The sequence below is a fragment of the Leptospira fainei serovar Hurstbridge str. BUT 6 genome, from assembly GCF_000306235.2.
Classification (GTDB): Bacteria; Spirochaetota; Leptospiria; order Leptospirales; family Leptospiraceae; genus Leptospira_B; species Leptospira_B fainei.
In genome coordinates, this window is sequence record NZ_AKWZ02000011.1 from 226,652 (window position 1) to 284,322 (window position 57,671).

Consider the following 57,671-nt stretch of genomic DNA (forward strand, 5'->3'; position numbering starts at 1 on the left):
GCACGGGAGTCGTTTCCCTCGTCAGAGGACTCGTGTCTTTGATTGCAGTTCTATTCGTTTATTTTTATGCAAAATACCAAGGTTTTAATCAGGAAGAAAGTAGAACGTTGGGATTCATCTGCATCATATCCGGAAACGTATTTTTAATTCTCACAAATCTCTCCTGGACGGAGCCTTTCTACCGGAGAGTAAAATCAATTTCACCCATTTTCTATATCTTACTATTGTTCGTCCTAATTTTCATGGTCTCCACGATAAAAGTCGAGTTCCTAACGAGGCTATTCGGATTCGCTCAAGTGAAATCTCAAGATGCGATATTGGTTACGATCATAGGCATTTTGAGCGTCCTATGGTGGGAAATCCTAAAGAGCAGAACCGCCGCTCTAAAAATTGCAAAATCGAATACCGTATTTTCGAGAAATGCGTCCTAACAAACAACACGCCGAACCTTCCATATCTGATCGGCATATTTCTGAACCGTATTATCGGAAGAAAATCTTATACTCTTACAAGTATTTATAATAGACTTCCTCGTCCAGTTTCCCGTATCCTTAAAATCCCGCGAAATTAAATCCTGCTGTTCCAAATAGGAATGTAAATCCGCAAGAATAAAATATCGATCTCCTTCATCCGTAATCGAAGAAACCAAATCCTCGAATAAGTCCGCCGGATTCCCCGCTAAGAAGTCGTCCCGAAGGGAATCTACCAACTCGCGAACCAGAGCGTCTTGTTCGTATAATAGAACAGAAGAATAACCTTCCGCTTTCATCTTCGCCAATTCCGAAACGGTCTTTCCGAATATGTAAAAATTTTCAGCTTTAACATCTTCTAATATTTCAATATTCGCCCCGTCTAAAGTGCCGATCGTAATCGCTCCACTTAATGCGAATTTCATGTTTCCGGTTCCAGACGCCTCCGTTCCGGCTGTGGAAATTTGTTCGGAAACGTCGCACGCGGGAAAAATTCGATCCGCTAAGCTTACCCGATAATCCGGTAAAAAAACCACTTTCAACTTGTCTCGTACTTTCGGATCTCCGTTTACTACCGTCGCGACGGAATGGATTAATTTTATGATTTTCTTTGCTCTATAATAACCCGGAGCCGCTTTCCCGGAAAAAATAATCGTCCTGGGAGTATAATCCAAGTTAGGGTCGTCTATAATTCGTCTATAATCTCTTATAATTCGTAAGACATTCAATAGCTGTCTCTTATATTCGTGAATCCTCTTAACCTGAGCATCGAAAATGGAATCCGGATCGACTTTCTGATCGCAAGAGCGGGATATAATCGAGGCGAGCTGGATCTTGTTCGATCTTCTACAGAGCCTCCATTTCTCCCGAAAGCCGGCATCCGAAATGAAAGGTTCCAATTTATGTAATGCATTTAAGTTCGCCTGCCATTCCTTTCCGATCGAATCACTGATCAATTTTGTTAGGCCCGGATTCGATACGAGAAGCCATCGACGATAAGTGATTCCATTCGTCACATTTCGGAATTTACCGGGATATATACGGTCAAAATCGGGGAACAATTTCTCTTTTATAATCGAAGTATGCAAATCTGATACTCCGTTAACGGACGTCGATCCGATGATCGCAAGATGGGACATGCGAACACTTTTAGGGATAGTCTCGCTAACCAGCGAAAGATTCGCGATAGTATCCTGCTTTTCTCCTCTTTTCTTCAGATGTTCTATAAAATAGTAATTTATCGAATAGATGATCTCGAGATGTCTAGGCAATAACCACCCCAATAAATCCACGTTCCACGTTTCCAAAGCCTCAGGCATAACCGTATGATTCGTATAACCGAAACATTCTTTCGTAATCGCCCAAGCTTTTTCCCATTGGAGTCCATGTTTGTCCGTTAAAAGCCTCATAAGCTCCGGGACTCCCAAGGAAGGATGAGTGTCGTTCATCTGAAAGAAGGTCCGCTCCGGCAAATGTTCCCAAACAGGATCGCCATCCTCCTCCTCTATAAACGTGTGTAATGCGTCCTGAATAGTCGCACTGGTAAGTAAATATTCCTGCTTCAGTCTAAGTTCTTTTCCTTGAATGATATTATCGTTCGGATATAGAATCTTAGAAATGTTCTCTCCCTTTTCCTTATCCTCGACCGCTTTGAGATAATCTCCATGGTTAAAATAGTCTAAATTGAACTCGGCGCTCGATTTAGACTTCCATAACCTAAGATTTGCGACGGACTTAGTATTATAACCGGGCACCAATATATCGTAAGCCTGCGCGATAATCGTTTCTCCGGGAATCCAAAGAGATTCCGTCTTGCCATCGGGAAGATTTTTCTTAACGACGGAGCCGTAAAAGTGTACCGGGTAAGATAAATCGAAACGGGAAATTTCCCAGGGATTTTCCTGACTTAACCAATTGTCCGGAGCCTCTATTTGATACCCGTCTTCTATCTTTTGGTGAAATATGCCGTACTCGTATCGAATTCCGTTTCCTTGGCAAGGAATATTAAGCGTAGCCATACTTTCTAAGAAACAGGCCGCTAAACGACCTAGTCCGCCGTTTCCTAACGCCGCATCATGCTCCTCTCTCGCTATCTTTTCCAAATTGTACCCGAAATCCCGTAAAACCTTCTCAGTTAGATCCCTCAAACCCAAATTGACAAGATTACTCTCAAGAAGGGTTCCGATAAGGAATTCCATAGATATATAATATACCCTTTTACCTCTGACACTTCGAACGGAATCCTGAAATTCATTCCACCGACTGATCAGGATATCGCGTATACTCAGAGCCACTGCCTGGTATAAATCCTGATTCCTGATAGTCCGTTTGTATTTACCCAAATCATATTCGAGCCTTCGAGCAATGGATCTCCTTAATAATTTCTCGTTTACTTTCGAATTGGATTCGAATAATTTCCAAAGTTTACTATGACGACCGCGCATATGATCAGCTCTATACCTTATCGAAGAATTCTCAGTTTAAAATCCTGTAGCACGTTCATATAAGATTCGAACGCCTCATTTGGTGTAAAAAACGGTGCGAATGCTTTCTGCCCGAATTGCTCGCGATCAAAAAATCGATTACCCATAGAATAAAAATTATCGGACGTTTGTAGCCTTCCGAATAAATCCAAGCATTCCTCCGTACCTTTCCGGTAGACATCCTTTTCCAATGCATAAAGAGTTTCTAGAGCTTCCTGCTGCATTGAATTTCCGATCCATTCAGACACATACTCGTCTTCCGCCAAAACCAGATCTCCCATATCGATCGTGTCTCGAGAATCATAGAGATTAATGACCTCGGAAGGCGTCGAAAATCGGAAACCGGATCGATTAAATACCTGGTAAAAGAGTTCATCCGGAATGATTTCCAAAAATTCGAATATCCCGTCATCAATCCATCTATGATCCCCGAAATTCTCGAAGTCCATGAATAGATTAACGATTTCTCCTTTATCCGAAAGTGATCGAATCCAACTTAAAAATTCATCCGGCTGCGAAAGCAAATATCTAGACTCTTTATCGGAAAATCGAAACGCGATATCCTCGCTCAATTGGAAATTTTTCGTCAGAATTTTCATGGTCGGAATATGCTTAGCGGAATATACGAAATTCGGACTTCTGCCATAGAGTAATTTATCCGCACCCTCCGTTAATATCCCCTTATAACCGACTTTATTAACAAGACTGGAGATGCGATTAGAATAGATCAGCTCGGTATTCCTGAATATTCTCGGGGAAACGCCGAATTCAATGCGCATCAGTTTATCGTGTTCTTCGATTTGCCGATAAAATTCCCGCTCGGAATAGAGGGAAGCAAGGGAATGATAGTATGTCTCCGATAGAAGTTCCACTCCTCCTAAAGATACCAGTTTCTTGATCTTATCCAAGACTTCCGGGTACCATTCTTTCAACTGTTCCATAACGGTTCCCGTTATGGAAAAACTCACCTTAAATTTATTCCCATACTTATTACGAAGTCGTAATAACTTATCGATTGTAGGAATATAACACCTATCTCCGACCTTGCGAATGATCTCCCGGTTTTTAACGTCGTCAAAATAACCGACACCCGATCCGATATCGCTTGAAAGATATTTTTTTAAGCGATATGGCTGGTGAACTTCAAAGTAAAAACATATCGAAGTCATAGCATTATTTGCGATTTATTACCTTCGCATAAACTTCTTCGATTCGTTTCCCCGTCTTGGACCAGGAATTATTAGTCGCTTCTTCAAGACCTCCGTCACGAAGAGTAGCATGCAGATTGCGATCGGATAAAACGCTCACGATTTTACTCGCCATATCTTCCACGTCCCAAAAATCCACCTTAATGCAATTGTTTACAACCTCCCCGACTCCGGATTGCTTCGATAATATGACAGGAACTCCTCCGCTCATTGCTTCTAGCGTGGAAAGGCCGAAAGGCTCCGATACCGAAGGCATGATATACAAATCAGCCATGGAATATAATTGCCGGGTTTCTTCCTTGGATAGAAAGCCAGTGTAATGAAAGTATTTTCCGATTCCCAAATCGGCGGCCATTTCAATCATTCTCGCATACATATCTCCGGTTCCTGCCATAACGAACCGAACATTATCGGCAACCTCTAGGACTCTTTTCGCCGCCCTGACGAAATAATCCGGACCTTTTTGAAATGTTATTCTTCCTAGGAAGAGAACCAATCGCTCCTGATTTTCAGTCGATTTATTTTTCCGAAGCAGGTTTCTATCCAATTCAAATTCGACCCCGTTATGAATAGGATAAATCTTATATTCCGGCACGGAATATCTTTCCATTAAAATTCTTTTAGTATAATTGCTAACCGTAATGATAGCGGCGGCCTCCTTAAAGGCAGCCCGTTCCAAATCGTATACTTGCTGATTTACTCGTTCCCCGCTTCTATCGAATTCAGTCGCATGAACGTGACAGATTAACGGTTTGCCGGTGGACCTTGCCGTCTCAACTCCCGCAGGAAAGGTCATCCAATCGTGACAATGGATTATTTCGAAATCCAATTTGCGGGCCAAAATGGAATTAAATCTAGCATACAATTGAATATCGTTTATGATGTTGTTCGTATAACCGGATTGAATTTTCACAGACTCGTCGTTTGAAGAATGCCGAATCGTTTCCGAAAGGGTAGCCACCTTTTCCATCGTAAAAGGTTCGGTTTCACGTAGGCTAATCTCTCGAGAAGATTCATATGGATGAAATGCTTGAAGACTTAAGCTTTTATAAATTGATTCTTTCTGCAATTGAAAAAGAATTTTTCTTTCCTCTTCCTCGAAATCGACGACACTTCCTTCTACGTCGAACATTTTAATATTCTGTAATTTTGGTTCCTCACCGGAAAGATGAGGCAGAACAAAGTAAATCTCGTTGCCTGAATCCGAAAGAGCTTTGGCAATGTTATAGCATGCCGTTCCTAATCCTCCGGTAATCTTGGGGGGATATTCCCAGCCGATCATTAAGACTTTGAACATATAAATTCCATTCGAAAATGCTCCTCTAAAAAATCAAAGATGCAATTAATAATGCTTTCGATCGCTTATTCCGTTAGTTGATAATTATCAAAGGGCGTTAATGACATTATCGAAGTGAGATATTTATAACGATATTGACTTTTAAACTTTAACGGAGTGATGATGAGTAGTGAGCCCAAATGTTTTCCCCGGAAAGCCGGAACCGTTAGGAGCAACCTTTGTGGACGGAGGCATCAACTTCTCCGTCTATTCTGAATTTTGCGATTCCGTTGATTTATGTTTATTCGATTCCATAGATTCGCAAAAAGAATCACAAAGGATAAGAATGCCTTCGAAAACCGGACCGATTTGGCATTGTTTTCTACAGGGAATTAAACCGGGACAACTGTACGGTTATCGAGTGCACGGACCCTATTCGCCTGAAAAAGGACATAGGTTCAATGAAAATAAGGTCCTATCGGATCCTTATGCAAAATGGATCGCCCGACTGCCCACCTGGCATTCCTCCCTATTCTCATATTCTAGAACGGATTTACAGTTCAGGGAGATTCCCCCAGAGGAACTCCTGAGAATGGACACGCGAGATAACGCTCCCTTTGCGGCGCTCTCGGAGGTGATTCATTCCGACTTTGATTGGGAACAGGATGTACGCCCGAATATCCCATGGAAAAATACAATTATTTACGAGGCACACATCAAAGGAATGACGGCTTTACATCCGGATATTTCTCCGAAGTTAAGAGGAACATATGCAGGCTTCTACTCTGAACCGATCATAAGACATCTAAAGAAATTAGGAATCACTACCGTCGAATTACTGCCGATACACCAATGCTTCGATTCATTAAGACTTTATAATAATCACCTTACCGATTATTGGGGCTACAATAGCCTGACCTACTTCTCCCCGGACAGAAGGTTCTCCCGTTCCACTTCGGGTATCGAATGCATAAACGAATTCAAGAATATGATTAAACAACTACATAAATCCGGAATCGAAGTAATACTAGATTCAGTCTACAATCATACTTGCGAAAATTCCCATTTCGGACCGAGTCTTTCGTTCAGAGGAATCGATAATTTCTCCTATTATAAGTTAGATAAATTGGATTTAACGAAGTATGATGACAGCACGGGGACAGGAAATAGGCTCAATGTAGAGAACCCGTACGTAGCCAAAATGATCCTAGACAGTATGAAATTTTGGGTAACCGAAATGCACATCGACGGATTCAGGTTTGATCTAGCTCGGTCCTTAGTAAGAAACGAAAAAGTTCCTAACAACATCGAGAACCCATTTCTTACGGCGATCAATTCCGATCCGGTATTTTCCGGAGTCAAGCTCATCGCAGAACCTTGGGATTTAGGTAAGGACGGCTACCAGATCGGAAGCTTTCCGAAACCTTGGAGCGAATGGAACGCACAGTTTAGGGATTGCAGTCGGAAGTTTTGGAGAGGAGACCGCGGAATCTTAGGCGAATTCGCGACTAGAATCGCCGGGTCCAGCGATTTATTCCGAAAAGAAGGAAGAAGTCCGTATTCAAGCATCAACTACGTGGCATGCCATGACGGCTTCACGCTGGAAGACCTGGTCTCGTATGAAAAAAAACACAATGCGGAAAACCTAGAGCAGAATAAGGACGGGTGGGATTATAGCTATAGTTCCAATTTTGGAGTGGAAGGTCCGACGACATCCGGCGAAATTCTTTCAAGAAGAGATAGACGAAAACGAAATCTTTTAACGACCCTCTTTATTTCCCAGGGTGTTCCGATGATTGGCGCCGGAGACGAATTGGGCAAAACCCAAAAAGGAAATAACAACTCATATTGCCAAGACAACGAAACGAATTATATAAATTGGGATCTAGATGCGAGATATAAAATTCTTCTTGAATATGCAATTAATTTAATTCGCTTCAGAAAGGAACACTCCTCTCTAAGGAGAGACCAATTCTTCGAAGGAAAATTACGACCGGATCATTTTTCAAGGGATATTCTTTGGATCTCAGAAACAGGTGAAGAGTTGGTAAAATCGCAATGGGAATCCGAAGCGAGAAAGAGTTTCGGATTCCTATTACCCCCTCCATCCGACAATAACGAATCGTTAAACGATGATATTTCGAATCGAAATTCTTCGCTTCTTTTTCTGTTAAACGCTTCGGAGGAACCGATCGATTTTCTATTAACGAATTACTTAGGAGACGGAATTTGGATACGAGCATTCGACACATGGGAGGCTGAATTCGATCGGGAAACGTTTTCGCTTAACGTTGGACAAAAATATAGGTTGAGGGAAGAAAGCATGGTCGGATTTCATTTTACAACGGCTCAGGCGAGTCCGATTATGAAAGACAAAGGCCTTTCGTATGAATGAAACAGCGGTTTACGAAGCTTTCGGAATCCTTCCCGAATATACCGATTTAACCGGTCAAGCCCATCGCTTAGAAACGAACACTTTCTTAGGAATCCTCGTCGCATTAGGTTATGATCCGAAAGAAGTTTCCGATCCCGAATCTATTTTAAGGAAAAAATCGACGAATAAATCCTCAAGGATTCTTGAACCGGTCTATTTTATTCCCGTAGATTCCCAGCCTGGACTAATTAGGATTCGTTTAACCAAGGATCAAAGCATTGAAACCCTTAGCTTCCGAATTATTCTTGAGGAAGGACCGACTTTCAACGTTCGAGTGAAAGATATATCAACGGAAGAGAGCAACGACGACGATCTTCGTCTCATAACGATTTCGTTATTAGAACCTCTTCCTCCCGGGTATCATACGCTACGATTGGAAAACTTACCTGAGTCTTATGCGCCGGCGGGCGTTTTAGAATCGATTCTTATCGTTTACCCCGAAACTTGCTACGACTGGTCGGATGACTGGAAACGCAAAGGGATTTCTCTTCAATTATATTCGGTTCGATCTCCTTGGAACGACGGCATCGGAGATTTTAAAGACCTTTTGGAAATAGGATTAGATTGCTCTCGGAATGGATTTTCCATCCTCGGAGTAAATCCTCTACATGCGCTATTTCCTCTGGAGCCGGATCGAAGAAGCCCTTATTCCCCTTCGAATCGTTTGTTTAAAAATCCTTTATATATTCACTTGCCTTGGGTTTTCCAAGATTTTGGATACCGCGAACTCGAATCGGAATATCTGATCGAGAGAAACAATCCGAAGTTTCTCGAGTTGATTTCGGATGAGCATATAGATTATGCGAAAGTCTCCGAATTTAAGATGAGATTCTTGAGAGCGATTTTTCAGCGGTTTATGGAATCGTTGCCGGCGCAGAATCCGGAAGTTTTTTCCCTATTTCAAGAATTTACCGAAGCCGGTGGAACTTCACTTTTCAGACATTGCCTTTTTGACGCGAGTCGAATCATTATTGAAACCTTGGAAACTTCACCTTCAAAGCAAAGACTAACGCACGTAGGCCTGCTCGAAACGGAGATCGAGGAAAAGTCGAAAAACCTGACGTATGAAGTTAGGTTTTACCAATTCATTCAATGGATCGCTGAAAAACAATTCTGCCGGGTGGTCGATTCTCTCCATAGCATTCAAGTATCCGTTTACACGGACCTAGCTGTCGGCCCTGATCCGGGGGGATCGGAAGTTCAGATCGCCGGACGAATTTTTTCTTCGGGTGCGGCAATCGGTTCCCCACCGGACGAGTTTTCACCAAACGGTCAAAACTGGGGAATTCTACCTTTAATTCCCGACCGCTTACGGGAAGATCATTACGAACATTTCATAGAGTTATTGAGGACGAACATGCCCAAAGATGGAATCCTGAGAATCGATCATGCTGTGGGATTATTTCGCTTATTTTGGATTCCTTACTCCGGAGCGGCAGGAGGGTACGTAGCCTATCCATGGGAGGACCTGCTCAAAATTCTTGCACTGGAAAGTCAAAGAAACAGATGCGCGATCGTTGCAGAGGATCTAGGTCTAGTGCCCGTTGAAGTCAAAAAGATACTTTCGGAATTCGGAATTTACCTAACTAAGGTTTTGTATTTCGAAAAGCATGACAGCCATGAATATAGCTCTCCAACCCATTATCAATTACGAACGGTAGCCTCCTTAAATACTCACGACCTGCCCACTTTAAAAGGTTACTGGAATTCGGAAGACATAAAAGAACGTTTTAGAATAGGCATGCTAAGCTGGGCTGAATACGAAACTTTGCTTGCCGAACGGGAATCGGATAAACAGATGATGGTCGCGTTGATACGGAAGGAAGGAATTTTATCTACGCATAACGGAAACGGAATGCACGGTAGCGAAATTGCAGACGCCTTACTTAAGCTTCTAACTTCTGCAAATTCAAAAATCCGAATGTTTGCAATGCACGATATTTTAGGGGAATACAAGCAGACAAATCTTCCAGGGACTACGAACGAATATCCGAACTGGAAACTTCGGTATTCTTTATTCTGGAAAGATCATCCGTTCTTTAGGAAAGATCCCAAATCATAAAATCTTCAAGTTCATGGAATTCCCGCTAACAAAAGATCCAAAACCTGTTTTAAAAGAAGTTCCCTATCGGAATCCAAATGATCGAGAACCATTTTAGGATGGTGAAAACTGATCATTCCATGAAACAACAGACTCGCGAGTAGTTTCGGATCTTTTTTAGAGAATTCCCCGGATCGAATCCCCGATTCCAATATGGAGGAAAGTTGGCTCATCGTCGTCTCCAGATGCCGAACCACGAAGGGACGTCGTAATTCTGCCGAAGAATTGAAAGCCCGATACAATTCCGGATCCATGGAAACTTTTTCTCTCTTTAAACGATGCAGAGTTAAGAACCAAGCATGAAGTCTGGATTTGGAGCTTCCTTTTTTTGAGACGATTTTTGCCAACTCATCATCGATCCGATTCAACCAACGTTCGGATACCGCATCGATAAGCGCGGCCTTATCAGGAAACAAACGATAGAGAATCGGATGACTTACTCCGATTTCCTTGGCAATATCCACAAGATGGGTCTTGTCGAACCCAAACTTGCGGATCATTTTTTCGGCCGAATCCAATGCGACTCGTTTTAATTCTTCAGGGGAAAGGCCGGTTCTTGGCATATTTTATTTGGCGACCATCTCCATTTGCGGAGCAGGATAGCGATCTCCTACGATAGCCCCTTCCGAAAAAGTACGATCCAATTTCTCAAGCTCTTCCGAAGTCAGGATGATATCAAGTGCTTTTAAATTTTCCGATAAGCGAGATCGCTTACTCGTCCCTATTAATGGTATGATATCCTCTCCGCGGGAAAGAACCCAGGCGATTGCGATCTGAGACGGGGTAGATCCTTTTGCCGAGGCTATGGATTGCAGCGTTGCAACCTTTTCCAGATTCTTAGAAAGGTTTTCCCCCTGAAACCGAGGTAGATGAGCTCTATAATCCGTCTTAATCTCACCGGTGATACTGCCGGTCAGCAACCCTCTTCCGACGATTCCGTAAGGAACCAAGCTAATCCCTAGTTCTCGAATCGTAGGCAGAATTTTGGACTCGATCAATCGGGTCGCGAGCGAATATTCGATTTGCAATGCACTTACAGGATGAACGTTATTGGCCCGACGAATCTGCTCCGAATTAGTTTCGGAAAGCCCTAGATATCGAACTTTCCCTTCCTTAATCAAATCGGCAACCGCGCCTACCGTTTCTTCGATCGGAACCGACGGATCGATTCGAGCGGGCTGATACAAATCGATAATATCTACTCCGAGTCTCTGAAGAGAGTACGCCGCAAATGCTTTTACCGAATTAGGTCTCGCATCAAACCCTAAAAAAGCGCCGGAAGGAGAACGCTGAGCGCCGAACTTTACGCTTAAGAAGGCTTGGTCTCGGCGATCTTGAATCGCTTTTCCCACCAAAGATTCGTTATGCCCCATTCCGTAGAAGTCTCCGGTATCCAAATAATTGATCCCGGCATCCAACGCGGCATGAATCGTATAGATGCTTTCTTGGTCGTCTCGAGTTTGTTTAGAAACGTAAAAATCCGACATCCCCATGCAACCGAGGCCGACCGAAGAAACTTCGGGGCCGTTTTTTCCTAATTTCTTTAACTTCATATCAATCTCCAAAAGTTACAAGTTCTATAATTATTAACATGTAACTTTTAAATGTCAAGCTAAGGAAAGAAAATTTTAAATAAGAAGGGATCCCAATATATGCCGAAATGCCATACACCGATTCTTGCGCGGAGAAGACGCTCCTGCGGAATCAAAGTAGCAACGGTGATCGGAGAAATGAGAAGGTTAACGAAATTTATGCAGTTCCCGGACGGATCATTCGTATCGTGAAATACGAGGTTGTTCGGAAGAATTAGCGGGTGGATTAGTGAATTTTGAAGATAGAAATAGAGATAAAGATGCGGGCTCTCCGTGGAAGGTTCCTGCGAACGAAACCTTCCACCGAAGATATAAAGGCATTCCTGCCGATATTTTTTACTTCTTCCCGCCGATAAGATTCAAAGCGCTTCCCGCCTTAAACCATTCGATTTGCTGTTCGTTATACGTATGGTTTGCCTTGATCTCCTCTTTACTTCCATCCGAATGGTGTAAGACTAGAGTCAGAGGAGTTCCTTCCTTAAACGAGGTTAAACCGAGGATATCGATCGTATCGTCTTCCTTGATCTTATCGTAATCGGCCTTGTCCGCAAAAGTAAGCGCGAGCATTCCTTGTTTTTTTAAGTTGGTTTCGTGAATCCTTGCAAAAGACTTCACTAAGACCGCACGCACTCCGAGGTGTCGAGGTTCCATAGCCGCGTGTTCTCGAGAGGAACCTTCCCCGTAGTTTTCATCACCCACTACGATTGATCCGATTCCTTTCGCCTTATACTGACGTTGAACTTTCGGGACCTCGTCGTAAGAGCCGTCCAACTCATTTTTAACTGAGTTTATTTTATCGTTAAACGAATTCGTCGCACCGATCAGGAGGTTATTGGAAATGTTATCGAGATGCCCGCGAAACTTCAACCAAGGTCCGGCCATCGAAATATGATCCGTAGTACATTTACCTTTGGCTTTAATCAAAAGACGTAATCCTTTCAGGTCCGTTCCTTCCCATTTCGAGAACGGAGCCAATAGTTGAAGCCGATTGGATTTCGGATCCACTACGACTTGAATTTTAGAACCGTCCGCTGCAGGAGCCTGAAATCCGGCATCCTTCACATCGAACCCGCGTTTCGGTAATTCGTCTCCGTTCGGCGGATCTAATTTTACTTTCTCGCCCTTATCATTGACAAGAGTATCTTTATTCGGATCGAACGTTAAATCTCCGGCAATCGCAAGAGCGGTTACTAATTCCGGAGATCCGACGAATGCAAATGTATTCGGATTCCCATCGTTTCGGGATTGAAAATTTCTGTTAAACGAGTGAACGATCGTATTCTTCTCTTTCTTTTCCGAGCCTACGCGAGCCCACATTCCGATGCAAGGTCCGCAAGCATTCGCAAATACTTTTGCTCCGATCTTTTCAAAAGTCTTAATGAACCCGTCGCGCTCGATAGTAAACCGAACAAGTTCCGATCCGGGAGTTATCGTAAATTCCGATTTTGGAGTCAGGAATTTTTCCGAGGCTTGGTGTGCCAGAGAAGCGGCACGGGAAATATCCTCATAAGAAGAATTCGTGCAAGATCCGATAAGACCTACTTCAACTTTCGTCGGCCAACCGTTCTTTTTCGCGGCATCTTTCATCTGAGAAATTGGAGTCGCCAAATCAGGAGTAAACGGTCCGTTTAGATGAGGCTCGAGTTTGTTTAGATCGATTTCGATCACTTGATCGAAAAATTTATCCGGATTCGCATAGACTTCGGGATCCGCATTCAAATGTTCCTTAATTCCGTTCGCGAGATCCGCCACCGCCGCGCGTCCCGTAGACCTTAGGTATCTCTCCATCGATTCGTCGTATCCGAAGGTGGATGTAGTCGCACCGATCTCCGCGCCCATATTGCAAATAGTTCCCTTTCCGGTACAGGATAATGCCGCAGCTCCCTCGCCGAAATATTCGACGATAGCGCCTGTTCCTCCCTTAACGGTGAGAATTCCCGCGACTTTTAATATGATATCTTTCGGGGAGGTCCAACCGTTAAGTTTTCCGGTGAGTTTCACTCCGATTAATTTGGGCCATTTCAATTCCCAAGCGAGACCCGCCATTACGTCGCACGCGTCCGCTCCACCGACTCCTATCGCGATCATTCCCAGCCCGCCCGCATTCACGGTATGAGAATCGGTACCGATCATCATTCCACCCGGGAAAGCGTAATTTTCTAAAACGACTTGGTGAATGATCCCTGCGCCGGGTTTCCAAAAACCGATTCCGTATTTGTTGGAAACCGAGGAGAGAAAATCATAAACTTCCTTGTTTTCGGTCGATGCTTTACTAAGATCTGCGACCGATCCTACCTGCGCGGTAATCAAATGGTCGCAATGAACGGTAGACGGAACCGCCACCTTATCTCTGCCGGCGGACATAAATTGTAGCAACGCCATCTGGGCCGTTGCGTCCTGCATCGCCACTCTATCAGGAGCGAAATCAACGTAAGACTTTCCTTTCTCGAAAGCGTGTTTCGGCTCTCCGTCCCATAGGTGGGAGTACAGAATTTTTTCAGTTAAGGTAAGAGGTTTCCCAACCACTTCCCTAGCCTTTTTTACCAGGGTCCCGATCTTCTCGTACCGAGCGCGGATCATATCTATATCAAATGCCATGTGTCATCTCCGGGATGGTTTCATCGTCTCCCGGGCATAGGGTACTTGTATAGGATTTTTCAGACAGGACGGGATTTTTGGAACCGACGGACGGCGGCCACCGAACAGAAGACGCATGCCTACGACTTCCGGGGAAAGGGAAATAATACTAGAAGTTAAACTTCTCTTATACAGTGATTCGTCTATTCAACGATCCGAATTTCTACCCGGCGATTTTTTTCCCTACCGACTTCCGAAGAATTTTCAGCGATGGGTTCCGTAGCCCCTTTCGCCTGGATTAAAATACGCTCGCTAGGGATACCGTTTCCGACTAAGTAGTCACGAACCATTTCCGCGCGAAGTTTGGAAACTTTTAGATTCGCCTCTTCCTTTCCTTCGTTCGAAGTGTGCCCGGTCAGAGACGCCTTCAATTCGGGTTTTCTTTTCAAGAGTTTGGAAAGATGATCCAGCGTTTTGCGCGAAGAAGATAAAACGGAGATGCTATTCTTATCGAAATGAATGGCGCCCGATTCGATTTGCTTTGCAAGCTCCGCGTTCGCACCTTCCAGTTTGGCCGACTTTGCTTTGGAACCGGAAAATAAACTGAATACGCCTTTCTCAGCTTCGTCCGGAGTCGAATCCTTTTTCGATTCTCGTTTTTCTAAAATCTTTTCTTCCTTCTTTTTCTCCGAGGAATGCTTGGAAGCGGATGATTTGGATCCTTCTTTCGAGGAACCGAACGTATAATATATCCCGATGCCGATTCCACTTAAAATTAATACGGAAAGAAGTAGAATCGGAATGCCGCTTCTTGTGCGCGGCTTGCCAGCCGAAGGTGTGGGAATATAATTCGTATAACCTAAGTAAGAGTCGTCGTCATCCGACGGAGCGGACGGGATATTCGAGGTATCTTCCTCGGCTACATATGCCTCTTCCGGTTCCGCAGATTTGGTCTTAGCCGATTTTTCGGCGGCCCATTTTCTAATCTCGGATCGAAACCATTCGTCCGCCTTATCCGTAAATTTATAATTCTCGCGGATGTGCTCTATGGTTTTCTTTTCTATATCGGTGTACGTGTTATTGTCTTTCACGGCATTCAAAAGCTTTTTCGCGTCGTTTACGGAAATCCGACCGTCACGCTTACCGGAAACGGAAGCATCCGCAATTTCGATCAAACCGCGATCGTATTTTTTCCCGTTGATGGTGACGTAATAATTCTGTTTTTTTGCCATGTTTCCGTCCGTCCCTTCAGGTTCCCGATCGACTCAGGTGGAAAGAGATTCTTTCGCCTTGTCTCGTATACGGAAAATCAACTCTCGCGTAGTAGGGTACTACGTGAGAGATTCCGTGCAACCAAAGTTTTACGGTTCTACTTTGAATATCGAACCTTAGTAAGGCGAATCTTGAACCAATTTACTCCGGAAGTCGGGAATCTTTCTAGTCTAGGCGGGCCCAATACGGACTAATTTGAGCCAGGGAATTCGCGCCGAGAAATACGGAGAGCAATCGATCCAATCCGATCGCGTTCCCGGAACAAGTAGGGAGACCTCTTTCGAGCGAAAGAAGGAATTCCCCGTCGATCGGAAAGACTTCCTTACCTAATTTCTTTCGTAGCTCCTGCTCCTTAAGAAAGCGGAGACGCTGTTCGACAGGATCGGATAACTCGTAAAAGGCGTTTCCGAGTTCGATATTTCCGTAGTACGTTTCAAAACGCTTGGCGACCCCGTTTTCTATCCGGGCCAATGCGGCCATTTCCGGTGGGTAATCGTACAAAAATTGAAACTCGGGTAAAAGCCTCGGCTCAACGAAATTCAAAAAAACTAGATAAAAACAATCCTCATATTCCAATTCCTGCATTGAGAGATTCGTCAAAGACGCCTGCTTTAATTTCTTTTCTAGAGACTCACGATCCCAATCACAGCCCGCGTATCGAAGTAATAAATCCCGAACGCGATTTCTAGGAATCTTCGAAACCGGAGTGGACTTCCCGATTCGATTCCCTAAGGCCCGAATCAAACGTTCGGTCGTATCCATTAGATCGTTCAAATCGGCGGCGGCTTGATAGAATTCGAGCATAAGAAATTCAGCAGTATGAAGAGGGCTTCCTTTTTCCCCCGAGCGAAACGTATGTGCTATTTCATAGACCCGGTCCAAACCTAAAGATAGGGCTTGTTTTAAGGAATATTCCGGCGAAGTAACTAAGTACCCGATTTCATTTCCCGAAGGGGAACGGACTTCGAAGGGATCTAAGTGCGGTTCCATCCCGGGAATCTTTTTTAAGGCGGGTGTATCTATTTCTAAAAATCCTTCCGAATGGAAAAAGTCCCGGGTGGATCGTAGAAATCTTGCCCGCGCCGTTATAATTTCTTTGGAAGTGAGGTTCATCCGTTGTACCGCCTAATATCCGACTTGCAATATCCAACACGGAGATCCTACCTTGTTTCGAGGAACTCCTTCTCTTGGAACAGATTCGCAGATACACTTATTTCGAAATCCGAAAAAAAACCAAGATAGTCGAAATAGAACCTTTAACCGGTCAAATCGAAGGCGACTCTTTCAAAGAATTACAATCCGCGCTGGCGATGGCGTTTTACGAATCGAGCCGGCACGTTAAATTGGAATTAGGAAACGTGCAATTCCTATCGATCACGGTCTTAGAAAAGCTGATCAAATTCGCTCTAGATTTACGGGAGAAAAATCGGGTTCTCATTTTTTCTCATCCCGCTATATCGGTTAGAAGATACTTGGAAAGATTTCGTTTAACGGATGTGATTCTTATCCTCTAATCGACGTTTCTTCTCCGGCAGTTTCCAAGCTTGGAAACTGATTTTAAGTCCTAGATTTCCCAATAATAAAAGCAATTTAGGACTTAATGAAGCTTCCTCTAAACTACCGTCGTTATACTCGACCGAACAATATAACGTCACCGGATGTTTTTCACAAACGTTTTGAAATTCCTTACGGTGAGGAGCAATGCGCTCGATAAGCTCCCAAACATGATCCTCTAAAGGAAGATTCGCGTCTTTCTTGGAATGGATTTGCCATAATGGAGAACTCACCGGTTCACCTGAGATGCCGGTTGCCGTTCCGGGGACAGGCAGATCGGGTCGAATTCCGGTCTCGCGAGTTATTCCATGTACATCCAAGCCTGGTTCAGATATGGCAATCAACGCCCATGAGCGAGGGATCGTTAGAGGAGATTTCATTTAGAAATTAATACCTGCCTTTATTTTGCGATTCTAAGGAGAATTACGAAAAAAAATGACACACCCTAATCCTAAAATCGCTTGAATTTGGATCTTTAAACATCGTTTTTTTTTGAAATAAGCGCATTTTTACCCGATTTTCCCAAGTCTTAATTTTTTCTTTGAAGCATTTTTCATGGGAATAATATGTTGTATTCAGGTTATTTTTTCCATCAAATTCATCTGAGGCATTTATGAAGAACATTTTGGTCATCGAAGACGATCCGGATATCGGAAACCTCATACGAAAGTCTTTAGATTCGGCCCATTATAAAACCACCATTCAAACATCCGGTGAAGAAGGGTTGAAATATTATAAAGCAAATCATCCGGATCTTCTAATTTTAGACCTCTCTCTTCCCGATATCGACGGCATGGATGTATGCCGCACTGTAAGAAGAACCGACGAAAATACTCCTATCTTTATCGTAACTGCCCGTAACGAAGAAATCGATCGCATAATGGGATTGGAACTTGGAGCGGACGATTACATTACGAAGCCGTTCTCCGTTAGAGAACTTAAAACCAGGGTGGATGTATTTTTTCGCCGTTGGGACAAAAAAGCAGGCATTAAACCGAATATCGGAAGCGGCGGTGAAATTATCCGCGGCAGCTTGAAAATCGATCCGGTCCGCCGTCGAGTTACGCTCAAAGACCAAGTCATCAATATTTCCCGAAAGGAATTCGATATCCTCCAACTAATGGCGACTTCCCCTGGAAAAGTATTCTCCCGAGAAATGATCCTGGAAGCGGTATGGGGAATGGAATGGGACGGATTCGAAAGAATGATCGACTCTCATATTAAACGAATCCGATCGAAACTCGAAAAGAATTCCGCCCAACCGGAATGGATCGAAACAATTTGGGGAATCGGGTATAGATTTTCCGATAACTACGACAATATCGTAATTCCAGATTAAGCGAATTTTATTCTAATAAACTCCTATCAATAAAAGGCCCTTTTTAGGGCCTTTCTTTTATTCTCAGAACTACGAGACACGCCAAGCAATCAGGGTCGGCCGTAGTTTCTTTCCGCGGCCCAAAATTGCCCCGCTCGATAGTATATTAAATACTTATAATTTACTTCGATTCGTTCGAAGGGCAAACTTTCGAAACTTCATGGCAAACGTCATTCGGTATTTGCCGAAATGAGTCAGATTCAACTTGAAAGAATAGGCCGATTACGGGTTCCTATTATTGTCGAAGATTTCAATCGTACGAATCTCTACGAGATGAGATCGTTATTAGTTTAGAGGGAAAACGAAGTATCATGAAAAATATCAGAATCGAAGAAAAAGGACCCTTAGCGTGGATATGGCTGGAACGATCACCTTCCAATGAAATGACGGAGGAGCTCATGGACGAGTTGATCGAAGCGCATCAAATTCTGGGCGCAAAAAAAAGCGTTCGTGCAGTTTTAATCGGTTCTCAAAATGAAAAATTTTTCTCGAACGGTTTAGATCCTCGTTATATGTTGGAACGCTCTCCGGAAGATAGAGTCAAAGTATTCGCAAAATTATTCGATATGATGCGAGTTATATATACGTTCCCTAAGCCGCAAGTAACCGTTATTAACGGACACGCAATGGCGGGAGGCGCAGTGCTCGGAATCCTAACCGACTTTCGGTTTATGGGAAACGGAAAGTCCAGATACTGCTTCTCGGAAGTATTGGTCGGTTTGACAATACCACCTACTCTATTAAATATCATCGAATCGGTGGTCGGCAAAGCTAGATTGCGGGACGTCGCGATGTTGGGGAAAGCCTATAAACCGGAAGAGGCTAAAGCGATCGGACTGGTCGACCTCATTTTTCCCGCCGAAGAATTGAATAAAAAATCGGAGGACTATATGTTAGATATCTTGGATCTTCCTCAGGCAAGTCTCGAATCCTTGAAACGAGGCATTAGAAAAGACCTAATTCAGGAGTTCAACGCTCCGACGGACCTATTGATCCAAGAGTTCAAGCCGTTCGTTTCCGGAAATTTCGACGAAGGATTAAAGGCAGTATTGGAAAGAAGAAAGCCGAAGTTCAGCCAAGAGGTTGTGAGTATCTCGAAGTAAATTTAGGAATGCTACTTAAGAAATGTCCCGTTTGTAAGCTTTCTCTGAAAACAAGGCCAACTCTAGGTCCAAATTCGAAAGCCCGTTAAGAGAATGAGTAAAAACTTCCAGACCGACATTTCCGTAGGTGACTCTAAGATCAGGGTGATGATCCAATCTTTCCGCTTCTCGGGCTACTTCGTTTACGAAACGAATCCCTTCCGAGTAGGTGGAAAACGTAAAATTCTTACGGATTCTATACACTCCGTTAATAGGAAGAACTTCCCAGGAATCGGGAAGATTCTTCCGAATCTCTTCGGGATCCATTTTGCGCGTGGAACTCATACCGACGTTTTATGAATGGAGACGGAAAAAGCTACAGAACTTTCTTTAAGGCCTGTTTGATTTTTTCGGCGTCGTCGATCGCTCCGTTCGAGAGAGATCCGGCTCTTGCCATTAAATTTACGGCCCCATCCATCCTAGCTTTTAGCTCTTCGATTTTGTGAAGCTGATCGTTGAGAAATGCCAATTTCGATTCTATCTCCATTTCCTTTCTCTCCAAAAGAAGTTTGTAATTTTCCAACTCTTGGATTTTTTTGCGCGTCTTCTTGGCTTCCGTATCGACGTCTTTGCGGTAATATTTCTCCAGCTCCTTCTCCGCCTGAGCATGACGGTCGGCTTCGGCTTTAAATTCCCGCTTTAGATGCTTGAGCGCCTGTCGATAGGCTCTATTATAAATTCTTTGGCGTTGTTTACGACGAATTTTGACGATTTTTGAAACGAGATTCATAGCGTTTCCCCTACTGAAAAATCTTAAGGTTAAATCGGGTTTCGCTTTAGAAGAACTACTCTCGCGAGCAGAGTCCCTGATTGACCACTCTGACAATTATACGAGAATTTTCGACCGAATTCCTCCCGAATTAAAAGCCATAAAAATGATTTTATCGATGCTTTTGACATTTTTGGAAAGTTCTTGAAATAGGAATAGAGTCCTCTAATAAGAGACCCTGGAGGACCGCTTTTATGTCCAATGCCGAAAGCCTCAACGAGGAGTTGGAATCCCTCAAAGAAAAGGCAAAAAAAATCACTGGTAAAGCTAGAGAGGAATACTTGGAACACGTATCAGATTTAAAGGAACGCCTAAAGCAAGTTACGGGCGAAACAAGCGAGAGAGCAAAGCAGATCATCGATCAAACTGGCGTATATATCAAAGAAAATCCCCAAAAAGCGACACTGATCGGACTCGGGGTGGGCGTCGGACTAGGCCTGATCATCGGTCTTTTAATTCGTAGGAAATAAAGGAAACTTCTTTGGCGCGTAAAAAGGAGAACTCTCGGGCAAAAACCCCAGAATCCGAAACACCGAATGGCGATGGTTTTTTTAACGGCTTCGAATTAAAGGGCCATCTCCTTTCTTTGGTCGATTCTTTCCTCGAATACATCGAAACTCTCCTACTGTATCTTCGAAAATCAGCGGAAGAAAAAGTTAAACGAGGAGTCCAAGCCTATGTATTCCTTAGAATCGGATTTTATTTTTTAGGATTAGCATCTCTTCTTTTTATAGGCGCCTTCTTCCTTTTTTTATTAAAGACCTTCGGGGGCGACCCGATTCCGGCCGCACTCGGTACGGGTGGGCTTTGCTTATTTTTCTCCTTATTTTCCCTGGCCCTCGTCGCGTCTAAATTGAAAGGCTAAACGAAGTATGTCGCCGAAGAAGAGTAAGCAGGAAAATGTCTCCGGATTAGGCCTAAATCCGTTCTTAGGCTCCGACGATTTTTTAGAAAAAGATCCGAAAACTATGAGCTCCGCAGAATTAAAACTCTATCTTCATATTAAAAAGTTGAAAGTAAGGTTGGAATTCGAAAGGTTTCAATCCTCGGTAAATTATACCGGAATGTTATTCGAAGCCCTAGACCGCCTAGGAATACGCGAAAGCCTTTTAGTTTGGGTGGAGAAACAAGCGTTCGGCGGAGAAGCCACCGAACAAAAAACTAATTCCGATTAGGATCGTTTTATTTTACTTCCCGCACCTGAATGGTTTCAACGCGATCCACTCCTGCAATGATATCGGAAAGAATCACGACTTGATCTCCGTCCTTAATTCGTCCGCTCGCTTTAAGAGTTTCGATCGCTAATTTAATCGTCTTCTCCGGATCGCTCGAAAAATCGATTCTATACGGAATGACCCCTCTCGTCAGCCAAAGCTTCCGCCGAACTGTAGTCATGTTCGTAAATGCGTAAATCAGCGGTTGCCTAGGATGGAACGAAGCCACATTCAACGCCGTAGTTCCTCGACGAGTAATCACGATAATTGCAGGACTCTTAATGGAATCGGAGAGCATCGCAGCCGATTTAGCCATCTCTTCTTTTTTATTGGAAGGCACTCGGTCGCTTACATATCCCACCCCGGGAGTTTTTTCCACTCGCTCGGCGATCTTATGAAGCATCTCCACACAGCGAACCGGGAATTTTCCCGCCGCCGTCTCGCCCGAAAGCATGATTGCATCCGATTCCTCATAAACCGCGTTAGCCACGTCCGTAACTTCCGCCCTTGTGGGAGAAGGGTTATTGATCATCGATTCGAGCAGGTGAGTCGCAACGATGACTCTCTTTCCGCGAACGGCACATTCTCGAATGATCGCTCTTTGAATGATGGGAAGCTCTTCGATGGGAAGCTCGACACCTAAATCGCCGCGAGCAACCATAACGCCGTCGGAAGCTTCGACGATCTCAACCATATTCCGAACCGCTTCCTGGTCTTCGATCTTTGCGATAATCGCAGAGTGACCGTTGTTCTCCTCGATGATCTTGCGCAACTGCAGGATGTCATCCTTGGACCGAACGAAAGAGAGAGCGATAAAATCCACGTCCTCTTCCAGACCGAAAAGGATATCCTTATGGTCCTTCTGGGTAATAGAGGGTAAATTGACTCGAATTCCAGGAAGATTGATGTGCTTTCTGGAGCCTAACTTTCCGCCGTCGACAACCTTACATTTCAACGCGGTTTCTTGAATCTCTTCCACTACCAAATTGATCAAACCGTTATCTACGGTAACTCGATCGCCGACTTTAAGGTCGTTCACGATATCTCGATAATTTACGAAAACGGATTGTTCTTCCGATTCGACGCCCGGAATAATATGGAAGGTAAAGGATTCGCCGACTTTGAGATCCAAATGATCCACTTGAAGATCCCCGGTGCGAATTTCAGGCCCCTGGGTGTCCAATAGGATTGCGATCGGATGCTTTAGCATGTCCTTGTTTAAGGATTTAATAATTTTAATAATCGATCTATGGAATTCGTGATTCCCGTGCGACATGTTAAGGCGGGCAACATTCATCCCCGCTTCGGCCAGCGCTAGAATCATTTTTTTATCCGCTGTCGCGGGTCCGATCGTGCAAATAATTTTTGTTTTTCTAAAGTTAACGAGTTCGTTTTTCATAGGAATAAGAGAAATCCGGAATCTCTGTCCGAGCCGTAAAAAGTCGGCATCGTTCGGATCGAGTTAAATTTTCGCAAGCGTCCTATTCAGGAAGTCTTCGAACGAGATATAGAAATCGAACTTTTCTTGCTCCGGCATTCCGGCGACTTTCTGTTCGTCCACGATCTTCTTAGCTTTATCCAAAAGCGACCGTCCGTTCCTCTTCAAAAATCTACGCGTAATCAGAATCGGAAACGTATATTTTTCTTCCTGATTTCTTACCATAAAGGAATGGATTTCCTTTTTTGCATTCTTTTTCAGAAAATTGAGGAGCGTATTTTCATCCGCATCCGCGCCAAGCGTCTCCAAAAGGTAATTTCGATCGGGATATTCTCCTCTGCTCCAGGCGGCATCCAAAATATCCAAGACCGAAGAAAGCATTTTCTTTGCCTGAGGATCCACTTCTTGCTCGCCTGAGCGAGCCATTACGGCTTCTTCGCCCACGGCCAAAGCGGCTGCGGCTCTCGTCTTCGATCCGAATTCCGCTGCATCCTTCTCTTTTACGCGCTTTTCCGCAATTCTCAGTTTTTCTTCCTGAGCGGCTCTAGTCTTGGCTTCGAGAACTCTCTTATTCTGTTCAGCAGCGAGCCTAGCCCGAATTTCTTCGGCCTCGAAGCGATGAACCATGTTATTACCGAATAAAGAACGCCAGAATTTGGTAAAGAAAGGAAGATACTTAAATAAAGACGAATATTCTAATTTCTCGAATTGGCCCGCGGCTTCCTTAGATTCCAGAAAGTCCTTGATATTCATTTTTCCAAGCACGCGGATTTCGCTATCGTTCCCTGTCGCGGAAAGAACCCGTTTCGCGTTATCGATAGCGCCTTGAATACAATCCTTATGTAACACAAAATTGTACATGTTCTTTTTGTCGGCGAATTCGGCGTGCAGAATCATTTCATGATTTACGATAAGATTGCTAATTTCATCTTCTATAGGTTCTCCGCGGAATCTAAGATAATTCAAGTCGACAAGTCGATTTGCGGATCGCACATAATCCAGAAGTTCAGAAAGTTTGGCTCGTTTTTCTTCTTTTTCTTTCTTTTCCTTTTCCTCCTCTTCGAAATGTATAAGAGTCAAAAGTTCTTCCATCGCGGTTTTCTGATCTCCGTACGCCGGACTTAAAAACGGCAGCACTTGCGCCGCTAAAGCCCTGGTATTATTCAGTTCTTCCTGACTAAAGTTTCCTAAAACGCCGATTCTCTGAAGTTCGGGAATAATTTTATCCTTTAGATATTTCTTATATACATCCAGGCGGGCGATAATTTCATCCTGAATATTATAATAAAAAACGGATCGATTCCCGGGACTTAATGCGTGCTCGTTCCGGAAGAAATACAAATTCTTAGAATCTACTAGCCGCTTTAAAACCGGCTTTAAATGGATGTTGATCGTCGTTTGCTTAAGCGCCGGAGTGGTATCGTATTGATCCTGGAAAAGACTGCCGATTTCGGACGACGCGTATGTTTCGCTCAATCGATTAGCGTCGATGCATTCCCAAATCCATTTTTGAAAGTTTTCCGTGCCGGGGAATTTTCGCCTTTCCTTAATCCATCGTTGAATGGAACTAAAGGAAGTCTGATTGACCCCTTCCACGTAACGATGACTAGACCCGGCATCCGCCTGAGACGGTCTGGCAAACACCGTCATTAATCGAAGTGAAGAAGCGATCAATTTGCCGTCCGACAAATCGCCAGTCGGGTCATAATCCACCATTGAGATCTTTTTGATCAAAGGCGGATTATGACGGGAAGTAACTTCCTTTAGATAAGCGAAGACTCTTTCCTTGTCCAGAGTCAGTTCGCGTGCTAATTGTTCCGTAGTAGGTAGAATCTTATTTGCGACGAACTTTTCAGTCCAGTCCGCGACTATGAGAACTAGCTTATATATGCCTTTATATTGGAAGTCGCCTCGAGCTTCTAGAGCCTGGGCCAACTGTAACGTAGAGTTGTAATCCGCAACCTTCAGTTCCGGTGATTGGGGATCCAGCACGTTTGTTTCCTCTCTTACAGTAGGTTTTTCCTGTACATAAGTTCAGCGTTCAAAAGAGCAGCGCCGGCCGCACCTCTGATCGTATTATGACTCAACACCACATACTTCCAATCTAAGAGAGGATCCGGACGCAAACGACCGATGACGGTCGACATACTCTTCCCGGTATCCAAATCCAATCTTGGCTGCGGCCTATCTTCTTCTTCTCTATAAACGATGGGAGAAGACGGTGCTAACGGTAGTCCGAGTTCCTGAGGTTCTCCTTTAAAAGAAGACCAGGCATCGAGTATCTGTTGCTCCGTTACTTTTTTTTTCAATTTCACGGACACGCAAACGGTATGTCCGTCAAACACCGGCACGCGATTGCAATGCGCGGAAATAGGAAAATCAGCGTTTATAATCTTGCCGTTTTCGACTTTCCCGAGACACTTCAATGGTTCAATCTCGGCCTTTTCCTCTTCTCCACCGATAAATGGGACGACATTTCCTAATATATCCATACTAGGAACTCCCGGATATCCGGCTCCGGAGACGGCTTGCATCGAAAAAATCATAACCGCTTCGATTCCGAAAAGATCGAATAGAGGCTTTAAGGAGATCGTAACTCCCATGATAGTGCAATTAGAATTTGTAATGATCTTGCCCGGTGTTGTTTGAGCGGGAAGAACGGCAAGATGTGCGGCATTCACTTCCGCCGAAAGCAGCGGAACGTTTTCCACCATTCTATGATTTTTAGAATTGGAGATGATATGCACGCCGGCATTGGCGTAAGCAGTTTCAACTTCTCCCGCAATGTTAGCATCTAAACCGGAAAAAGCCAGCTTGACCCCCGGCGTTTTTGAAGGCTCCGGCGTTGTAACGATTATGTCCCTAGCATATGCGGGGATATCCGAAGATATCTTCCATCGCTTCTTCATTACATTACCGTACGTTTTGCCCGCACTATTCTCGGACGCACATAGATGAGTAACTTGGAAATAGGGATGGTTCTCCAAAAGTTGGATGAACCTCTGTCCGACAGAGCCAGTGGCTCCTAGTACAGCTACGTTTACTTTGCTCATATCCTTCCGTCGTTAGACCTCTACTTTATTCAGGCCCCTTTTTGATCTATTTTTTTCCCAACCCAACCGTTGTCATTCGACAAATTTAATGATCTCCCCCGCATATACCGGACTCATTTTTTTCATGGCGGGATATGTGAAGTGGTGATAGTCACTGAAATCGATCGGGTCGAGTCGATCTTTAAAATCCGAAAACATAACTCCTCGTCCGGAAATGCTACGAAGATATTCCAAATGGCTTCGATACCACGTAGATTCACGGTACCAATCTAGACTGATCGGATTTTCAGGATTATTGATTAAAAGTACGGGGATGTTCGACGCCCTCATTGAATCTAAAAATTCCGACATGAACCGAAAATGCATCGCTGGCCGGAAGGATTCTCCGACGACTTTTTTTTTCGCTTCCGCGAGAGCGATCAAGTATCCGATCCCGGGGCGGTGTTCCGGTTCCGCCAGGAGTCGGAAATAAAAATACTCTCGGTATTCCGACTCATTCATCCCGACATAGCGCAAATCTTCGCTTCGTTCCTCGCGAGTATACTGCATTCCGGAGCGAGGAAGCTCGTCGCCAAAGGTCTGCTGAAGGCGAACTCCCAATCTGTCGTAAACCCAATCCTTATTTTCAGGTTCTGCGTAATAAGGAATCCAGACCTTAGAAAGTTTTGTCGTAATTAGAGAGCTATCGTTCTCCAAAAATTTCTTATCCAACAAAATTCTCTTCCATCCTGGAGAATCAAAATCGAAATTTTGCGACTCTCCCTTAGCATTGTTAAGCGACACATGCAGAGGTCCATCCCGGAGAATTTCACGAACGACTTGGATATAGAATCCTTTTTTGACCATATACTCTTTCGGGATAAAAGAGAAAGATTGGCCCGTCCAGCCCAAGGAAGTGATTCTTTCCGGGATTTGAGCGCCGTTATATCCGTGGTAGCTGGTATTTCGGCCAAAGCGGTGGTCGAAAAGAGATCGGATATTTTTCCAATAAATATCCTTATATCGATAAAAGTCGAAAACCGCCGCCAAAATAAATTCGGCCGTCTTTTCCGGACCCAGTATTTTCCAGAAAGTAAACGCGGATTCGGCCGGGAAAATGTACCGAGATTGAGGCGCTTCCCCGTAATTCAAAGCGTCCAGAATCAAGCGATCTTCGGGAAAAGAATCGTTCCTTCCGGACACCGGATCCAAGACGTAGGTCCTATGCAGCCTCCAGTCGATAAAATTGATGGGATATACGATCAGATCCGGGTTCAAATCTATAATTTTTTTCCTAAGTAAATACGCATCCAAAGGAGTCATCCCGGCGTAGGAAAGGAACTCGGACTCTATTTCCTTGCCGGTAAGCCGACGAACTTCCTCGTCCAGCAAAGCCCGATCTAAGGAGTAATGAGCGATACTCGAACCCACCAAGAGAATTCGGAACTTTGTCTTCGGCTTCGATTGAATCCGAAAGTACTCGTAGAGAAAATTATAGAAATGGTTCGTGCTCCAAGCCGACTCATTGGGAACGACCCAAAGAGCGTGTCGAAACAAAAGAGAATCCAAGCCAAAAATGAGGAGAAGACCCCCGATTAGGATTCCAAGACGAGAAGAAGATGATTTTCGGAAGCTTGAGACGACTCGGGAAAAAAACATTTCACTTACTAATCTCTCCTAAGGTGCGAGCAAAGAGCGGATTGTCCAGAACTAGTTTCCTTTTTTCTTCTTTACGTTTCTTCGTATTAAGATCAAGGTTCCCGAGTGTATTGGATTTTCGTTTCTGGATTTTTATTCGTCGGTAGCTTAAGTTTGACGCTGGCGAGATTTCCTGTCGAGATCTACTGGAACCCCGATGCCCTTTACCTTCCGACTCTTCTTACGGACATATTGCACAATGGCGGTTCCCTTCGAGGCTGGTCGTTAGCCTCCTCCCCGTATATATTCCCCGATCTACCGCTCGTATTCCTTTTAAGCGTGTTGACCAAGCAACCTTTCTGGGCCCTTGTATCGTTTTCAATTCTTCAGGCCTCGTTTTTTGTATGGGCGTTAGGAAGATTTTTGCGAACATTGGAGCCGCAGGTTCCTGCAAAATATAGCTACTCGTTCTCTCTTCTCACCGCTTCGTTTCTTCTACTAGTCTCTGAAAAATTCCCGATTCTGTATTTATTCTTACTTCCTGCGATGCATACGAGTGCCTTTCTAGCGACGCTTTGGGCCTGGCCTTATTTGTACAATGAAAGGACACCGCGCTTCTTTTTCTTCCCCATTCTTTCGTTACTAGTCATGTCTGATCGCATCCTACTCTTAGAGTTATATCTTACTGCGGCTTTAGCCTGGACTCGGAGATACGGAAGCTGGGGAACGATCTTCCCCCAACTTTCCCTTCGTTTCTTTTTGTCGGGAGTGTTAGGGTTCGGGCTTCATACGTTTCTAAGAACATTCTTATCCATGGAAGCATCCAGCAAAATATCCGTGATCGAATCGTTTCGCAGGATCTCCGAAGATCTAATTAGATGGGCATCCCAGGGAGATCTACCAGGTATTTTCTTTATTCTCGCCGTAATTGCAGGCATTTGGGCGTTGTTTAGGGGCAAAGAACGTGGATTTAGCTTCGGTTTTGCGGCGTATTTACAGCTTATTTTGCTCGGAATCGCGCCTATGGCGGGATTATACACCGACGAATATAGCCTTCGTTACTGCGTTCCGGCCTTCTATTTGGCCCCTGCGCTTTTCGGGACATTAATCCTTTCAAGAGATCTTGGGAAGCGCAAGAATTCTAGAAATTTCGCGATGTTGGGCATTATCATCGGGTTGAGTTCGCTCATGTTATTAGGCCCTTTGATTCCGGAAGGCAGCTGGGGGTTCCAAGGAATCCCAAAACCACCGGAAGTAAAATGCGTGGATAGCCTCTCCGAAACGGAGAACTTCGTTTTAGTTTTAACGGATGGCAAGAAAGCGAAGAGAATTCTAGTCTATTCGGATAAGAACGTAAGAGCGCTTTCCGTAGATTTTAGCACTCTGGAAGGATCTCATTCACTTTCCAATCGGGAATGGTATATTTTTCCACCCGAAGGGCCTTTTGCAGTCCTACCCGAAGGATTAGGAGAAGCGAGAATCCGCTCTTTTTACGGAGAACCTACGAAAATTTTAGAATGCCCGAATACGAAGAAGCGCGTTCTGATCTACGAAGATACGGTGAAAATTCGGACTCTCCTGCAAAGGCCCTTTCAAAAAACGAAATAAAGAAACGGCTGAGACTCGGCCGATAGTAAGACCGCGAAAAGGAATCCCGAGCTCGCAAGAATGGCAAAGACCCAACCTGGAAGACCGTTAACCCAGCGGCGAAAAGAGCCCGAAACTTCATCTCTTTGGCCGATCCATGTAGCGACCGCAAACAGCAAAGCACAAAGAAAAAATAATCTAAGCGCTGGATCGCCGGGATTGATTCCACCGGAACTGAAAAACAATTTCGCAAATACGATCTCGGTTTTTTCCCAGTTAGGGGAACGAAAAAAGACCCAAACCAATACGATCGCCAAAACGACGAATATTCGGTAAGCGAAGGACAGAATCTTCGGAATTTCAAACGCTGTTTCCTTTTGCCTCAAAAAATAGCCCAATCCTCTTTCTATCGCGAGTAAAGTCCCGTGAATCCCGCCCCACACAACGAAATTCCAACTAGCCCCATGCCAAAGACCGCCTAATAACATGGTGATAAATAAATTCAGGTATGTCCGAAACTCTCCTTTGCGATTTCCTCCCAAAGAAATGTAGAGATAATTTTTCAACCAAGAAGATAGAGAGATATGCCAACGTCTCCAAAAATCGGAAAAGCTAGATGCCAGGTAAGGCATTCTAAAATTTTCGGTAAGATGAAAGCCTAGCAATAATGCCGAACCCAAGGCGATATCCGTGTAACCGCTAAAATCAAAATAAATCTGAAGCGCGTATGCAAGCACACCTATCCAGGCATAAAATTGGGATACTACGGCAGGCGATTGAAATAACGCATCCGGCAAAACGGCAATATTATCGGCCAGAACAGCTTTTTTCCAGGCGCCGACAAGAATCAATACGATCCCCTCCCGAAATGCCAAATTCTCCCAAGTTACCCATTGTCTCAGTTGCGGAAGAAACTCTCTTGCAGGAACGATCGGGCCGGCAACCAGCTGCGGGAAAAAAGAGAGAAAAAGCGCGTAATTCCAGAAACTTTGCTCTGGCGGTATTTCCTTACGGTAAACATCGATCGTATAACTGAGAGATTGAAACGTGTAGAAAGAAATGCCAACAGGTAAGACAATATTTAGGGATGGAATTGCAGAGTGCAAACCAAGTGCCGACAATAGGGCATTCCCATTTTCCACAAAAAAGCCGAAATATTTAAAAAAGCCTAAGACGGATAAATTTCCGATCAGCGAAAGCAACAAAAGAATCCTTCTCCTTCTCGAAGAAGAAGAGTCGCCCATGGCCCTCCCAACGGAATAATCCAAAATCGTGGTTGCGAGAATTAAGCTCCCGAACTTAGGGCTCCAGGAAAAATAAAATAAATAGCTGCCGACTAATAAAAAAGGAAACGGAATCCAGTTGGGAAAAACGCGAAAACGAGGGAGAAGCCACCTAAGCAGAAAAAGAAAAACAAAAAAAAGAGTATAGAGCGGCGTGGTAAAATTCATTCTGTCAAAAACTGCCCATTTTCAATCCATTTCTTAGAGAAATTATTATGATTAATTTTAATCTAAATTTAAAGAATATTTTCAAGCAAAATCTCTTCGATGAAAGAGCAATAGATTAATTTAAATCTATTTTAACCGGTTATTATTAATCCTAAACTGTCCATTTGCATTTTACTCCACAATTAGGGCAGACAGCTGTGATTTCAGCCTTTACTCGCTTCCCTTTTGGAGTCTCAATCTTGCCAATCGCGACAAATTCGAAATCTACGCCCTCGGGAACATAGTGCCCGGCGCCATATCTAGCCGAACCCTCGATTAAATTTGAGCAGGCATGGCATTTTACCCTTAATTTGATTACCTCGGCCATGAGAACATGGTGAGCGACAATCCCACTAAGGCAAGCATAAAGCACCAAGCGGGGCCGTCACTTCTTCATGCCAAGGAAATCTTCCTACACATGACAAATTTACAGAAATATATAGGAAATCAAGATCGAGATTGGGGCTGATATTGCTTTGCCTTTCCGCCGCTCATATGCCGAGCGGCCTAAAGTCCCTCCTGGCCTCTGGCAGACGTTCAGGATCTATACGCCCATTTACAGGCGGAGCCGAGCATGTCTTTATTTCTACTGCCGAATCTGCACCTCTTGCGAGAGGATAAGGGGTCACAGAAATGACTGCGCGAAAGCTCCCCAGATAGCCCCCGGAAGTCGTAATTCTATTTACCAACTTTCCCAGGAAATGGCCCCTACGCCGCTCCCCTTTTCGCAGATATGCCACCGGCAGCCCCATGACCGGCAGTTAAAACCCAGCGGGAATAAGGCAGTTAAAAGCAGGAATTTGCTGAATTTTAATCTTTTTTGCAATTCGGAAATGCGCAAGCCACGTCACCAGAAAACGCCCGAATTCTATAATTTCGAAGATTCAGGGAAGACATGTGTCTCATTTCTGGAAGTGTCCGCGCCAAAACATATGCGGCGGATAGCGCAATTAATGCTTAAACACAGGCATTTATATAATTGCCTGGTCTTCGGCTCTTATTGCCGCAAGACAGGCGGGTTCTGCCAAAATTCTCATTTAATTGCCGATTTTTCGGCGATTAAATGAGAATAGCCGCCCGTTTTCATAAACTGAAAAATTACCCTGTGCTGCATACAGGACAATTTTAGAATTTTAGGCGCGTTTGCGTTTTGGTGGGATTTTTTTCGCCGCTTCCTGCGGCTTAACGGATTGAGTTTTTTTTAGACTCTTTGAGTCGAGGTTGCTTGCGTCAAACGTGACATCAAGCCCTCGCTTTTTATTTCGTTTAACCATATAAACGAAATGTCGGACGTATTGCGCGTAAGGTTCCGGCACTGATTTCGGATCAAATTCGAGAGGATTTTCCAAAAGAGAGCGAACAACTGCTTGATTCAAATCTTCTTTGCTTGTGGCCATAAGAGTCTCAAGTCTACGCAGAATTTCATTATCATTCACTTCCATGATAAGTTTTTTCATCGCATTGAGAAGTTTCTGAAAGGAAGTCCGCTTTATTTTGGCAGCCATATTATGGCTTAGAATTTCAAAGGAGTCGGAAATCACAAGAATTTCTAGAATTTTTGGGGGAAGATATGCAGCTACTACGCTCGGATATATTTACCTGAACTTCCCAAATTGGAAAGATTGTCTTTGTAAGAGAAAAAGCTGACTCGTATATTTTCCGAAAGCGAGGACTTCGCGGCCGACGGAAGAGCAAGCAAACCGAGTCTGTCGGGGTCAATTCTTCTAAGCCCCATACTTGCCTCCCTTTCCTCTTTAATCGGAAGTTGCGCCTGCAAAATTCCCGCCGGGGCTAGGCTGCTGCCTCTCATTATGCCACATCCTTCGGATAGGCCCTCTTTCCACCCATCCCCTGCTATTTCAATCCCCTGAGCAGAGGCATTCATCCTGAGGTTAAACCATTGACGCCGGACAGTAGATGCTATTCCGTCCTCGGGAGAATGCACGACCACTGTTTTCCCAAACAAATCTGCATGGGAAAACAAGAAACTTTGAGAAGCAGAAATCGACTCAGTGCAAACAATATCGTTTTCCTTACCGTCATCGGACAATCTGCCCAAAGCAAGAATCGTCGTTTTTTTCCTTTTTTTACGTGAGGAATTCGCATTGTCGGAGGAAGAATTAAAATCATCGGCATCATGAATAAAATGCCCTAAACCAAACTGCCTTTCCGACTCCGAATTCTTGAATGCAAACAGCAACGGCAATCCGCAGCGATTTTTCAGATCAAAGGCAAAGCTAAAAATTTCAACTCGGGAGGATTGAATTTTCTTTATCGTCGAACGTGATGCGAAAATTTTCTTTTTCGACGCGTTTTCCGAATTCAACAAATCCGCCAGCCCAGGGAAATCCGCCTCCCGCTCGACACCCGAATAAGATATCCCTTCGGCAAGAACCGAATCGACTTCCATCTGATGAATATCAGAAGAATCTAAAATACCTTCCTGAGATAAATCCAAGTTTGCGGCGATGAGAGGCTGAGTCTCTTCGTTTGTAACATTTTCGGTCTTGGCAAAAGCGCCCGAGCTTGCGACCACGAGGCCCGCAACGAGCAAGAACTGTGCCAGATTTTTATTAAAAGCCCCGAAAATCATTGGTTTATGGTTAGAAATTAGCCCTTTTTGCTAAAAAAGGAAGCATTTTTTATCATTTTTTGGGAATTTTAAGCCATTTTCCGAAAGAGCCGTTTTGTCCTGAGTTTCCACTCCCAGAGAATAATTTCTTTCTCTTTGGCATCGGCCTCCGATTGTTCCTTCTCTAAAAGCGCATAGACCATGCTTGCAATTTCTTTCGAAAAGCCTTTATCAAGTTCGACTTCAAACTCCGCCTCTTTCATTTCGAGGATAAGCCCTGCCAGGCGGAACCCTTCATCGAGATTCTGCAGTTTGACTTTCCAACTCACGAGCTCTTCTTTTTTTTCATCGTTCCGGATCATCACTTCCAAAAATGTTCTTATAAAAACCACTTCTTCGGGACGGAGAGAGAAATCGAGCAAGAGCTGCTTTACTTTCTCCAACTCTACTTTTCTAAGATGAACCCGAGCCAAAAAGACCGGGTTCATGGAATGCATATTTAAGTTTCCTTTTTCGAGAAGGTCCGTTGCCCTAACCTTATTGAAATCTACGATACTAGATTCTTCTCTAAGACTTCTTTCCAATTCTTCTTTGCCCGGCATAACTCCGCCAGGCGCCTCAAGCTTTTGGGCGACTTTCCTCTTAATGATCAACATATTAAGGGAAGGAAAACGGATTTTTAAGGTTACCAGGTCTTGACGCGGAAACTCTTCATCTAAAACCAGATGGTGTAATTCTATACCATCTTCTTTGGCTTTCAGAAATTCTTCGACTTCCCGGTAGTGAAAAATAATAACCGGAAGAATATCGCATTCGCTGCCGCTATTTAAAAAGATAGTTCGAACTTCGTTGCCTGAACTGGCGTGCTGGTAAGGAATTACCAGCTTTCCCTGCCGAACATTTACAAAACTCAATTCTCCCAAGCGGAAATGAGAAAGATCGAACTCCCCTCCCAAAAACGCGACTCGAGGAACGGGCACGACTATGGATTGGTTTTTGGCGCCCTTTGGAATCTCGGGCCCCTTCGTAGTAAAAACTACATAGGTCATTTTTGCTAATCTGACCTTTACGAGAAACCCTGCCGGGGTTTTTCTCTCTTCGTATAAGGAATCTAATTCCAAAATTCTATCCCAACCCCAAATTCTTCAATTTATACTGGAGCGAACCTCTTGATATTCCAAGCGCCTTGGACATACGAATCTGATTCCCTCCAAATAGTTTATAGGCCAGAAGTATTTTCTGGCGTTCCAAGGCTTCAACGGCCTTTCGAAGATCCAAATCGTCCGCCTCCGGCATCGAAACTCCTTGGGGGCGTTCCGATTGGATGGCGAATTCTCGAATTTCTCTTCCCGAAGAATGCAGCACCCCTTCCTCTATAGAATTCCTAAGATCTTCTAAATTGCGATCTAATTCCGGAGTCGCCAACGATCGGCCCGCCTCTTCCGAAAGACTTAAATCGAACCTTCCTTGAGCCTCCCTGACCTCTTCAAAAATAAGCGATATCACATTCCGCCTATCGATCGTCGGCCAGGTCTTCCATGGAGGAATTTCAAGCGAATTAGACTCTAATAAAGTTCGAAAGAAAACGAGCTCTTCGGCAGGCAAACTCTCGGAATTTTCTAAAAAAATCAATCTGGGCCGATTTCTTTCGCTCGTCGCGTATTCGTACAATAGCTTCTGCTGGAGAGCGGAATATTCTTGAATTCTTTCAAAAACGAGAGTGCCTCCTGGAGCCATAGCTTCCCATTCCTCTAGGGATTTTTCAAGCTTGCCTCCATGCTCAGGAAGCACCCCGATCACCAATAATCCGCGGCCTGCCGACTCTCTTCTATGCACCCATTTGGCCAAAGTTTTTTTGCCGGATCCTTTTGGACCTCGAATTTTAAGAACCCTCGATTTTCGATATAAATCCCAAATAACATCCCCGCCTTTCGTTAAACGGAAAAGAATTTGTCCGAGCTGGTCCTTTCGATCTTCCGAGCCGACATCGTTTCTTGAGGCTGCAGAGATGTTCGGAGCATTTTCTAAGATCGACGCGAGCTTCTGGCAAAACAAAGCCAAAAATAGTGACTGCCATTCGGACGGAGGGTTCTCTATTTCCAAGAGCAAGAACCCTTGAACTTTTCCATGAACCAAAATGCTGCCTAAAAGTCCCCCGGACGAATCGGGTAAAAAGAATTCAGCGTTTGACGATTTTGGAAGATAGAATGGAGGACTAGATTCCAGTTTTCTCCGTATCTCGGAACCCTTTGCCAAAAAAGAATAGAAAAAACCCTCTTCAGAATATCCCCAGGAAGCAACCTCTTCCAAAGCATCCTCTTCACCTTCGGCAGGGAGCGTTGCTAAGCCTGCGGAACTTCCTAAAGTCTTAAGCAAAAATGGGAAGGCCAGAGGCAGGAGAAGACGAAGATCCGCAGTCGCAGGTCTTCCATAAAATATCTCCTGTATGGCGGGTTCCATGGAGGGAGATTGTTTAAAATTAAGCATGGCGTCAACCACGTACCGCCGTTTTTCTGCTAAGATGTCGGACATCCGACATTATATTTTTTCTAAATGCAATTCCTCTAAAAAACGGTGTTAAATTCCTTTTTTTTGGAGAATGAGTTGAACCCGCCCGGCCTTCAGGCTGAATGGAACTCGAAGGCAATTGATTTTTTAACCGCCATCAAGTGTGATCAAAGAACGGCAATCGCACTCACTAAGATTTCACTTTTTTCCTTATAACAACCATTTAAAAGAAAGAGTCGTTACCTCTTAGTAAAGGATTGGATGTCGGACATCCGACAATTGAAATACAAGGGACCAGAATGATCGTAGTATCTATCGCAAATCAAAAGGGAGGGGAAGGTAAAACGACCACCTCTTTGAATCTCGCATGGGGCCTCGCGCGCCGTGGTAAAAAAACTCTTATAATAGACATCGATCCTCAGGCAAACTCGACGGGAATTTTTTTGAATCCCGATAGTCTTGAAAGATCCATGCATAATATCTTTCAAGCCAAGGCAAAAGTAAGAGACGTCATGGTTCCTACCCATGTAGAAAATCTAAGTATTGCGCCGTCTCGGCTCGCGCTCGCGGAAGCGGAGACAGTCGCGGCCATCGTAGATGCTCCATATATTCTTCGGGATGCTTTAGCCGACCTTGAAAAGGATTTGGATTTTTGTATTATTGACTGTCCTCCTAGCCTTTCCATTTTCACAATTAATGCACTCGTTGCGTCCAATTATGTGATCATTCCGTTACAGGCGGAAAAGTTTTCGGTGGATGGAATTCTCGGACTGCAACAGACGATCAATAGCATTAAAAAAAGGATTAATCCCGGCCTGGAAATACTCGGAGCGCTAGTAACTCAACTAAAGCCTCAAACCTTGCTGACCAAAACTATCGTTCCTGTTCTTACAAAATACTTTAGGATTTTTGAAAATAGTATTTCTGACGGCGTCGCCGTAGGTGAATCTCATCTGGCAAAGAAATCGGTCTTCGAATACAATAAATCCAGCCGCCAAGCGCAGGAATATGAAGGTTTTGTAGAGGAGTTCCTGAATGAGCTCAAAAAGTAAACGCCTCGGATCGCTAGCAGATGTCTTTCAGGCGGAAAAGTTAGAAGGCACGATTCGAAAAATAAGATTAGATAAGATTCGTCCTTCGGAAAGCCAACCTAGGCAGGAACGAAAAAAGGGAGTGGAAGAACTTGCCCAAAGTCTTCAAAAAGATGGCCTGCTTCAACCGATATTGGTAACAAAACAACCGGATGGAGAGTACTATACAATCATAGCCGGTGAAAGACGATTTCACGCGGCGACTCTACTCAACTGGGCCGAAGTAGAATGCAAAATCCTAGACCGCGACGCAAAGGAAACGTTCCGGCTGGCAATTATAGAAAATCTTCAACGAGAAAATCTATCCCCTTACGAAGAGATAGAAGCCATGAGTCATTTAAAGATGACCTTCTCTTACACTGATCTAGAACTCGGAAACCTGTTTGGAAAAAGCAGAAGCTATATGACCGAACTTCTTGGAATTTCCGGATTGAATAAGGAAGAATTAAAAATTTGCCGAGATTCCGGAATCGAAACTAAGAACTTGCTCATCCAAGCCGCGAGCGCCTCTAAAAAAGGGGCATTTCAAGATTTTATTCAGAGATTCAATTCCGGGGAACTCAAAACAGTAAAAGATGCAAAGTCCTTCAATAGATCAGAGGACACCCTCTTCCCGACAGTAGCCAAGCCTCGCGAATCGGCCGCTGTTTCGGAGCATTCCCTCCACCCTTATAAGATAGGGAAAAAAGGAAATTCTATTCTATTATCTTCCGACGATGAAGAATTTCTTCAGGAAATGTATAAATTTCTGAGAAAAGAAATTCCAAAAAAATTCGGGAAATCCCCTTAACACGCCGACTGCATAAGAATCCGGATCCTGTTTCTCTTATTGCTTATTGTTAAACGAATTGACAACAGTACAAACATGTACTAAGCAAAAGATTTTTCAAAGAAGAGGATGGAATCTAGTCATTGAGATTGACAGAGAAAAAAACAGAAATACTATGTGACATAATATTCTAAACGGAAATGTAGTACTTTTTTCCCATCCCGGTGGAGAAAGGCGCCCGCATGTCCTATGTCCGGATATAAAAAAACTCCCCTGGAGATTTCCAGGGGCCGGACCTTCCCGAAGGAATGTTGTTGGATGAGACATAAGTAACCTTATGTCGGATAATGTCAACTACCTTCGGATTTTTTGCTTAAAATTAATTTTTTGCTTCCGGGAGCAAAAGGATCCGAGCTATGGGCGAGCATTATCCATATATCAAATTCCTGTCAGATATCATTGAATCTGGGGTTTGGGCTCGCCTTTCTGCAGCAGGGAAAACATTGTATTTGGTGCTGCTTAAATTTAGCGACCAGAACTTTAAACCGGTCTGGCCTAGCAATGAGATCCTGCTAAAACTCACAGGCCTAAAAACAAAGAAATCCATTAACGAGGGCAAGAGAGATCTGGTTAAGGCCGGCCTCTTGCAATTTGTACCGGGCACCGGGCACAAAAATACCATGTATTACTTCTGCTTCAACTACCCCGGTTCTAAAATTCCACCCCAGGGGGTTATTTTTGGAAACCCCAGGGGGGTAGAAGCCGGAACCCCGGGGGTTCAAGGGGGTATCCCGGAGGGGGTTCGAGATGGATCCCCAAACAATATTAATATAACCATCCATAATACCCAAAACCAGAAACCAGATCCGCGCAAGGAGGCGCAGAAATTATCCTTAGATTTACTCGCGAAGGAATATGGGCCTGGCATTCTTGCTGAGGCCATGGAGATAGCGAAGCTCCAGAATCAGGAAGGTAATTTATACTATATTCGAGGGATTTGCAGGAATCTTTCCGGTGGGAATCGACAGCCGAATTTTGAGCAGCAGGCGGGAATGACTCGGCAAAACCAAGCGACTTCCGTTAACGGCTACGAAGCGTCATGGCAAGGATTTTTGGACTGGTGTAAGGATTTGCTTTCCCCTTCCACCGTCTCGACTTTGCAAAATATTCGAGTCGAGCCGGACGGCAGAACGTTGTTGGTTATGGATCCGGTACCGATTGCCTTGAGAACAATCGTTACAAAGTACTTCACAGACACAATCCATCCATCGATACTGGTTATATTTTCCGCAAAGCAAGAGGAGAATCGTACAAAAGTATGAAATCGAATGCATTGCGGCTTTTTCAGATGTTTCTTTTTGAAAAAAACAACCCGAGATTGATTGCCGAAGACGTGAAGTCTCGCATTCGATTTTTCGGTACTAACAAAGGATCAATCCAAACTTTATGAATCAAGACTCCATTCGGATCAGTCATCCCCAGCCTGTAAAAATTCGCGAGGTTCGAACCAAAGGAACGTTCGATCTAAAAGAAGGAAAGCTTCGCGGGTACTCTGAGAGTTTAGATTCTCCAGGAATCGGAGTCATTACGTTAGTCTTGGGAGAAGGGTCCAGTTTTAATCAAATCCGAGTTCATTCATCCGAATCAAAGGCGGTCTATTTTCCCGACACATTCCGATTTGAAATTTCGTTAGATGGAAAAGTTTGGGAACCGATTTTACAGGAGGCCGGATTCCGACGTTCCAATAAAAAGATCGGACATTGGAATTTTTCCCTGGTGCGCGCCAACTTTTTAAAATTAGTGAGCAAAGTCTCCGAAAAGGAAGGTTCGAAATGGACCGTGGCTATCGCCGATCTAGAAGTCGGAATTTCCGGTATTGTAAAAGTGGAAGTAAGTTCGGAGAAGGATCGGTTTTGGGTAAAGGAAAACTTAATCGATCAACGTCCGGATTACGGCTGGGCTTCTCAGATTTCGCCCCAGCCTAGAGAGGAATTTTTCCTAGTGGATTTGGGATCTATTAGTCGTGTCAACGAGCTCCGATTACTTTCTCCTAAGGAGGCCCCGTCTTTTTTCCCGGAAACGTTTACGGTATATTATAGCGAAGACGATCTGACCTGGAATCAGCTTTTAGAGGAAAACCAATTTCTTTCCGAGTTAGGTGTTTGGTATCAATGGAGATTTTTGCCTGCAAATATTCGATTTTTAAAATTCGTATCCCGACCGCAAAAAAAGACGAATCAGGAATCTTATGCGACTCGCGTCGTAGAAGTCGAACTTTATGCGGCTCCTTATTTAAGTGACTTAACACATAAGCCGACGGCGGAGCCTCTTCCATACGCTACGGTTCTTCGTGCTGGCTTGGTCCGTCTTGCCGTAGATGGCGAAACTTCCGAAGGTGCCGCCGTTCAGGCAAATGATCGCCGATTGCGGGATTCTTCTACAGAATATAAAGGGATCGTAGAGTTAGCGTCCGACGGCGAGGAAAAGGAAGGCGTCGCGGTTCAGGGTAGCGATCGTCGCCTTAAGCATGCGAGTGAAACAACATTCGGTCTTGTTAGACTGGCGATGAATGGCGAGAACCGAGCGGATCGAGTCGTTCAAGGAAACGATGAGAGACTGAGATCGGCGACTACGCAGGCCCAAGGAATTGTGGAGCTAGCGGAAAACGGAGAGACAAAGGAAGGCGTCGTAATCCAGGGAAACGACGATCGCCTCAAGCATGCCAACTTTACTAGATTCGGTTTAGTTCAATTGGCTCATCCTGGCGAGGCGGTTCCGGGGAAGGTGGTAACTTCTGATGATCCTCGATTGCGAGCGGCAACGACGGAAGCGCCCGGGATTTTAAGATTTGCTTCCAGCGGGGAAGACAGTGCAGACGCTGCAGTTCAGGGAAATGATAAACGCCTAAAATCGGCCACCACTCAGACTTTCGGGATCGTGCAACTTGGGCGCTCCGGCGAATCAAAAGAAGGCGTAGTAGTTCAAGGAAATGATGAACGGTTGAGAAATGCGAGTACGGAATATCCCGGAATTATCGCGTTGGCTCCTAAAGGAAAATCCATTCCGAATCAAGCGGTGTCTGCGGACGACCCTCGTTTGTCCGACGCAAGAGAGCCGAAACCGCATAGTCACGGGTACGCTCCTTTGGAGCACGACTTTAATTCGCATAGCGGATTCTTAAGAGTAAAGGGGACGGTCGAGGCCCCCTACTTGAATATTTCTCCTCCTCCCGAAAATAACGGAATCATCTATGCAAGGAATGAGGCCGAGAAAGGTTCCGGCGTTGTAGGATCAGGTCGGCATATCGGAGTTCTCGCGTACGGTGAAAAGTTCGGCGCACGCGGAGATAGCTCTTCGGGTGACCGGGAATCGGCAGGTATTTTAGGACTTGCGAAGCGAGGATTCGGAGGATGGTTTCATTCCCGTTCCGGATACGCAGTGTATGCGAGTGGCAAAGGAATTCCCCAGTTAAACGAAACCGGATCGGGGAAGGCGCTTCTCGCCGAAGGCGAATCGGATTTTATCGGAACTATTTACGTGCAAACCGGAAAAGGCACGGATTGCATTGCTCGATTTTTTCCGGTCCAGTCTTCGGATGTGATTTCGGAGGGAGATTGGTTGGTCATGGGGGAAGACGGAAAGCTTCACAAATCTAAAAATCCGAACGCCACGAATGTCGTCGGGGTTGCCGTAAAATCGGCGGCGATAGTATTGGGAGAGAAGCCGCATGTGGAAGGACAGTGGTTAGTGGCTATCTCGGGCGTGGTTCTTGCAAACGTAGAGGCCCAGTCCCACCCTATCCTTCCCGGTGATTTGCTTTCGGTCGGCTTGACCGGAGGGCACGCAGTTCGTGTCTCTTCCGAAAATCTAAAGCCCGGGACCTTAGTTGCCAAGGCGTTAGGTGCACAGCGAAATGGCCGGGGCATTGTTCCGGTCTTATTAAGCTGCGGTTGATGTAGCCCTCCGAAATTTCGGAGAAAGGGAAATATGAAAAAAATTCTGGAAATATATACTAATGCTAAGGAGCCAGTGTACTCCTTTGAATTCTTTCCTCCTAAGACGAACGAAGGGGAAGCTAAATTATACGAAACCGTTAACGAACTCTCAAGAGTCAACCCGGGATATATTACCGTAACTTACGGAGCCGGAGGGTCCACCCGAGATAAGACGATTCGGCTGACTTCCGATTTGGCCCAAAAGTTTAATTTGGCCGCCGCTGCGCATTTTACCTGCGTCGGGGGAAATAAAGAAGAAATACATAATATTCTAAAAGAGATCGAATCCTCCGGAATCCGCAATTTGATGGCGCTTAGGGGCGATCCCCCTAAGGGAGAGGGCGCTTTTAAGAAAGTCGACGGCGGTTTCGAGCACGCGAGCGAGCTAATTTCGTTTATCAAATCGGAGGGTTTCGATTTTTGTATGGGCGCTGCGTGCTATCCTGAAAAGCACCCGCAGGCAACCGATCTGGAGCAGGACGTCGATAATCTTAAGAAAAAAGTCGATGCAGGCGCGGATTATTTGGTTTCACAGCTCTTCTTTAAAAACGAGATTTTCGAATCTTTTTTAAATCTAGTTAGAAAGAAGGGAATCAACGCGCCGGTCGTTCCGGGAATCATGCCGATCACGTCCTTTTCGCAAATCGAAAGGTTCCGAAGTATGGCTGCCTGCGAGTTTCCGGATAAGCTTTTAACCGATCTGGAAGAAGTGCAAAATCGACCCGAAGAATTCTATCGCAGAAGTTTGAACTTTAGCGTGGAACAGTGCAGAGAGCTGATAGAAATGGGATCTCCCGGGATCCACTTGTATACTCTGAATCAATCCCATGCCAGCTACGATATCGTTAGGGAGCTTAGGGGGGAAGGGAAATAGTTCTATTTTCCTTTTCGTTACGTGAATAGCTCGGTTTCTCGTCCGGCCGGCACAAGGCCGGTGCGGAGGGCTTCCTGATAAAGCGTCGAAATTGCTTTTCTGCCTTCCTCGCCTAAGCTCCTGGAAAACTCATTTACATATAGTCCGATATGAGCATCTACGACTTCTTTGCTCGTATCTTGAGAGTGGCGGAAAATATAATCATAAGTGTCTTCCCGGTTTTCATAAGCAAGGGATAAGCTTTCTTTAATCGAAGAATCCAAATCCTCTTTTAGGCTTTTTTCTAAATCCCTTCGGATGGCGATGCAGCCTAAGGGAATCGGCGCCCCGCTCATTTCTTCCCACCATTCTCCTAAATCTCGAACTTTTTCCAGACCTCGTTTTTCATACGTAAATCTTTCTTCGTGGATGACGACTCCGTAGTCGGCTTTTCCGGACAATACTTGATTCAGAATCAGGTCGTAGCGGATGGGGATCGGTTCGTAATCGCCTTCCAGATACAGATGAGTCAGGAGGTTGGCAGTAGTCCAGACTCCCGGGACTAGAATTTTTTTTCCTTTAGGGTTCGAGGCGGAGTTTCCCTTCTTTTTTACGATCAAGGGTCCGCAATTTCTTCCGAGCGCCGAGCCCGAGTCTAGTAGGGAATATTTGTCTGCGACTTGAAAGAACGCCGCAAAGGAAAGTTTCGAAGAATGGAATTTCCCTTCTTTTGCAAACCGGTTCAATTGCTCCACATCATGTAATTCTTCTTGAATGGAGAAAGGCGCTTTGGTCTTGCCTGCGATTAAATGATAGAAAATGAAAGTATCGTTCGGACAAGGAGAATAGGCGAGACTAAGCTTCATACTCCCAGCCAAATACTTTCCACTCCTTTGAAAACGAAAAAAGGAAGAAAGCCCGGCCTCCTGTTCGAAAATAGGAAAACTTAGTAAAGGGGGGATTTTTTGGAATCCGGTATAACGCGTTTCCCCGATGGAAAGAGGCTCGAGGGTATCCATACGATTGCGATGGATCTGGACGGAACTCTATTGAATTCTCGTGGATGCATCTCAAGTTTAAATCACTACGTACTGAACGCGGCTCTTGCTCAAGGAATTCGCTTAATCATTGCGACCGGGAGAAGGTTTTCTTCCACCCTACCCTTTGCGCTGGAATTTCACGGGGACTTATTCGTCGTTTCTAATAATGGTCAAGTTTTAAGGGCCAGCCCGACCGGCGTTAGAGTTGCCGAAACATATCTTTCCCCGAATGCGGTGGCTGCCGTTTTGGACTCGGGAAAAAAATCCGGGTTCGATCCGATTTTGCATGTGGATCATTATGAGGAAGGCGTCGATATCCTGGCGGAATCTCCGATTACCGATCCTAAATTTCATAATTATTCCGGCGGGGATTTGAAACGAAGTCGTGTAGTAAAAAATTGTTTGGATTACGGTAGCGATCGAATTCTGGTAGCTTGCTTTTTATCGCAGCAAAAGGATCACTTAGTCGAGTTGGAAAGAAATTTACTTTCTTTGCCGGAATCCGCCGAATTTCGAACGGTTATCACCCGAATTCATGGGGTTGCGTATTGTTTGGAAGTTTTAGAAAAGAACGTTTCAAAATGGTCGGCGATCGATACTTTTTTGAGAGCCAACGGCTTGGATTCAGCCGGGGTTGTCGCCTTTGGGGATGAGAAAAACGATTGGGAAATGATTTCGCATGCCGGATTCGGTTTTGCGATGAAAAACGCAATTCCTCATCTAAGAGATCACGCTCCGTATATTACGCGTTATACGAATGATGAAGATGCGATTGCAATGACTCTCTTGGAGTTAGGCGCGCTTTGCTTTCCTTGAAGTGGATTCTTTTTTTACGGGTACGACTCTGCAGGAAGCACAGGCGTCCTCATAGCACCCATAACGAATTTCTTCCGAATCGGATTTTCCAAATAGGCCTTTGAGTGAAGAGAAAAACGGGAAGAGGAGATAAATTGCGGTCGCTCCTACGATTACATAAACGATATAATCTTGGATTCGCGTGTCCCAGGCCATACGACCATTTTGAAAATGGTTCTCAGTTGCGGCAACTCGAATATTTTCCGAATCCGCTGACAGTATTTTGACAAAACGAAGCGGAAACTCGGTATGATCTTTAGTAGAGATGTGGTCTACACTGAAGGTTTTCCATTCCGAAGCTAATCATAGAGACGGGTTTGCCGTGTCTGATTCATTCCAATGGAAGACTTGCATGAGAACTGTGTGGGTTACCGATTCCCGAATTCATCCTGAGTTTCCGGATCTTCCGGATACCTGGGAAGTAAAATCGGGTTATGAAGCATACGGTCTTCTATTAGAAATTATTTCCGGTCTTCGTTCGAAGTTATTCGGAGAAACCGAGGTCCTTGCCCAGTTTAGGCAGCGTTTTCAAGAACTTCCTTCTTCAGCATTCGGAGAATATATCGCTCGTTTACGAGATAATTTAATCGAAGATTGTAGATCTTTGCGTTCCGGATATTTGCAGAATTTGGGAGAGCAGTCGTACGGGGGATTGGCTCAAAAATATTTGTCAAGCTCCGGTAGACATGTAAGCAAAGTGGCCCTTTTGGGTACCGGACAGCTCGCAGAGAAAATGCTGCCATGGTTAAAGGGAGCGGATCGCACTGTTCAAATTGTCGGTCGCGATCCGGAGCGTTTGGAATTTTTAGGAAATTCTTCCGGCGCGTCTACCGTATTTTGGGAAGACTGGTCTCCGAAGGGAGAAGCTTGGGTCGTAGCTTCCCCGGTAAATTTAGAGCCTTGGTTGAATAAACTTTCTCCAGGAGATTTGGTTTTGGATTTTAGGGAAGAACCTCTGGAATCTTGCATGCCTGAAGGCGTAAAATATATTTCCTTTGCTGATATGATGTCCTCTCTAAAGGAAACCGAAGAACGTACTCGAAAAGTCCGCGAAGAATTGGATGGTGTCCTGGCGAGACTTCTGGAAGAAAGAGAGTTGGAAGCGCATCAATTCGTATTCGGTTGGGAAGACCTACCTTGTCCTTCGTTCTAAGAATCGGCTCTAGAAAAAGTTCTCTCGCAAAACTCCAGTCTTGTTTCGTACGCGATGCCTTGCTAAAAGAGCATCCGAATCTAAACGTCGAACTTTTCTTTAAAGAAGCAAGCGGCGACCAAGATTTGGTAACCCCTCTTTGGAAGATGCCGACTCGGGGAGTATTTACTCAAGATTTAACGAAAGAATTAACGGATGGAAATGTCGATCTAGTCATCCATTCGTATAAGGATTTGGATCTGGAAGGCCACGCTGGAACCGAAACCGTGATGGTTCTTCCGCGGGCGGATCAAAGGGATGTTCTCCTTTGGAAGCGTTCTGCTTTCGATAATCCCCCGAATGAAATTAAAATTCATTCTTCTAGTCCGCGAAGGGAATATAATCTTTCCGCTTTTTTACCTTCTGCTCTTCCTCGCCGTTATCAAGGAAAACCGATCTACTTTCATCCCGTGCGCGGCAATGTGCAAACAAGGGTCAGAAAATGGTTGGAAGACGATTCTATTTCCGGCTTAGTCGTGGCGAAAGCGGCGCTGGACCGTCTCTTGTCTCGGGAATTTTCCTTTGCGGAACAGGCCGAATATTCCGAAGTACGGGATCAGTTGCGGGCCGTTTTGAACGAGCAATTGTTCATGGTTCTTCCCTTATCAAAAAATCCGAATGCACCGGCGCAAGGTGCATTGGCTGCGGAATTTCGCGCAGGCGATGACCGAGTTCGGGAACTTCTCTCTCCATTAAGAAGCCTATCGGAAGAGAGGAATGTAGGCGATGAACGTAGATTGCTTTCTTTGTTCGGAGGAGGCTGCCACCAAAAGATCGGAGTTGCGGTTCATTCCGGCGAGTCGGGTACCATCCTGTTTATGAGGGGCAAAACGGATTCGGGCGAAGAATTGGATTCCGCTATTCGTTGGAGAAGCGATGAATTTCCGCGCCCCATCTCCGATTCATATATTTTTCCCACGAAGCGACAAACTGTAGGTAGAGCCCGACTTCCACTCCCCTCTTCTCCGCCGACGAGCAGATTTTGGTTCGTAGCAAGAGCGGATGCGTTCCCGGAGTCTTGGTCGAATCCTGGGCCGGATACGATTTTGGTTGTGGCAGGTACTAAAACTTGGGAGAAGCTAGCGTCTCGCGATGTGTGGGTGCACGCTTCGACGGACGGGCTAGGCGAAGGTGATGCGAAAAATCTCGCGACCCTTTTGGGAGAGATTCCCGATTTCGTTAAATTGACCCACGAAGAAAGCGGCATCGTGGAGGGAACCTGGGATCGCTTATCCACATATAAAGTTGAATGGGAGGCCGAATTGCAGGACTTATCCGGGTATTCCCATTTTTTTTGGATGAGTGCAACTCAGTTTGATCGTGCATATAGGAAGGATCCGTCGATTGCACAGAAAATACACGCAACCGGGTCAGGGGCGACTTATTCGTATATTAGAAATATCTTAGGAACAAACGGGAAAGTATACGCATTCCCGAATTATGAGTCTTGGGTTAACGCTTGTAAGGGAGAAATCCCGGACTTTCTGAAAAAGGAAATAGGACATCTATGAGAGAATCTTACGGAACGGGACTCCGAAGAAATCGGATTTCGCCTGCCATGAGGAATTTGACTTCCTCGGAATCCTTGAATGCAAAAAAAATGATCCAACCTTTATTCGTAGCGGAATCATTAAAGGATCGGGAGAGTATGTCTTCCCTCCCTGGAGTATTCCGAGACACGAAGGACACCGTTTTAAAGCAAATAGAGTCCGATTCGAAAGCAGGCGTTGAACATTTTTTACTTTTTTTAGTTCCGGGCAATAAGTCGAACGATTCCATTCCGACGAAATTCTACGAAGAAGTCATAGGCGGAATTAAACGGAACTTTCCCGATGTTTTTCTTTGGATCGATACCTGTCTTTGCTCCTTAACCACTCACGGTCATTGCGGATTATTGGATACTAAGGGCAGAATCGATAACGCCAAATCGGTTCGCCGCCTTTCGGAGATCGCTCTTTGTTATGCGAATTCCGGAGCGGATGGGATTTCTCCGTCGGACATGATGGACGGTCGAGTCGCGAGCCATCGTGAAATTTTGGACGAGCACGGTTTCGAAAATGTTCCCGTCATGAGTTATTCGACCAAATTCAAGAGTAATTTTTACGGACCGTTTAGAGAGGCTGCGGAGTCCGCCCCCGGTCATGGGGACCGTTCTTCCTATCAAATCGACGTGCGTAATAAGGAGGATTCTCTTCTTGCCTCGTTGAGGGATGCGAAAGAAGGCGCGGATTTGCTAATGGTAAAACCGGGTCTGACCGCAATTGATTTAATTCAACCGATACGCGATGCAACGGGGTTGCCTGTGGGAGCGTATCAAGTTAGTGGTGAATATGCATCATTATCGCTTCTTGCGGAAAACGGATTTTGTAAATTCGAGGACGCTCTGAAGGAAACTTGGCAAGTGTTTTCCCGGGCCGGGGCCGCGTATTTGATTACGTATGCCGCGCGACGTGGAAAGGAGATCTATTCTTGAAATCATACGGCACATCAGCGGAACTTTTCGATCGAGCGAAGAAGGTCTCGCCTGGAGGAGTTCATTCTCCCGTGAGGTCCTTCCGATCTGTAGGGGGGACTCCGGTTTTTTTTCAAAGCGCAAAAGGCGCAACGTTAACCGACGTGGAAAGAAAGCAGTACGTCGATTATTGTTTGAGCTTCGGTCCTTTGCTTTTGGGTCATCGAGATCCTGAGGTTGAGGAAGTCGTTTTGGAGACCGCTTCACTCGCGTGGAGTTTCGGTGCCGCCGAACCCTATTCCTTAGAACTTGCGGAATGGATCGTCGCTCGTATCCCTTGGGCGGAGAAAATCCGTTTTGTAAATAGCGGAACGGAAGCGGTTATGAGCGCATTGCGAGTGGCTCGTGCATCGACCGGTCGGAATAAAATATTGAAGTTCGATGGATGTTATCACGGACATTTAGACGCCCTTTTGGTAAAGGCCGGATCCGGTTTGGCTGGGGAATCTTCTTCGGATAGCGCTGGAATCGGTTCGGAACTTATACGAAACACGTTAGTTCTTCCGTTGGACGACGAGAAGGCGGTGGCAGAACTATTCGCGAAGGAAGGAAAAAATATCGCCGCTTTGGTGATCGAGCCTTTGCCTGCCAATTACGGATTGCTAATCCAACGAAAGGAATTCCTGCAAAAAATCGTGGAAGTGGCGAGAAAATACGGTACTTTGATTTTGTTAGACGAAGTAATCAGCGGGTTTCGCGTCGGTCTTGCGGGAATGAGCGGCGAGTTGGGAATTCGTCCGGATTTGGTGACTTACGGTAAAATCATCGGCGGCGGGTTCCCGGTCGGCGCTTACGCAGGCCGCGCAGAGCTTCTGGATTTAGTCGCTCCTCAGGGGCCTGTCTATCAGGCCGGGACATTAAGCGCAAGTCCGTTCGGTATGAGAGCCGGATTGGCGACGCTTATGAAATGCGAACGGGAAAACGTGTATCCGATCTTAGAAGAAAGAACAAAGAAATTAACGGAGGGATTACTTTCGATTTTTAGAAAGTACGATTCTGCGACCGATTGGGCGGTGGAAACTCATGCGTCCTTATTTTGGTTTCATACGAAGAGTCCCTCCCCTATCCGAACCGTGGATGCGATCCCTGCCGGCCATAAGGAAGCTTTTGCGAGAGTATTCCATTTATTATTGAAGAACGGAATCTATCTGGCTCCTTCCGGTTATGAAGTGGGCTTTACGAGCTTTGCACACACTACACAAGTGATCGACAAAACCTTGGAGTTAGCTGAAGAAGCTTTCAAAAAGAATCGATCGTAAACTTTATGCACTCCTTTAAATACAAAAAAGTTCTCCTTCCGCTGGTATGGATAGCGATAACCGTTTCGCTCGGAAGTTGGTGGCTTTTTTTGGGACTTCGTCAAAATCGCATGGCTACGGAATTAGCCTCCATAATCGGCGGTATCGCGGAGCAAGAGGTTCTTGATAAGTTAGAAAGACAAAGCGTTATGATTAAGATGGAGGGGGCATTCTTCCTCTTAATGCTCGTCGCCGGTGGAATTACTTTGGTATGGCTGACGTTTCGAGAAGATAAACGTAATAAACTCATTCAGGATTTTTTTTCCACCGTTACTCACGAAATGAAGACTCCGTTGGCGAGTTTGAGACTGCAGGTAGAAAGTCTTTTGGAGGAAAGCCCTAATCCCTCGACGGATAAACTTCTGTATAGACTTCTTAAGGATTCGGTGCGGATCGAATCTCAAATGACCAAAGCCCTCTATCTTGCCAGTCTGATGCGGTCGGAAGGATTGTATTTGGAAGATACGAATCTTCCGGATTTGGAGGAAAGTTTTAAGGACGACTGGTCGGAATTAACTTTGATAACCGACTGGACTAGCGCGAGTGTTAAGGCGGATCGCAAAGCTTTAGAAAGCGTTTTCAGAAATCTTTTGGAAAATTCCGTTCAGCATGGCAAGGCGACGGAAGTTAAAATATCTACTGAGCCCGCTCCAGGCGGCAGAGTAAAGTTCGCATTCAGAGACAACGGGATCGGTTTCCGCGGGGATCTCCGCACGTTAGGCAGACCGTTTATTCGACATACTTCGACGAGCGGTACCGGAATCGGTTTGTATATCGTTAAAAATCTTATCAAGAAAATGGGCGGTAATTTCGTATTACGCGCCTCCGAATCCGGAGGGTTTCGAGCGGAATGGACCCTTTCCGCTTCTGAAAAAGGAGCAAGGTCGGTATGAAGGCCAAGCTTTTACTGGTGGAGGATGATCGGTCTCTGGGAGAAACTCTCAAAGAGAGGCTGGAGAAGGAAGGATACGAAATGATTTGGACCGTATCCGCGCAATCCGCAAGAGCTTTGGCCCTGGATTCTAAACCGGATTTGATTCTTCTGGATGTAAGATTGCCCGACGGCGACGGATTCGAATTGGCGGCGGAATTACGGACTCGCAAAGATTGTCCTCCTTTTCTATTCTTAACCGCGCATTCGGGCGCCCCGGAGAGATTGCGAGGATTCGAACTCGGAGCCGAGGAGTTTATTCCGAAGCCTTTTCACTTGAAGGAACTTTTAATCCGAGTAAGACACGTATTAGAATCTCATAAACATTCCTTTAAGAAAACTAAATACGTTTACGAAGGATTTATTTTGGATTTTTCAGGGTATTCCATTCATGCTCCTTCGGGCGAGGAAATTCATCTTTCCAAAAGGGATTGCGCATTGTTGAATATGTTGGTTGAAGAGAGACAAAGAACGGTGAGCCGAGACGAGATTTTGGATCGCCTTTGGGGAGAGGAAAAATTCCCCACAAATAGAACGATAGATAATTCCATTGTCCGTCTGCGGCAAGCCTTCGGGGACAAAGGCGAAGAAGCCATTCGATCCGTGAGAGGGGTCGGTTATCAATGGACCGGAGATTTACAGGATGCCTAATCAGAAATTTACGAACGCCCTGCTATGCAAGGCTCAATCAGTTCCTCCGATCTGGATGATGCGCCAGGCCGGTAGATATCATTCTCATTACCAAAATTTACGGAAGAAGCACACTTTCGAGGAGTTGTGTAAAATTCCGGAACTTGCCGCGGAAGTCGCCTATGGCCCGGTCGACGATTTCGGGTTCGATACGGCAATTCTGTTTTCAGATATTCTATTTCCCCTGGAAGCCCTTGGAATGGGTCTAAAGTTTGGAGACGATGGTCCTAAGCTCGGCTGGCAATTGGCCGAGTCGAGCGATTTGGGAAGAATGCATTCTTTGGAACACGCCGTCGATTTTATGAGCTTCCAGAAGAAGGCGGTAGCCTTAACGCGCAAAAGAATTCCCGAAGACCGATCCTTGATCGGGTTTATCGGCGGTCCGTGGACCTTATTCTGTTATGCGACATTAGGGAAACATGATGGAAATTTGATTTTACCCAAAGTTTCGCCATCCCTGAGAGAGGGGTTCTATAAAAAACTTTTACCTCTATTGCGGGAGAATATTCGGCTTCAACTGGAAGGCGGCGCCGAGATCGTCATGATTTTTGATACGGCAGGTGGAGATGCTTCTCCCGGTTTCTTTAAGGAGGCCGTATTTCCGCCCTTGCAGGAGCTGGTGGAGGCGTTTCCAGGAAAGATAGGCTATTATGCGAAGGGAATTCCTTCTCAAAGTTTGAAATCGATTCGTTCTTTAGCCGGTCTTGCGGGCTTCGGAGTGGATCATCGCGTCGAACTAACGGAGCTCTTCGGAAAACAAAATCAGTTTATCCAGGGAAATTTCGATCAGGCGATGCTCTTTTTGGATCCTAACGAATTTCGAAGTTATTTGATGAAATGGCTGGAGCCGTTCTTAAGACTTACGCCCGATCAACGGTCCGGATGGATCTGCGGATTAGGCCACGGAGTTCTTCCTAAAACTCCCGAAGCGAATGTGCGCAATTTTGTAAAAACTGTTAGGGAGGTATTTGCATGAAATCACAATTAAATCTGATAGAAAAATATGATGTTCCCGCTCCGCGTTATACTAGTTATCCGACGGTTCCATATTGGGAGGATAACCCCACACGTTCGGAATGGTTGAAGGCCGTTCGAGATAGAGTTCTTCCTGAAAATTCGTCCGTTGCATTGTACTTACATATTCCCTTTTGCGAAACGTTGTGTTCTTTTTGCGGATGCAATACTTCGATTACTAAAAACCACACTGTGGAAGAACCGTATATCGAGACCCTATTAGCGGAATTTGCGAATTATGTGAAGGCGGTCCCGGAGTTACCGAAGCGCGAATTGAGAGAACTGCATCTCGGAGGAGGCTCTCCCACTTACCTCTCCGAATCCAATTTGAAAGCGCTTCTAACTCCGATTCTGAGCTCTTGGAAAACGGCGGAAAGACCCGAGTTTTCCTTAGAAGTGGATCCTAGAAGAACCAGGTTGACTCAACTAGAAGTCTTAAAGGATTTCGGATTTACGAGAATCAGTTTGGGAGTTCAGGATTTCGATGCCGAAGTCCAAAGATTAGTGAACCGAATCCAACCCTACGAGCTTACTGCCGGCATTACGGATGGAGCTCGAAAATTGGGCTACACGTCGGTAAACTTCGACCTTATCTACGGACTGCCTAAGCAAACTAAAGAAAGTATACGGGATACTATATTAAAAACTTTGCAATTACGTCCGGACAGGATCGCGTTTTACAGTTATGCACATGTCCCTTGGATTAAGGCAGCTCAGAGATTGTTTACCGAGGACGATCTTCCAAAAGGATCGGAAAAAAGAGAGCTCTACGAAATCGGGAGAGAGATGTTCCTAAACGCGGGTTACAAAGAAATAGGTATGGATCATTTTGCGCTCGAAACGGATTCACTGTATGCTGCCTCTTTGGACGGAACTCTTCATCGTAATTTCATGGGGTATACGACTCGCTCTACGGAGCTTCTCTTAGGCATGGGAGTCTCGGCTATTTCGGATAGCTGGGATTGTTTTTATCAGAATGAAAAAATTCTGAAGAAATACCAAAGAAGAATTCAGGAAGACGGCCATGCGCTGCTTAGAGGACATAAGCTGACTTCCGAGGATTTGCGACAACGCGAATTGGTTCTGAAGCTCTCTACGACAGGCAGAGTTGATATTCCCGAGGAGATTTTCGAGGAAGTTAGGCTCTATTTAGCCTCCATGGAGGACGATACTTTAATTAGGTGGGATGGTCATACCCTCGTTCTTACGGATGTCGGTAAGCCTTTTCTTCGAAACGCTTGTACAGGTCTGGACCTGCGATTAAGAAGAAAAAGTCCTGAAAGTAAGGTTTTCTCGCAATCTATTTGAACAAGCGCAGGGACTCGATTGTTTGATAAAATGGCGAGTAAGCGACAAAATAACCGTTTTGGAAATAAATTACTTCTCGTCTAATATTATCGGGGGAACTTCTCAGTTTTTAGGACTCGTTACTAGGAATTGTTAAAGTTATAGAATGGTTTCATCAGCGTTTCGAACAATTACAATGGTTCTCATCCTGTTTATATTACCGGCGGCAATATTTCCGGTGACCATTCTGTTGCGCGAAGGCGGCAAAATAAAAGGCGATCTAGTCACGCAAAATCAATCATCGGTAGTGGTTCAAACCGAATCAGGCAAACGTGCAATCAATAAAAAGTTAATCTTAAAAGTCTTGTATAAGGACGTAAGCGACGACGAGGAAGAAAAGATTCGCGCTTCCGAGGAAAAGAAGATCGCCAATACCAAGCGAGAATTCGTAGAAAAAGAACAAGCTCGGCAGCTACAACAGCAACAGGAAGAAGCGGATCGGCTTAGGCGGGAAGAAGAGCAGCGTAGAGCGGTTCAGGAAGTTCCTAAGCAGGATGCGATAGAACCTGGAAAGGCATTGTTTCGTTCGGCAGTGTTGCCCGGATGGGGACAATTTTATAGCGATCGAAAAGTTTTCGGGGTACTTTGGCCGACTTTAATGGCGGCGGCGGGCTTTGCTTCTTACGATAAGTATAGAGTCTATCGCAATGCGGTTAGAGATTACGGAACATTAGGAAATCCTTATTCTCAGACCGCGATCATAGGAACTGCTTTAGGAGTGAATGCAGTATACCTTCCTCCGACGTCTTCGGACCCGTTGACCCAATACGTTCTGGATCAGAATTACAATCTAATTCGCCAAAAACGGGCGGAGGCCGATCGGGACTTTCAACATTATCAAGAAGCTCTATACGCATTAGGCACCATTTACCTACTTAATTTAGTCGATGCTTATTTCTTTGCCAACTTTGGCAGAAATTTAGTAAAAGTTTCCGACGGCACAAATCCCGGTCTCGTCTTATCGGTGTTACCTTCGAATGTCGGCCAAGCAAATTTAAGCTCCACAGGATCTTCTTCCTCAACTTTTTCGGAAACCAAATATTCGTTCGGTTATAGATTCAGTTTCTAAACAAGAAAACTTGATTTTTCTTATCCCCGAATAAGCTACCTTTCAACTTTTCATTCAGGGTATTTTATTGCCAGAACGATCGGGGGTTCTACGATGTAGCCGTGGCAAAATCCATTCCAGATCGAGTTATTATTGGCGCCGGATTTACAGGCCTCGTCCACGCATTTCTCGCAATCGAGAAAGGAGAATCCGTCCTGGTTTTGGAAAAGAGGGACGGGACCGGCGGTTTAATCCGTTCGGTTCGTACCGAATATGGCATCGTAGAGACGGCTGCAAATGGAATCCTGAATTGTTGGGAATTGGAGAAGCTTGCTTCCCGATTGGGTTTGGACATTCTGCTTCCCGATTCCGCTTCCCGAAGAAGATATATATTTTCCGATGGAAAACCGAGACGGTTGCCGTTGAAGTTGGGCGAGATTATCCGGTTAGTTTACGGTGCGGTCTCAAAACCGTCCAAACCGGAGCCCGGCGAATCCGTGCTCCGTTGGGGAAAGCGGGTATTGGGCGAAGGTGCAGTATCTAAAATCGTCGAACCGGCGTTAGGTGGAATTTACGCCGGAGATTTGGATCTGATGTCCGCCGAGTTTGTTTTCGGTAAATTTCTGCCGGAAGATCAAACTCTCTGGAATAATTTAAGAACATATTCGAAATCCTTAAAGAGTAAACCGAGGCTTGCGCCTGCAAGACGCGGTACGGTTAGTTTTAGGGGCGGAATCGGCACTTTAGTCCGAGCTATGGAAGCCAGAGTGATTCAAGACGGAAAGATTTTGTATAATGAAGATATATCCAGCTTGCGCGAACTTAGGAAGAGATTCCCGGGCGCCAAGATTACGATTGCTACCGGTTTGGCATCTAGTTTGAGAATTTTAAAGAGCGAATTTCCTGAATTGAAAACCTATCAAGGAGTTTTGGAGTTATTGCCGATTGTAAGCGTCACTAGATTCGGCAGAGATTCCGTCTTAAAAGGGAAGAAAGGATTTGGAATACTTTTTCCTAAAGATCATAAATCATTTTCTTCGGAATTAGGGCTGCGGGTCAGGGGAATTTTGTTCAACGATTTTATCTGGCCTAGTCGAGCGGAAAAAGGAATTCACTCCGAAACCTACGTCTACGGCGGAGCCGGAGATCGGGAAATTGCAACTAAGTCGGAGGATGAAATTATTAATATTGTAGAGGACGATAGGAAGAAATTAATTCCTGACAGTCTTGATCCCGTTAATCATTATGTGACGGTATGGAAGGAAGCCTTGCCGGTGTACGGGCCGCAGCTTTATGCATTTAATAAAGATTTGGATAGGATCCTTCCCGCTGATATCAAAGTTGAAGGAAACTTTCGGCAAGGGATCGGCTTAAAGTCCATTTTAGAAAGGGCATTTGCAGGAAATTAAAAGTCTCATAGAAGAGGTGGGCAATGAAATACGAAGACCTAGAAAAACTAAACAGTCTCAAAGAAAAGGGTGCGATCTCTCAGGAAGAATATGAGGCGGAGAAAAAGAAGATTTTAGAGACTCCTTATCCGAAACAGAATGATCGCTTAGGAATGACGGTCAATCAATACTGCATGCTGTTACATTTGTCTTTATATTCCGTATTCGTATTTCCCGTCGTCGGCATGCTGGTGCCGCTCGTTCTGTGGTTGATCGAAAAAGATTCGGACCCGGATGTCGATGCACACGGCCAAATCGTCGTCAATTGGATGATCAGCTCCTTGATCTACGGAATAATTTTCGGAATTCTATGCATCGTTCTGATTGGAATTCCATTTATTCTTCTTTTGGGTGTATGTTATGTTTTGTTCCCGATTATCGGAGCGGTGAAAGCCAATAACGGAATCAAATGGGAATATCCTTTAAGCCTGCGCTTCTTAAAAAAAGAAACGCCTTAATAGCGGAGAATATTTTCGATCGTGAATCAGCGCGCTAAGCAAACCGTCTTTTCGCGCTTAGGGTCGTATCCTCCGCAGAGTCTGCAGAGACATTCACCCGTCCCTCCCCTCTCTACCGCGATTTTAGCTTCGAAGACGAACTTACTTAACGCCTCTAAAAAGGCGGGGTAAATTCCCGGCGCAGGGATTCGATAATATTCCGTCACGCCCAGAGAAAGAGCATGGTCCCTTATTTGGACTCCGATCTCCTCCAGAGTTTCTAGATGGTCGCTGACAAAGCTAATCGGATAGATCGCAATTCTCTTGACATTTTTTGCGGCCAGTTCCGCAATTTTATCCAGGGTGTTCGGGCTCGTCCATTTTGCCGGCCCTACTCTACTTTGAAAAGAAAGATGGATCTTACCGTGAAACCCGTCGGCTCTCAATAGCGATTCTAAATCCGAAACGTTTCGCTTGATTTGTTGAACGTATACGTCTCCTTTTTGGATCAATTTAACGGGAATTCCGTGAGCGCTGAAAATGAGATCCATTTCTTGCCAGTTTTGTACACTTCCGTTTTGCAAGTGAAGAAACGCCTCAGACTTCAGATTTCCTTGGAAGTAATCTAAAATCAGATTCTTTACGGATTCTAGATATTCGGGACGGTTTGAGAACGGCGGCACCCACCCTGGGTGACCGGAAGGACAAAATCCTAATTTTTTCTTTAGCAACATCGCAGTCGAAAGGACCGTCGATCGAGAGTATTGCGGATATAAAGGCAAAATAATAACTCCTTTTCTTGGATCCGTCCAATCTTCTCCCAGATCTCTCAAGTCCGGGAAGCCGCAACTCATCGCGATCCGAACTTCCCATTTTTCTCCGGATTCTTCCAAAAGCTTACGCAATTCTTCGGCTTGTTTTTCCGTTTCGGATACTAAGGGAGATCCTCCCCCAAAGCCCATCGATGCGTATGTCTCGGCCACTTTTTTTGCCCTAGAGACAGCTATTTTCCTGGCCATCCATTTTCTTAAAAACTCCGGGACGGAGAGATCAAAAACGAACGGATCTTCGAAGAGGTCCAGTAGGAATTTTGGAATTTCCGCGGAGCTTCTCGGCCCGCCTAAATTTAAAAGAAGGAGTCTGTTTTTCAAGTGGCCTCTATTGCTATTTTGACGAAATCCATTCCAGGTAGTTCGTAACGGAGAATTCGATATTATACTGTTTCGTATTCAAATAATTTCTATAATGCCCTGCCGCGTTTGACAAAACATCATTCGAACTGATGCCTCCTCTGGTCTGAAAACTGCCCGATCCATATAGCCTATTTTCTGTCAATCGCAGGAAGAATAGCCATGAATCCAGGATCATCCCTCCTCCTATATTCGCTTCTATTCCGTAGCCAGCCGCATCTCCTAT

General features: G+C 44.9%; 52 protein-coding genes (2 of these 52 running past the window's edge). 27 read left to right on the forward strand and 25 right to left on the reverse strand.

The genetic code is table 11. The features are described 5' to 3' along the window. Positions 1-431: the 3' end of a cation-translocating P-type ATPase gene (locus LEP1GSC058_RS18755; RefSeq protein ID WP_016551111.1), read on the forward strand. 2,167 nt of this gene lie to the left of the window's left edge; the window shows 431 of its 2,598 coding nt (coding positions 2,168-2,598); its start codon lies beyond the left edge, outside the window; the stop codon is at positions 429-431. Here LEP1GSC058_RS18755 and LEP1GSC058_RS18760 read toward each other — a convergent pair. The 3 genes from LEP1GSC058_RS18760 to LEP1GSC058_RS18770 are packed head-to-tail and all read right to left on the reverse strand — an operon-like array spanning position 428 to position 5,458. Next, positions 428-2,914, reverse strand: coding sequence for a glycogen/starch/alpha-glucan phosphorylase (locus LEP1GSC058_RS18760; protein ID WP_016551211.1), 2,487 nt, complete (start codon positions 2,912-2,914; stop codon positions 428-430). The two genes, LEP1GSC058_RS18755 and LEP1GSC058_RS18760, sit on opposite strands and share 4 nt — an antisense overlap. 17 nt (positions 2,915-2,931) lie before the next feature. Continuing rightward, positions 2,932-4,122, reverse strand: a complete 1,191-nt coding sequence (locus tag LEP1GSC058_RS18765) for a glycoside hydrolase family 57 protein (RefSeq protein WP_016551202.1) — start codon at positions 4,120-4,122, stop codon at positions 2,932-2,934. 4 nt (positions 4,123-4,126) lie between these two features. Beyond that, positions 4,127-5,458 (reverse strand): glycosyltransferase family 4 protein, encoded by a 1,332-nt coding sequence (locus tag LEP1GSC058_RS18770; protein WP_016551130.1) that lies wholly within the window; start codon positions 5,456-5,458, stop codon positions 4,127-4,129. Between the two features lie 169 nt (positions 5,459-5,627). Between LEP1GSC058_RS18770 and glgX the strand changes: the two genes are divergently transcribed. Further along, the gene (gene glgX / locus LEP1GSC058_RS18775) at positions 5,628-7,832 is read left to right on the forward strand and encodes a glycogen debranching protein GlgX (protein ID WP_016551296.1); all 2,205 of its coding nucleotides are present in this window, start codon (positions 5,628-5,630) and stop codon (positions 7,830-7,832) included. Beyond that, positions 7,825-9,933 (forward strand): 4-alpha-glucanotransferase, encoded by a 2,109-nt coding sequence (gene malQ, locus LEP1GSC058_RS18780; RefSeq protein WP_016551375.1) that lies wholly within the window; start codon positions 7,825-7,827, stop codon positions 9,931-9,933. The genes glgX and malQ overlap by 8 nt, the downstream gene beginning before the upstream one ends. Positions 9,934-9,944: 11 nt before the next feature. Here malQ and LEP1GSC058_RS18785 read toward each other — a convergent pair whose 3' ends face one another. From LEP1GSC058_RS18785 to epmA, 5 genes are all read right to left on the reverse strand, one after another. After that, the gene (locus LEP1GSC058_RS18785) at positions 9,945-10,535 is read right to left on the reverse strand and encodes a TetR/AcrR family transcriptional regulator (protein ID WP_016551134.1); all 591 of its coding nucleotides are present in this window, start codon (positions 10,533-10,535) and stop codon (positions 9,945-9,947) included. A 3-nt stretch (positions 10,536-10,538) separates the two neighbouring features. Then, positions 10,539-11,525 (reverse strand): aldo/keto reductase, encoded by a 987-nt coding sequence (locus tag LEP1GSC058_RS18790; protein WP_016551230.1) that lies wholly within the window; start codon positions 11,523-11,525, stop codon positions 10,539-10,541. A 375-nt stretch (positions 11,526-11,900) separates the two neighbouring features. Then, positions 11,901-14,162, reverse strand: coding sequence for an aconitate hydratase (locus LEP1GSC058_RS18795; protein ID WP_016551173.1), 2,262 nt, complete (start codon positions 14,160-14,162; stop codon positions 11,901-11,903). Positions 14,163-14,344: 182 nt separating this feature from the next. Then, positions 14,345-15,373, reverse strand: a complete 1,029-nt coding sequence (locus tag LEP1GSC058_RS18800; protein WP_016551332.1) for an OmpA family protein — start codon at positions 15,371-15,373, stop codon at positions 14,345-14,347. A 205-nt stretch (positions 15,374-15,578) separates the two neighbouring features. Beyond that, the gene (gene epmA / locus LEP1GSC058_RS18805) at positions 15,579-16,526 is read right to left on the reverse strand and encodes an EF-P lysine aminoacylase EpmA (protein ID WP_016551378.1); all 948 of its coding nucleotides are present in this window, start codon (positions 16,524-16,526) and stop codon (positions 15,579-15,581) included. A gap of 74 nt (positions 16,527-16,600) precedes the next feature. Between epmA and LEP1GSC058_RS18810 the strand changes: the two genes are divergently transcribed. Continuing rightward, a complete protein-coding gene (locus LEP1GSC058_RS18810; RefSeq protein WP_016551080.1) occupies positions 16,601-16,927 on the forward strand; it encodes an STAS domain-containing protein in 327 nt (108 codons plus the stop codon). Here LEP1GSC058_RS18810 and LEP1GSC058_RS18815 read toward each other — a convergent pair. Continuing rightward, positions 16,901-17,347: a DUF4279 domain-containing protein gene (locus LEP1GSC058_RS18815; protein WP_016551315.1), complete on the reverse strand. Its 447-nt coding sequence runs from the start codon at positions 17,345-17,347 to the stop codon at positions 16,901-16,903. The two genes, LEP1GSC058_RS18810 and LEP1GSC058_RS18815, sit on opposite strands and share 27 nt — an antisense overlap. A 233-nt stretch (positions 17,348-17,580) precedes the next feature. Between LEP1GSC058_RS18815 and LEP1GSC058_RS18825 the strand changes: the two genes are divergently transcribed. Continuing rightward, on the forward strand, positions 17,581-18,306 hold the full coding sequence (locus LEP1GSC058_RS18825; RefSeq protein WP_010568397.1) for a response regulator transcription factor: 726 nt from the start codon (positions 17,581-17,583) through the stop codon (positions 18,304-18,306). 350 nt (positions 18,307-18,656) lie between these two features. Further along, positions 18,657-19,448, forward strand: coding sequence for an enoyl-CoA hydratase/isomerase family protein (locus LEP1GSC058_RS18830; RefSeq protein ID WP_016551195.1), 792 nt, complete (start codon positions 18,657-18,659; stop codon positions 19,446-19,448). 15 nt (positions 19,449-19,463) lie between these two features. Here LEP1GSC058_RS18830 and LEP1GSC058_RS18835 read toward each other — a convergent pair whose 3' ends face one another. Both LEP1GSC058_RS18835 and LEP1GSC058_RS18840 read right to left on the reverse strand, forming a co-directional pair. Further along, the gene (locus tag LEP1GSC058_RS18835; RefSeq protein WP_039948824.1) at positions 19,464-19,772 is read right to left on the reverse strand and encodes a 4a-hydroxytetrahydrobiopterin dehydratase; all 309 of its coding nucleotides are present in this window, start codon (positions 19,770-19,772) and stop codon (positions 19,464-19,466) included. A 31-nt stretch (positions 19,773-19,803) separates the two neighbouring features. Then, entirely contained in the window at positions 19,804-20,217 is a 414-nt protein-coding gene (locus tag LEP1GSC058_RS18840) for a TraB/GumN family protein (RefSeq protein ID WP_016551383.1), read from the reverse strand. Between the two features lie 233 nt (positions 20,218-20,450). On the opposite strand from LEP1GSC058_RS18840, the gene LEP1GSC058_RS18850 reads away from it, so the two are divergent. From LEP1GSC058_RS18850 to LEP1GSC058_RS18860, 3 genes are read left to right on the forward strand one after another with little or no spacing between them, the layout of a single operon-like run. Beyond that, on the forward strand, positions 20,451-20,726 hold the full coding sequence (locus LEP1GSC058_RS18850) for a DUF883 family protein (RefSeq protein WP_010568393.1): 276 nt from the start codon (positions 20,451-20,453) through the stop codon (positions 20,724-20,726). An 11-nt stretch (positions 20,727-20,737) separates the two neighbouring features. Next, the gene (locus tag LEP1GSC058_RS18855) at positions 20,738-21,121 is read left to right on the forward strand and encodes an LBF_4227 family protein (protein WP_016551305.1); all 384 of its coding nucleotides are present in this window, start codon (positions 20,738-20,740) and stop codon (positions 21,119-21,121) included. A gap of 7 nt (positions 21,122-21,128) precedes the next feature. Further along, a complete protein-coding gene (locus tag LEP1GSC058_RS18860) occupies positions 21,129-21,431 on the forward strand; it encodes a hypothetical protein (protein WP_016551277.1) in 303 nt (100 codons plus the stop codon). Between the two features lie 7 nt (positions 21,432-21,438). Here LEP1GSC058_RS18860 and pyk read toward each other — a convergent pair whose 3' ends face one another. From pyk to LEP1GSC058_RS18880, 4 genes are all read right to left on the reverse strand, one after another. Continuing rightward, a complete protein-coding gene (gene pyk / locus LEP1GSC058_RS18865; protein WP_016551306.1) occupies positions 21,439-22,869 on the reverse strand; it encodes a pyruvate kinase in 1,431 nt (476 codons plus the stop codon). A gap of 63 nt (positions 22,870-22,932) precedes the next feature. Next, positions 22,933-24,900, reverse strand: coding sequence for a hypothetical protein (locus LEP1GSC058_RS18870; protein WP_016551323.1), 1,968 nt, complete (start codon positions 24,898-24,900; stop codon positions 22,933-22,935). Between the two features lie 14 nt (positions 24,901-24,914). Then, positions 24,915-25,961 (reverse strand): aspartate-semialdehyde dehydrogenase, encoded by a 1,047-nt coding sequence (asd, locus tag LEP1GSC058_RS18875; protein WP_039948826.1) that lies wholly within the window; start codon positions 25,959-25,961, stop codon positions 24,915-24,917. A 72-nt stretch (positions 25,962-26,033) separates the two neighbouring features. Continuing rightward, entirely contained in the window at positions 26,034-27,599 is a 1,566-nt protein-coding gene (locus LEP1GSC058_RS18880; RefSeq protein WP_016551136.1) for a hypothetical protein, read from the reverse strand. A gap of 105 nt (positions 27,600-27,704) precedes the next feature. Here LEP1GSC058_RS18880 and LEP1GSC058_RS18885 point away from each other — a divergent pair, with 105 nt between their 5' ends. After that, positions 27,705-29,186 (forward strand): hypothetical protein, encoded by a 1,482-nt coding sequence (locus LEP1GSC058_RS18885; protein WP_039948827.1) that lies wholly within the window; start codon positions 27,705-27,707, stop codon positions 29,184-29,186. Here LEP1GSC058_RS18885 and LEP1GSC058_RS18890 read toward each other — a convergent pair. The 6 genes from LEP1GSC058_RS18890 to LEP1GSC058_RS18915 form a co-directional block, all read right to left on the reverse strand. After that, positions 29,171-30,616 carry an MBOAT family O-acyltransferase gene (locus LEP1GSC058_RS18890; RefSeq protein ID WP_016551139.1) on the reverse strand — a complete coding sequence of 482 codons (1,446 nt, stop codon included), beginning with the start codon at positions 30,614-30,616 and terminating at the stop codon, positions 29,171-29,173. The genes LEP1GSC058_RS18885 and LEP1GSC058_RS18890 overlap by 16 nt on opposite strands. Before the next feature lie 151 nt (positions 30,617-30,767). Continuing rightward, positions 30,768-30,983, reverse strand: a complete 216-nt coding sequence (locus LEP1GSC058_RS18895; RefSeq protein WP_039948869.1) for a hypothetical protein — start codon at positions 30,981-30,983, stop codon at positions 30,768-30,770. Positions 30,984-31,788: 805 nt separating this feature from the next. Beyond that, positions 31,789-32,160 carry a phosphatidylinositol phospholipase gene (locus tag LEP1GSC058_RS18900; protein WP_039948870.1) on the reverse strand — a complete coding sequence of 124 codons (372 nt, stop codon included), beginning with the start codon at positions 32,158-32,160 and terminating at the stop codon, positions 31,789-31,791. Between the two features lie 74 nt (positions 32,161-32,234). Then, a complete protein-coding gene (locus tag LEP1GSC058_RS19830) occupies positions 32,235-33,248 on the reverse strand; it encodes a hypothetical protein (RefSeq protein ID WP_016551309.1) in 1,014 nt (337 codons plus the stop codon). A gap of 68 nt (positions 33,249-33,316) precedes the next feature. Continuing rightward, positions 33,317-34,348, reverse strand: coding sequence for a hypothetical protein (locus LEP1GSC058_RS18910; protein ID WP_016551070.1), 1,032 nt, complete (start codon positions 34,346-34,348; stop codon positions 33,317-33,319). 4 nt (positions 34,349-34,352) lie between these two features. Next, positions 34,353-35,687, reverse strand: coding sequence for a helix-turn-helix domain-containing protein (locus LEP1GSC058_RS18915; protein WP_039948872.1), 1,335 nt, complete (start codon positions 35,685-35,687; stop codon positions 34,353-34,355). A gap of 347 nt (positions 35,688-36,034) precedes the next feature. Between LEP1GSC058_RS18915 and LEP1GSC058_RS18920 the strand changes: the two genes are divergently transcribed. The 5 genes from LEP1GSC058_RS18920 (at position 36,035) to metF (ending at position 42,464) form a co-directional block, all read left to right on the forward strand. Beyond that, positions 36,035-36,787 carry a ParA family protein gene (locus tag LEP1GSC058_RS18920; RefSeq protein ID WP_016551359.1) on the forward strand — a complete coding sequence of 251 codons (753 nt, stop codon included), beginning with the start codon at positions 36,035-36,037 and terminating at the stop codon, positions 36,785-36,787. Further along, positions 36,771-37,616: a ParB/RepB/Spo0J family partition protein gene (locus tag LEP1GSC058_RS18925; protein ID WP_016551103.1), complete on the forward strand. Its 846-nt coding sequence runs from the start codon at positions 36,771-36,773 to the stop codon at positions 37,614-37,616. Before LEP1GSC058_RS18920 ends, LEP1GSC058_RS18925 begins: the two co-directional genes overlap by 17 nt. Positions 37,617-38,011: 395 nt before the next feature. After that, positions 38,012-38,917: a helix-turn-helix domain-containing protein gene (locus LEP1GSC058_RS18930; protein WP_016551289.1), complete on the forward strand. Its 906-nt coding sequence runs from the start codon at positions 38,012-38,014 to the stop codon at positions 38,915-38,917. 124 nt (positions 38,918-39,041) lie between these two features. Further along, positions 39,042-41,549, forward strand: a complete 2,508-nt coding sequence (locus tag LEP1GSC058_RS18935; RefSeq protein WP_016551312.1) for a discoidin domain-containing protein — start codon at positions 39,042-39,044, stop codon at positions 41,547-41,549. Positions 41,550-41,582: 33 nt separating this feature from the next. Continuing rightward, complete coding sequence (gene metF, locus LEP1GSC058_RS18940) at positions 41,583-42,464, forward strand: methylenetetrahydrofolate reductase [NAD(P)H] (RefSeq protein WP_016551199.1); 882 nt, start codon at positions 41,583-41,585, stop codon at positions 42,462-42,464. A 17-nt stretch (positions 42,465-42,481) separates the two neighbouring features. Here the strand turns inward: metF and LEP1GSC058_RS18945 are convergent, their stop codons facing one another. Then, on the reverse strand, positions 42,482-43,309 hold the full coding sequence (locus tag LEP1GSC058_RS18945) for a 1,4-dihydroxy-6-naphthoate synthase (RefSeq protein WP_039948873.1): 828 nt from the start codon (positions 43,307-43,309) through the stop codon (positions 42,482-42,484). Between the two features lie 162 nt (positions 43,310-43,471). Between LEP1GSC058_RS18945 and LEP1GSC058_RS18950 the strand changes: the two genes are divergently transcribed. Further along, on the forward strand, positions 43,472-44,299 hold the full coding sequence (locus LEP1GSC058_RS18950; RefSeq protein ID WP_016551264.1) for a Cof-type HAD-IIB family hydrolase: 828 nt from the start codon (positions 43,472-43,474) through the stop codon (positions 44,297-44,299). Here the strand turns inward: LEP1GSC058_RS18950 and LEP1GSC058_RS18955 are convergent. Continuing rightward, positions 44,276-44,494: a hypothetical protein gene (locus LEP1GSC058_RS18955; protein ID WP_016551061.1), complete on the reverse strand. Its 219-nt coding sequence runs from the start codon at positions 44,492-44,494 to the stop codon at positions 44,276-44,278. The genes LEP1GSC058_RS18950 and LEP1GSC058_RS18955 overlap by 24 nt on opposite strands. 109 nt (positions 44,495-44,603) lie before the next feature. Between LEP1GSC058_RS18955 and LEP1GSC058_RS18960 the strand changes: the two genes are divergently transcribed. The 11 genes from LEP1GSC058_RS18960 to LEP1GSC058_RS19010 all read left to right on the forward strand — a co-directional run bounded on the left by LEP1GSC058_RS18960 (position 44,604) and on the right by LEP1GSC058_RS19010 (position 56,276). Next, positions 44,604-45,491, forward strand: coding sequence for a Rossmann-fold NAD(P)-binding domain-containing protein (locus tag LEP1GSC058_RS18960; RefSeq protein WP_039948828.1), 888 nt, complete (start codon positions 44,604-44,606; stop codon positions 45,489-45,491). Continuing rightward, positions 45,476-47,041 (forward strand): hydroxymethylbilane synthase, encoded by a 1,566-nt coding sequence (locus tag LEP1GSC058_RS18965; protein ID WP_016551354.1) that lies wholly within the window; start codon positions 45,476-45,478, stop codon positions 47,039-47,041. The genes LEP1GSC058_RS18960 and LEP1GSC058_RS18965 overlap by 16 nt, the downstream gene beginning before the upstream one ends. Beyond that, a complete protein-coding gene (gene hemB, locus LEP1GSC058_RS18970; protein ID WP_016551164.1) occupies positions 47,038-48,003 on the forward strand; it encodes a porphobilinogen synthase in 966 nt (321 codons plus the stop codon). The genes LEP1GSC058_RS18965 and hemB overlap by 4 nt, the downstream gene beginning before the upstream one ends. Then, entirely contained in the window at positions 48,000-49,301 is a 1,302-nt protein-coding gene (gene hemL / locus LEP1GSC058_RS18975) for a glutamate-1-semialdehyde 2,1-aminomutase (RefSeq protein ID WP_016551272.1), read from the forward strand. Before hemB ends, hemL begins: the two co-directional genes overlap by 4 nt. 5 nt (positions 49,302-49,306) lie before the next feature. Then, on the forward strand, positions 49,307-50,233 hold the full coding sequence (locus tag LEP1GSC058_RS18980; RefSeq protein WP_016551120.1) for a sensor histidine kinase: 927 nt from the start codon (positions 49,307-49,309) through the stop codon (positions 50,231-50,233). Further along, positions 50,230-50,922, forward strand: a complete 693-nt coding sequence (locus LEP1GSC058_RS18985; RefSeq protein WP_016551093.1) for a response regulator transcription factor — start codon at positions 50,230-50,232, stop codon at positions 50,920-50,922. The genes LEP1GSC058_RS18980 and LEP1GSC058_RS18985 overlap by 4 nt, the downstream gene beginning before the upstream one ends. Beyond that, the gene (locus tag LEP1GSC058_RS18990; protein ID WP_016551352.1) at positions 50,915-51,937 is read left to right on the forward strand and encodes a uroporphyrinogen decarboxylase family protein; all 1,023 of its coding nucleotides are present in this window, start codon (positions 50,915-50,917) and stop codon (positions 51,935-51,937) included. Before LEP1GSC058_RS18985 ends, LEP1GSC058_RS18990 begins: the two co-directional genes overlap by 8 nt. Beyond that, positions 51,934-53,283, forward strand: coding sequence for an oxygen-independent coproporphyrinogen III oxidase (gene hemN / locus LEP1GSC058_RS18995; RefSeq protein WP_016551200.1), 1,350 nt, complete (start codon positions 51,934-51,936; stop codon positions 53,281-53,283). Before LEP1GSC058_RS18990 ends, hemN begins: the two co-directional genes overlap by 4 nt. 175 nt (positions 53,284-53,458) lie before the next feature. Continuing rightward, entirely contained in the window at positions 53,459-54,391 is a 933-nt protein-coding gene (locus tag LEP1GSC058_RS19000) for an LA_0442/LA_0875 N-terminal domain-containing protein (RefSeq protein WP_016551219.1), read from the forward strand. Between the two features lie 101 nt (positions 54,392-54,492). Next, the gene (gene hemG, locus LEP1GSC058_RS19005) at positions 54,493-55,779 is read left to right on the forward strand and encodes a protoporphyrinogen oxidase (RefSeq protein WP_016551270.1); all 1,287 of its coding nucleotides are present in this window, start codon (positions 54,493-54,495) and stop codon (positions 55,777-55,779) included. Positions 55,780-55,802: 23 nt separating this feature from the next. Continuing rightward, positions 55,803-56,276, forward strand: coding sequence for a DUF4870 domain-containing protein (locus tag LEP1GSC058_RS19010; protein WP_016551316.1), 474 nt, complete (start codon positions 55,803-55,805; stop codon positions 56,274-56,276). Positions 56,277-56,302: 26 nt separating this feature from the next. Here the strand turns inward: LEP1GSC058_RS19010 and hemH are convergent, their stop codons facing one another. Both hemH and LEP1GSC058_RS19020 read right to left on the reverse strand, forming a co-directional pair. Next, positions 56,303-57,406: a ferrochelatase gene (gene hemH, locus LEP1GSC058_RS19015; RefSeq protein WP_016551223.1), complete on the reverse strand. Its 1,104-nt coding sequence runs from the start codon at positions 57,404-57,406 to the stop codon at positions 56,303-56,305. Positions 57,407-57,419: 13 nt separating this feature from the next. Next, positions 57,420-57,671, reverse strand: partial view of a putative porin gene (locus LEP1GSC058_RS19020; protein WP_016551144.1) — the 3' end only. The gene runs 888 nt beyond the window's last position; 252 of the gene's 1,140 nt are visible here — the last part of the coding sequence; the start codon falls outside the window, past its right edge — the gene reads right to left on this strand; it ends in the stop codon at positions 57,420-57,422.

Bases quoted from the DNA above. Each gene is read 5' to 3' on its own strand.
- LEP1GSC058_RS18760 (WP_016551211.1), bottom strand. From the start codon at position 2,914: ATGCGCGGTCGTCATAGTAAACTTTGGAAATTATTCGAATCCAATTCG.
- LEP1GSC058_RS18765 (WP_016551202.1), bottom strand. From the start codon at position 4,122: ATGACTTCGATATGTTTTTACTTTGAAGTTCACCAGCCATATCGCTTA.
- LEP1GSC058_RS18770 (WP_016551130.1), bottom strand. From the start codon at position 5,458: ATGTTCAAAGTCTTAATGATCGGCTGGGAATATCCCCCCAAGATTACC.
- malQ (WP_016551375.1), top strand. From the start codon at position 7,825: ATGAATGAAACAGCGGTTTACGAAGCTTTCGGAATCCTTCCCGAATAT.
- LEP1GSC058_RS18785 (WP_016551134.1), bottom strand. From the start codon at position 10,535: ATGCCAAGAACCGGCCTTTCCCCTGAAGAATTAAAACGAGTCGCATTG.
- LEP1GSC058_RS18790 (WP_016551230.1), bottom strand. From the start codon at position 11,525: ATGAAGTTAAAGAAATTAGGAAAAAACGGCCCCGAAGTTTCTTCGGTC.
- LEP1GSC058_RS18795 (WP_016551173.1), bottom strand. From the start codon at position 14,162: ATGGCATTTGATATAGATATGATCCGCGCTCGGTACGAGAAGATCGGG.
- LEP1GSC058_RS18800 (WP_016551332.1), bottom strand. From the start codon at position 15,373: ATGGCAAAAAAACAGAATTATTACGTCACCATCAACGGGAAAAAATAC.
- epmA (WP_016551378.1), bottom strand. From the start codon at position 16,526: ATGAACCTCACTTCCAAAGAAATTATAACGGCGCGGGCAAGATTTCTA.
- LEP1GSC058_RS18815 (WP_016551315.1), bottom strand. From the start codon at position 17,347: ATGAAATCTCCTCTAACGATCCCTCGCTCATGGGCGTTGATTGCCATA.
- LEP1GSC058_RS18825 (WP_010568397.1), top strand. From the start codon at position 17,581: ATGAAGAACATTTTGGTCATCGAAGACGATCCGGATATCGGAAACCTC.
- LEP1GSC058_RS18830 (WP_016551195.1), top strand. From the start codon at position 18,657: ATGAAAAATATCAGAATCGAAGAAAAAGGACCCTTAGCGTGGATATGG.
- LEP1GSC058_RS18835 (WP_039948824.1), bottom strand. From the start codon at position 19,772: ATGAGTTCCACGCGCAAAATGGATCCCGAAGAGATTCGGAAGAATCTT.
- LEP1GSC058_RS18840 (WP_016551383.1), bottom strand. From the start codon at position 20,217: ATGAATCTCGTTTCAAAAATCGTCAAAATTCGTCGTAAACAACGCCAA.
- LEP1GSC058_RS18850 (WP_010568393.1), top strand. From the start codon at position 20,451: ATGTCCAATGCCGAAAGCCTCAACGAGGAGTTGGAATCCCTCAAAGAA.
- LEP1GSC058_RS18860 (WP_016551277.1), top strand. From the start codon at position 21,129: ATGTCGCCGAAGAAGAGTAAGCAGGAAAATGTCTCCGGATTAGGCCTA.
- pyk (WP_016551306.1), bottom strand. From the start codon at position 22,869: ATGAAAAACGAACTCGTTAACTTTAGAAAAACAAAAATTATTTGCACG.
- asd (WP_039948826.1), bottom strand. From the start codon at position 25,961: ATGAGCAAAGTAAACGTAGCTGTACTAGGAGCCACTGGCTCTGTCGGA.
- LEP1GSC058_RS18880 (WP_016551136.1), bottom strand. From the start codon at position 27,599: ATGTTTTTTTCCCGAGTCGTCTCAAGCTTCCGAAAATCATCTTCTTCT.
- LEP1GSC058_RS18890 (WP_016551139.1), bottom strand. From the start codon at position 30,616: ATGAATTTTACCACGCCGCTCTATACTCTTTTTTTTGTTTTTCTTTTT.
- LEP1GSC058_RS18895 (WP_039948869.1), bottom strand. From the start codon at position 30,983: ATGGCCGAGGTAATCAAATTAAGGGTAAAATGCCATGCCTGCTCAAAT.
- LEP1GSC058_RS18900 (WP_039948870.1), bottom strand. From the start codon at position 32,160: ATGGCTGCCAAAATAAAGCGGACTTCCTTTCAGAAACTTCTCAATGCG.
- LEP1GSC058_RS19830 (WP_016551309.1), bottom strand. From the start codon at position 33,248: ATGATTTTCGGGGCTTTTAATAAAAATCTGGCACAGTTCTTGCTCGTT.
- LEP1GSC058_RS18915 (WP_039948872.1), bottom strand. From the start codon at position 35,687: ATGGAACCCGCCATACAGGAGATATTTTATGGAAGACCTGCGACTGCG.
- LEP1GSC058_RS18920 (WP_016551359.1), top strand. From the start codon at position 36,035: ATGATCGTAGTATCTATCGCAAATCAAAAGGGAGGGGAAGGTAAAACG.
- LEP1GSC058_RS18925 (WP_016551103.1), top strand. From the start codon at position 36,771: ATGAGCTCAAAAAGTAAACGCCTCGGATCGCTAGCAGATGTCTTTCAG.
- LEP1GSC058_RS18930 (WP_016551289.1), top strand. From the start codon at position 38,012: ATGGGCGAGCATTATCCATATATCAAATTCCTGTCAGATATCATTGAA.
- LEP1GSC058_RS18935 (WP_016551312.1), top strand. From the start codon at position 39,042: ATGAATCAAGACTCCATTCGGATCAGTCATCCCCAGCCTGTAAAAATT.
- metF (WP_016551199.1), top strand. From the start codon at position 41,583: ATGAAAAAAATTCTGGAAATATATACTAATGCTAAGGAGCCAGTGTAC.
- LEP1GSC058_RS18945 (WP_039948873.1), bottom strand. From the start codon at position 43,309: ATGAAGCTTAGTCTCGCCTATTCTCCTTGTCCGAACGATACTTTCATT.
- LEP1GSC058_RS18950 (WP_016551264.1), top strand. From the start codon at position 43,472: ATGGATCTGGACGGAACTCTATTGAATTCTCGTGGATGCATCTCAAGT.
- LEP1GSC058_RS18955 (WP_016551061.1), bottom strand. From the start codon at position 44,494: ATGGCCTGGGACACGCGAATCCAAGATTATATCGTTTATGTAATCGTA.
- LEP1GSC058_RS18960 (WP_039948828.1), top strand. From the start codon at position 44,604: ATGTGGTCTACACTGAAGGTTTTCCATTCCGAAGCTAATCATAGAGAC.
- hemB (WP_016551164.1), top strand. From the start codon at position 47,038: ATGAGAGAATCTTACGGAACGGGACTCCGAAGAAATCGGATTTCGCCT.
- LEP1GSC058_RS18980 (WP_016551120.1), top strand. From the start codon at position 49,307: ATGCACTCCTTTAAATACAAAAAAGTTCTCCTTCCGCTGGTATGGATA.
- LEP1GSC058_RS18985 (WP_016551093.1), top strand. From the start codon at position 50,230: ATGAAGGCCAAGCTTTTACTGGTGGAGGATGATCGGTCTCTGGGAGAA.
- LEP1GSC058_RS18990 (WP_016551352.1), top strand. From the start codon at position 50,915: ATGCCTAATCAGAAATTTACGAACGCCCTGCTATGCAAGGCTCAATCA.
- hemN (WP_016551200.1), top strand. From the start codon at position 51,934: ATGAAATCACAATTAAATCTGATAGAAAAATATGATGTTCCCGCTCCG.
- LEP1GSC058_RS19000 (WP_016551219.1), top strand. From the start codon at position 53,459: ATGGTTCTCATCCTGTTTATATTACCGGCGGCAATATTTCCGGTGACC.
- LEP1GSC058_RS19010 (WP_016551316.1), top strand. From the start codon at position 55,803: ATGAAATACGAAGACCTAGAAAAACTAAACAGTCTCAAAGAAAAGGGT.